This is a genomic window from Streptomyces sp. NPDC057623 (assembly GCF_042800355.1).
In the GTDB taxonomy this organism is placed as follows: Bacteria; Actinomycetota; Actinomycetes; order Streptomycetales; family Streptomycetaceae; genus Streptomyces.
Window position 1 is genome coordinate 1 of sequence record NZ_JBHVGZ010000009.1, and the last position, 55099, is coordinate 55099.

51 protein-coding genes and 2 pseudogenes (1 of these 53 cut by a window edge) are annotated in these 55099 nt (G+C 71.8%); 23 read left to right on the forward strand and 30 right to left on the reverse strand.

Features of this window, described 5'->3' with window-relative positions; all coding sequences use genetic code 11:
• Positions 1–91: 91 nt before the first annotated feature.
• Positions 92–2107: an FAD-dependent oxidoreductase gene (locus tag ACFU95_RS12295; protein WP_383825661.1), complete on the reverse strand. Its 2016-nt coding sequence runs from the start codon at positions 2105–2107 to the stop codon at positions 92–94.
• A gap of 133 nt (positions 2108–2240) precedes the next feature.
• On the opposite strand from ACFU95_RS12295, the gene ACFU95_RS12300 reads away from it, so the two are divergent.
• A complete protein-coding gene (locus ACFU95_RS12300) occupies positions 2241–3419 on the forward strand; it encodes a M20 family metallopeptidase (RefSeq protein ID WP_383825664.1) in 1179 nt (392 codons plus the stop codon).
• A 40-nt stretch (positions 3420–3459) separates the two neighbouring features.
• Here ACFU95_RS12300 and ACFU95_RS12305 read toward each other — a convergent pair whose 3' ends face one another.
• Entirely contained in the window at positions 3460–3837 is a 378-nt protein-coding gene (locus tag ACFU95_RS12305) for a hypothetical protein (protein WP_383825667.1), read from the reverse strand.
• A 135-nt stretch (positions 3838–3972) separates the two neighbouring features.
• Positions 3973–4845, reverse strand: coding sequence for a hypothetical protein (locus tag ACFU95_RS12310; RefSeq protein ID WP_383825671.1), 873 nt, complete (start codon positions 4843–4845; stop codon positions 3973–3975).
• Between the two features lie 269 nt (positions 4846–5114).
• On the opposite strand from ACFU95_RS12310, the gene ACFU95_RS12315 reads away from it, so the two are divergent.
• Complete coding sequence (locus ACFU95_RS12315; RefSeq protein WP_383825674.1) at positions 5115–7196, forward strand: SpoIIE family protein phosphatase; 2082 nt, start codon at positions 5115–5117, stop codon at positions 7194–7196.
• Positions 7197–8000: 804 nt separating this feature from the next.
• Here ACFU95_RS12315 and ACFU95_RS12320 read toward each other — a convergent pair.
• Entirely contained in the window at positions 8001–8864 is an 864-nt protein-coding gene (locus ACFU95_RS12320; RefSeq protein ID WP_383825676.1) for a putative protein N(5)-glutamine methyltransferase, read from the reverse strand.
• Positions 8865–9145: 281 nt separating this feature from the next.
• Between ACFU95_RS12320 and ACFU95_RS12325 the strand changes: the two genes are divergently transcribed.
• The 3 genes from ACFU95_RS12325 to ACFU95_RS12335 all read left to right on the forward strand — a co-directional run bounded on the left by ACFU95_RS12325 (position 9146) and on the right by ACFU95_RS12335 (position 11188).
• Positions 9146–9751, forward strand: a complete 606-nt coding sequence (locus ACFU95_RS12325) for a sulfite oxidase-like oxidoreductase (RefSeq protein ID WP_383825679.1) — start codon at positions 9146–9148, stop codon at positions 9749–9751.
• 19 nt (positions 9752–9770) lie between these two features.
• Entirely contained in the window at positions 9771–10526 is a 756-nt protein-coding gene (locus tag ACFU95_RS12330; RefSeq protein ID WP_383826062.1) for a ferredoxin reductase, read from the forward strand.
• A 77-nt stretch (positions 10527–10603) separates the two neighbouring features.
• Positions 10604–11188: a hypothetical protein gene (locus tag ACFU95_RS12335; protein ID WP_383825682.1), complete on the forward strand. Its 585-nt coding sequence runs from the start codon at positions 10604–10606 to the stop codon at positions 11186–11188.
• A gap of 70 nt (positions 11189–11258) precedes the next feature.
• Here the strand turns inward: ACFU95_RS12335 and ACFU95_RS12340 are convergent, their stop codons facing one another.
• The gene (locus ACFU95_RS12340) at positions 11259–12638 is read right to left on the reverse strand and encodes an 8-oxoguanine deaminase (protein WP_383825684.1); all 1380 of its coding nucleotides are present in this window, start codon (positions 12636–12638) and stop codon (positions 11259–11261) included.
• Positions 12639–12740: 102 nt separating this feature from the next.
• Between ACFU95_RS12340 and ACFU95_RS12345 the strand changes: the two genes are divergently transcribed.
• The 3 genes from ACFU95_RS12345 (at position 12741) to ACFU95_RS12355 (ending at position 15905) form a co-directional block, all read left to right on the forward strand.
• On the forward strand, positions 12741–13709 hold the full coding sequence (locus ACFU95_RS12345; protein ID WP_383825687.1) for an acetylxylan esterase: 969 nt from the start codon (positions 12741–12743) through the stop codon (positions 13707–13709).
• Between the two features lie 155 nt (positions 13710–13864).
• Positions 13865–15031, forward strand: coding sequence for a serine hydrolase domain-containing protein (locus tag ACFU95_RS12350; RefSeq protein ID WP_383825690.1), 1167 nt, complete (start codon positions 13865–13867; stop codon positions 15029–15031).
• A 130-nt stretch (positions 15032–15161) separates the two neighbouring features.
• On the forward strand, positions 15162–15905 hold the full coding sequence (locus ACFU95_RS12355) for a GntR family transcriptional regulator (protein WP_383825693.1): 744 nt from the start codon (positions 15162–15164) through the stop codon (positions 15903–15905).
• Here ACFU95_RS12355 and ACFU95_RS12360 read toward each other — a convergent pair.
• A complete protein-coding gene (locus ACFU95_RS12360) occupies positions 15875–16639 on the reverse strand; it encodes a class I SAM-dependent methyltransferase (protein ID WP_383825696.1) in 765 nt (254 codons plus the stop codon). The genes ACFU95_RS12355 and ACFU95_RS12360 overlap by 31 nt on opposite strands.
• A gap of 5 nt (positions 16640–16644) precedes the next feature.
• Positions 16645–17202, reverse strand: coding sequence for a PadR family transcriptional regulator (locus ACFU95_RS12365; RefSeq protein ID WP_383825698.1), 558 nt, complete (start codon positions 17200–17202; stop codon positions 16645–16647).
• A 70-nt stretch (positions 17203–17272) separates the two neighbouring features.
• Between ACFU95_RS12365 and ACFU95_RS12370 the strand changes: the two genes are divergently transcribed.
• The gene (locus ACFU95_RS12370) at positions 17273–17671 is read left to right on the forward strand and encodes a nuclear transport factor 2 family protein (RefSeq protein WP_383825701.1); all 399 of its coding nucleotides are present in this window, start codon (positions 17273–17275) and stop codon (positions 17669–17671) included.
• A gap of 58 nt (positions 17672–17729) precedes the next feature.
• On the opposite strand, the gene ACFU95_RS12375 is transcribed toward ACFU95_RS12370, so the two are convergent.
• Genes ACFU95_RS12375 through ACFU95_RS12385 form a run of 3 tightly spaced genes read right to left on the reverse strand, consistent with a single transcriptional unit; the run spans position 17730 to position 20058 of the window.
• Positions 17730–18992: an RNA polymerase sigma factor gene (locus tag ACFU95_RS12375; RefSeq protein WP_383826064.1), complete on the reverse strand. Its 1263-nt coding sequence runs from the start codon at positions 18990–18992 to the stop codon at positions 17730–17732.
• Positions 18993–18997: 5 nt separating this feature from the next.
• Positions 18998–19339: a YciI family protein gene (locus ACFU95_RS12380; protein WP_383825703.1), complete on the reverse strand. Its 342-nt coding sequence runs from the start codon at positions 19337–19339 to the stop codon at positions 18998–19000.
• Entirely contained in the window at positions 19336–20058 is a 723-nt protein-coding gene (locus ACFU95_RS12385) for an SgcJ/EcaC family oxidoreductase (RefSeq protein ID WP_383825705.1), read from the reverse strand. The genes ACFU95_RS12380 and ACFU95_RS12385 overlap by 4 nt, the downstream gene beginning before the upstream one ends.
• 128 nt (positions 20059–20186) lie before the next feature.
• Between ACFU95_RS12385 and ACFU95_RS12390 the strand changes: the two genes are divergently transcribed.
• The 3 genes and pseudogenes from ACFU95_RS12390 to ACFU95_RS12400 all read left to right on the forward strand — a co-directional run.
• A complete protein-coding gene (locus tag ACFU95_RS12390; RefSeq protein ID WP_383825707.1) occupies positions 20187–21014 on the forward strand; it encodes a class I SAM-dependent methyltransferase in 828 nt (275 codons plus the stop codon).
• A 245-nt stretch (positions 21015–21259) separates the two neighbouring features.
• A complete protein-coding gene (gene rho, locus ACFU95_RS12395) occupies positions 21260–22396 on the forward strand; it encodes a transcription termination factor Rho (RefSeq protein WP_383825710.1) in 1137 nt (378 codons plus the stop codon).
• A 93-nt stretch (positions 22397–22489) separates the two neighbouring features.
• Positions 22490–23365 (forward strand): annotated as a pseudogene (locus ACFU95_RS12400) (D-alanyl-D-alanine carboxypeptidase family protein); the annotation flags it as partial.
• Between the two features lie 32 nt (positions 23366–23397).
• On the opposite strand, the gene ACFU95_RS12405 reads toward ACFU95_RS12400, so the two are convergent.
• From ACFU95_RS12405 to ACFU95_RS12460, 12 genes are all read right to left on the reverse strand, one after another.
• Positions 23398–24750, reverse strand: coding sequence for a glycosyltransferase 87 family protein (locus tag ACFU95_RS12405; RefSeq protein ID WP_383825713.1), 1353 nt, complete (start codon positions 24748–24750; stop codon positions 23398–23400).
• Positions 24747–26141 (reverse strand): polyprenol phosphomannose-dependent alpha 1,6 mannosyltransferase MptB, encoded by a 1395-nt coding sequence (gene mptB, locus ACFU95_RS12410; RefSeq protein WP_383825715.1) that lies wholly within the window; start codon positions 26139–26141, stop codon positions 24747–24749. The genes ACFU95_RS12405 and mptB overlap by 4 nt, the downstream gene beginning before the upstream one ends.
• 146 nt (positions 26142–26287) lie before the next feature.
• Positions 26288–27229, reverse strand: coding sequence for a glutaminase (locus ACFU95_RS12415; RefSeq protein WP_383825718.1), 942 nt, complete (start codon positions 27227–27229; stop codon positions 26288–26290).
• A gap of 51 nt (positions 27230–27280) precedes the next feature.
• Entirely contained in the window at positions 27281–28690 is a 1410-nt protein-coding gene (gene aspA, locus ACFU95_RS12420) for an aspartate ammonia-lyase (protein WP_383825720.1), read from the reverse strand.
• 143 nt (positions 28691–28833) lie between these two features.
• Positions 28834–29850: an asparaginase gene (locus ACFU95_RS12425; RefSeq protein ID WP_383825723.1), complete on the reverse strand. Its 1017-nt coding sequence runs from the start codon at positions 29848–29850 to the stop codon at positions 28834–28836.
• 58 nt (positions 29851–29908) lie between these two features.
• Positions 29909–31348 (reverse strand): amino acid permease, encoded by a 1440-nt coding sequence (locus ACFU95_RS12430; RefSeq protein ID WP_383825726.1) that lies wholly within the window; start codon positions 31346–31348, stop codon positions 29909–29911.
• Positions 31345–32022 (reverse strand): FadR/GntR family transcriptional regulator, encoded by a 678-nt coding sequence (locus ACFU95_RS12435; protein WP_234761851.1) that lies wholly within the window; start codon positions 32020–32022, stop codon positions 31345–31347. The genes ACFU95_RS12430 and ACFU95_RS12435 overlap by 4 nt, the downstream gene beginning before the upstream one ends.
• Positions 32023–32196: 174 nt before the next feature.
• Positions 32197–33036, reverse strand: coding sequence for an undecaprenyl-diphosphate phosphatase (locus ACFU95_RS12440; protein WP_383825728.1), 840 nt, complete (start codon positions 33034–33036; stop codon positions 32197–32199).
• Positions 33037–33123: 87 nt separating this feature from the next.
• Positions 33124–33498 carry a fluoride efflux transporter CrcB gene (gene crcB, locus ACFU95_RS12445; protein ID WP_383825731.1) on the reverse strand — a complete coding sequence of 125 codons (375 nt, stop codon included), beginning with the start codon at positions 33496–33498 and terminating at the stop codon, positions 33124–33126.
• Complete coding sequence (locus ACFU95_RS12450; RefSeq protein WP_383825734.1) at positions 33495–33890, reverse strand: DUF190 domain-containing protein; 396 nt, start codon at positions 33888–33890, stop codon at positions 33495–33497. The genes crcB and ACFU95_RS12450 overlap by 4 nt, the downstream gene beginning before the upstream one ends.
• On the reverse strand, positions 33887–34348 hold the full coding sequence (locus ACFU95_RS12455; protein WP_383825737.1) for a fluoride efflux transporter FluC: 462 nt from the start codon (positions 34346–34348) through the stop codon (positions 33887–33889). Before ACFU95_RS12455 ends, ACFU95_RS12450 begins: the two co-directional genes overlap by 4 nt.
• Before the next feature lie 76 nt (positions 34349–34424).
• Positions 34425–35399: an SMP-30/gluconolactonase/LRE family protein gene (locus ACFU95_RS12460; RefSeq protein WP_383825740.1), complete on the reverse strand. Its 975-nt coding sequence runs from the start codon at positions 35397–35399 to the stop codon at positions 34425–34427.
• A gap of 270 nt (positions 35400–35669) precedes the next feature.
• Between ACFU95_RS12460 and ACFU95_RS12465 the strand changes: the two genes are divergently transcribed.
• Positions 35670–36614, forward strand: coding sequence for a ribonuclease BN (locus ACFU95_RS12465; RefSeq protein WP_383825743.1), 945 nt, complete (start codon positions 35670–35672; stop codon positions 36612–36614).
• Between the two features lie 34 nt (positions 36615–36648).
• On the opposite strand, the gene ACFU95_RS12470 is transcribed toward ACFU95_RS12465, so the two are convergent.
• The 3 genes from ACFU95_RS12470 to ACFU95_RS12480 form a co-directional block, all read right to left on the reverse strand.
• Positions 36649–36936 (reverse strand): ArsR family transcriptional regulator, encoded by a 288-nt coding sequence (locus tag ACFU95_RS12470; RefSeq protein WP_383825745.1) that lies wholly within the window; start codon positions 36934–36936, stop codon positions 36649–36651.
• A 200-nt stretch (positions 36937–37136) separates the two neighbouring features.
• On the reverse strand, positions 37137–38705 hold the full coding sequence (locus ACFU95_RS12475) for an arabinogalactan endo-beta-1,4-galactanase (RefSeq protein WP_383825747.1): 1569 nt from the start codon (positions 38703–38705) through the stop codon (positions 37137–37139).
• Positions 38706–38832: 127 nt separating this feature from the next.
• Positions 38833–40854, reverse strand: a complete 2022-nt coding sequence (locus ACFU95_RS12480; RefSeq protein ID WP_383825750.1) for a beta-galactosidase — start codon at positions 40852–40854, stop codon at positions 38833–38835.
• 183 nt (positions 40855–41037) lie between these two features.
• On the opposite strand from ACFU95_RS12480, the gene ACFU95_RS12485 reads away from it, so the two are divergent.
• From ACFU95_RS12485 to ACFU95_RS12510, 6 genes are all read left to right on the forward strand, one after another.
• Positions 41038–42366 (forward strand): extracellular solute-binding protein, encoded by a 1329-nt coding sequence (locus ACFU95_RS12485; RefSeq protein WP_383825752.1) that lies wholly within the window; start codon positions 41038–41040, stop codon positions 42364–42366.
• Entirely contained in the window at positions 42363–43349 is a 987-nt protein-coding gene (locus ACFU95_RS12490) for a carbohydrate ABC transporter permease (RefSeq protein WP_383825755.1), read from the forward strand. Before ACFU95_RS12485 ends, ACFU95_RS12490 begins: the two co-directional genes overlap by 4 nt.
• Positions 43346–44254, forward strand: a complete 909-nt coding sequence (locus tag ACFU95_RS12495) for a carbohydrate ABC transporter permease (protein ID WP_383825757.1) — start codon at positions 43346–43348, stop codon at positions 44252–44254. Before ACFU95_RS12490 ends, ACFU95_RS12495 begins: the two co-directional genes overlap by 4 nt.
• On the forward strand, positions 44251–45282 hold the full coding sequence (locus ACFU95_RS12500) for a LacI family DNA-binding transcriptional regulator (protein WP_383825760.1): 1032 nt from the start codon (positions 44251–44253) through the stop codon (positions 45280–45282). The genes ACFU95_RS12495 and ACFU95_RS12500 overlap by 4 nt, the downstream gene beginning before the upstream one ends.
• Before the next feature lie 161 nt (positions 45283–45443).
• The gene (locus ACFU95_RS12505; protein ID WP_383825763.1) at positions 45444–45794 is read left to right on the forward strand and encodes a VOC family protein; all 351 of its coding nucleotides are present in this window, start codon (positions 45444–45446) and stop codon (positions 45792–45794) included.
• Between the two features lie 77 nt (positions 45795–45871).
• Positions 45872–46261 carry a MarR family winged helix-turn-helix transcriptional regulator gene (locus ACFU95_RS12510; protein WP_383825767.1) on the forward strand — a complete coding sequence of 130 codons (390 nt, stop codon included), beginning with the start codon at positions 45872–45874 and terminating at the stop codon, positions 46259–46261.
• Positions 46262–46550: 289 nt separating this feature from the next.
• Here ACFU95_RS12510 and ACFU95_RS12515 read toward each other — a convergent pair whose 3' ends face one another.
• Positions 46551–46952 (reverse strand): SseB family protein, encoded by a 402-nt coding sequence (locus tag ACFU95_RS12515; RefSeq protein WP_383825769.1) that lies wholly within the window; start codon positions 46950–46952, stop codon positions 46551–46553.
• A gap of 283 nt (positions 46953–47235) precedes the next feature.
• Between ACFU95_RS12515 and ACFU95_RS12520 the strand changes: the two genes are divergently transcribed.
• Positions 47236–48579, forward strand: coding sequence for a phosphoribosyltransferase family protein (locus ACFU95_RS12520; RefSeq protein ID WP_383825771.1), 1344 nt, complete (start codon positions 47236–47238; stop codon positions 48577–48579).
• A 139-nt stretch (positions 48580–48718) separates the two neighbouring features.
• On the forward strand, positions 48719–49681 hold the full coding sequence (locus ACFU95_RS12525) for a peptidoglycan-binding protein (protein WP_383825774.1): 963 nt from the start codon (positions 48719–48721) through the stop codon (positions 49679–49681).
• Positions 49682–49707: 26 nt separating this feature from the next.
• Here ACFU95_RS12525 and ACFU95_RS12530 read toward each other — a convergent pair.
• The 3 genes and pseudogenes from ACFU95_RS12530 to ACFU95_RS12540 form a co-directional block, all read right to left on the reverse strand.
• Positions 49708–50254: pseudogene (locus ACFU95_RS12530) on the reverse strand (cysteine hydrolase family protein).
• Positions 50251–51765, reverse strand: coding sequence for a purine-cytosine permease family protein (locus ACFU95_RS12535; protein ID WP_383825777.1), 1515 nt, complete (start codon positions 51763–51765; stop codon positions 50251–50253). Before ACFU95_RS12535 ends, ACFU95_RS12530 begins: the two are co-directional and overlap by 4 nt.
• Positions 51766–51863: 98 nt before the next feature.
• On the reverse strand, positions 51864–52559 hold the full coding sequence (locus ACFU95_RS12540) for a type 1 glutamine amidotransferase domain-containing protein (RefSeq protein WP_383825780.1): 696 nt from the start codon (positions 52557–52559) through the stop codon (positions 51864–51866).
• An 83-nt stretch (positions 52560–52642) separates the two neighbouring features.
• Between ACFU95_RS12540 and ACFU95_RS12545 the strand changes: the two genes are divergently transcribed.
• The gene (locus tag ACFU95_RS12545) at positions 52643–53611 is read left to right on the forward strand and encodes a LysR family transcriptional regulator (RefSeq protein WP_383825783.1); all 969 of its coding nucleotides are present in this window, start codon (positions 52643–52645) and stop codon (positions 53609–53611) included.
• Between the two features lie 10 nt (positions 53612–53621).
• Here ACFU95_RS12545 and ACFU95_RS12550 read toward each other — a convergent pair whose 3' ends face one another.
• Positions 53622–54836 carry a helix-turn-helix domain-containing protein gene (locus ACFU95_RS12550; protein WP_383825786.1) on the reverse strand — a complete coding sequence of 405 codons (1215 nt, stop codon included), beginning with the start codon at positions 54834–54836 and terminating at the stop codon, positions 53622–53624.
• Positions 54837–55039: 203 nt separating this feature from the next.
• On the opposite strand from ACFU95_RS12550, the gene ACFU95_RS12555 reads away from it, so the two are divergent.
• Positions 55040–55099: the start of an esterase/lipase family protein gene (locus ACFU95_RS12555; RefSeq protein WP_383825789.1), read on the forward strand. Its footprint extends 912 nt past the window's final position; 60 of the gene's 972 nt are visible here — the first part of the coding sequence; its start codon is at positions 55040–55042; its stop codon lies beyond the right edge, outside the window.

Consider the following 55099-nt stretch of genomic DNA (forward strand, 5'->3'; position numbering starts at 1 on the left):
TCGGCCACCGCGCCTCCAGCGGTCGGTTCGGACGTCACCGCACATCCAACCGCCACGACCACCAACCCGGTGAACCTATGCGGTCAGAGCACTAGAGGCTCGCCGCCAGCTCCGTGCCCTGCTTGATGGCCCGCTTGGCGTCCAGCTCGGCGGCCACGTCGGCACCGCCGATGAGGTGCGCGCTGTGGCCCGCGGCGAGCAGCGCCTCGTACAGGTCGCGGCGCGGCTCCTGCCCGGTGCAGAGCACGATGGTGTCGACCGGGAGGACCGTGCTCTCCTCGCCGACGGTGATGTGGAGTCCGGCGTCGTCGATCCGGTCGTAGCGCACGCCCGGGACCATGGTGACGCCGCGGTGCTTGAGCTCGGTGCGGTGGATCCACCCGGTGGTCTTGCCCAGGCCCGCGCCGACCTTGGTGGTCTTGCGCTGGAGCAGGTGGACGGTGCGCGGCGGGGCGGGGCGCTCGGGGGCGGCGAGGCCGCCGGGGCCCGTGTAGTCCATGTCGACGCCCCACTGGCGGAAGTACGTCGCCGGGTCCTCGCTCGCCTTGTCGCCGCCGTCGGTGAGGAACTCGGCGACGTCGAAGCCGATGCCGCCCGCGCCGAGGACGGCGACGCGGTCGCCGACGGGGGCGCCGTCGCGCAGGACGTCGAGGTAGCCCACGACGCTCGGGTGGTCGATGCCGGGGATCTCCGGGGTGCGCGGGGAGACGCCGGTGGCGACCACCACCTCGTCGTAGGCGGCGAGGTCCTTGGCCGACACCCAGGTGTTCAGCCGGATGTCCACACCCTGCCAGTCGAGCTGGTGGCGGAAGTAGCGCAGCGTCTCGTCGAACTCCTGCTTGCCGGGGACCTTGCGGGCGACGTTGAGCTGGCCGCCGATCTCACCCGCGGCGTCGAACAGCGTGACGTCGTGGCCGCGTTCGGCCGCGCTGACGGCACAGGCCAGCCCGGCCGGTCCCGCGCCGACGACGGCGACCCGCAAGCGCCGCCGGGTCGGGGACAGCGTCAGCTCGGTCTCGTGGCAGGCGCGCGGGTTGACCAGGCAGGACGTGATCTTGCCGCTGAAGGTGTGGTCGAGACAGGCCTGGTTGCAGCCGATGCAGGTGTTGATGGCCTCCGGCTTCCCGGCGGCGGCCTTGGCCACGAAGTCGGGGTCGGCGAGCATCGGGCGGGCCATCGACACCATGTCCGCGCAGCCGTCGGCCAGCAACTCCTCGGCCAGCTCAGGGGTGTTGATGCGGTTGGTGGTGACGAGCGGGACGGACACCTCACCCATCAGCCGCTTCGTGACCCAGCTGTAGGCGCCGCGCGGAACGGAGGTGGCGATGGTCGGGATACGCGCCTCGTGCCAGCCGATGCCGGTGTTGATGATCGTCGCGCCGGCCGCCTCGACTGCCTTCGCGAGCGTGATCACCTCGTCGAGCGTGGAGCCGCCCGGGACGAGGTCCAGCATGGACAGCCGGTAGACGATGATGAAGTCCTCGCCGACGGCCTCGCGCACCCGCCGGACGATCTCCACCGGGAAGCGCATGCGGTTCTCGTACGAGCCGCCCCAGCGGTCGGTGCGGTGGTTGGTCTGCGTGGCGATGAACTCGTTGATGAGGTAGCCCTCGGAGCCCATGATCTCCACGCCGTCGTAGCCGGCCTGCCGGGCGAGGCGGGCGGCGCGGGCGTAGTCGTCGATGGTCCGCTCGACGTCCGCGTCGGTGAGCTCGCGGGGCGGGAAGGGGCTGATCGGCGCCTGGAGCGGGCTCGGGGCGACGAGGTCCTGGTGGTAGGCGTACCTGCCGAAGTGCAGGATCTGCATCGCGATCCGGCCGCCCTCGCGGTGCACGGCGTCGGTGATGGCCCGGTGCTGCTCGGCCTCCGCCTCGGTGGTGAGCTTCGCGCCGCCCTCGTAGGGGCGCCCCTCGTCGTTGGGTGCGATGCCGCCGGTGACGATCAGGCCCACTCCACCGCGCGCCCGCTCGGAGTAGAAGGCGGCCATGCGCTCGAAGCCGCGCTCGGCCTCCTCGAGCCCCACGTGCATGGAGCCCATGAGGACGCGGTTGGGCAGCGTGGTGAAGCCAAGGTCGAGCGGGCTCAGCAGGTGCGGGTAACGGCTCATCGGGCCCCTCCGTGCGCGGTGTCTTGCCTGACGTAGTTGTAGAGGACCGCGAGCCGTTTATGCAACTAGTTGCACAACCGAGGAGGGGTGACACGGGCCACTGTCACCGGCTCCCGTCGGGCACAGTGGCCCCATGACCGCACACGCCGACGTGATCGACCTCGCCCAGCGGCTGATCCGCCGCCCGAGCCGCGCGGGGATCGACGACTACGGGCCGGTCCTCGGCGTCCTGGAGGACTGGCTCACCGGGCGTGGGCTGCCGTATCGCCGCCTCCACGGCGATACAGGCGACACGGGCGACACGGGCGACACCGTCGGCCTGCTGATCGAGGTCACGGGCGGGCACCCCGGCCCCTGGTGGGCGCTGGACGCCTGCGTCGACACCGCCCCCTACGGCGACGAGGCCGCCTGGTCGTTCGCGCCGGACTCCGGCGAGATCACCGACGGCTGGCTGCGCGGCAGGGGCGCCGCCGACTCCAAGCTCGCCGCGGCGATGTTCTGCGGCATCGCGGCCGAGCTGCACGAACGTGCCGACGGCCTGCACGGCGGGCTCGCGGTGCTCCTCGACGTCGACGAGCACACGGGCGGCTTCGGCGGCGCCCGCGCCCATCTCGCGGACCCGGCGGCGGTCCGCCCGGCCGGGGTGATGATCGGCTACCCCGGGTTCGACGAGGTCGTGGTCGGCGGGCGGGGGCTGTGGCGGGCCACGATCGCGGTGCACGGGGCCTCGGGCCACTCGGGGTCGCGGCGTACGGCACCGGGTGCCGTCTCGCGCGCTGCACATCTCGTACGGCTGCTGGAGGAGGCCGAACTCCCGGGAGCCGACGGCGAGTTCCCACTGCCGCCGAAGCTGACGGTGACCTTCTGCCACGGCGGCGAGGGCTTCTCCGCGGTGCCCGGCCTGTGCGAGGTGGGCGTCGACATCCGCACGACCCCGGCCTTCGACGAGCGCGCCGCCGAGCGCCTGGTCGGACAGGCGGTGGGCGCGCTGGACGTACGGGTGCCGGCTCCGCGGCCGACCGCGATCGCCCCGGTGGCGTCCTGGCCGGCGTATCGACTGGTCGAGGGCGGGCAGCCGGCCGCCGCGCTGCTGGACGCCGCCTCGCGCGAGGGCCTGGCCCTCCGGCCGAAGACGGCCGGCCCGTCGAACATCGGCAATCTGCTGGCGGGCGAGGGCATCCCGGCCACGGCGGGCTTCGGCGTGCGCCACGAGGGGCTGCACGGCGTGGACGAGCGGGCCTGCCTCAAGGACCTGCCCGCCGTCCGAGCCGTCTACCGGCGCGCTCTACTCACCCTGCTGAACGCGTCATGACACGAGGAGACGGTCATGAGGGCCGGTCACGAGGAGCCGGTCAGGAACCGGATCGGCTCTCCAGCACCACATGCAGCTCCCGCTCCTGGTCACCCGAGGCCGAGGCGAGGTCGTGCACCGTGAACAGCGAGTCCAGCGTCGTACGGAGCCGTTCGATGGCCCAGTAGCCGCCCTGCGCGTCGGCCTCGACGGATGACGAGAGCCGGGCGGGAGGCGGGCACTCCTGCGCGTCCGTGACCTCGAACGTGCCGAGCCACACCATCGGGCGCGTCTCGTGGAGCTGCTCGGGCACGTCCTCGGGGCCCCGGTCGGACTCGAAGCACGCGCACAGCGCGTCGAACACGATCCGGGCGTCTTCCTTGTTGCATCCGCTGATCTCGACGGAGACGGGTTCCTCGTGCATTCGTTCACGGTCCATCGTGATCGCTCCTCTCGTGGCCGCACCGCGGTACCACGGGTAGCCCGCGGAGCCGGACTCCAACCCAAGAAAAGCACCACCCGTGCCCGAGCACTACCGGCGGAGCCGTACCGTCCGCGCCTCCGTTCCGCGTGATCAGCTCCTCGTGAACCGATACGTCTTGCTGTCGGTCAGCACACAGAAGCCCGGCGAGACGACGATCACGCGCAGGGTGCCCGTACGGCGGTCGTAGTCGATGCCCTCCGTCTCGAAGTCGCCCGAGCAGGAGCTGCGCAGCGGGAGCTGCCGCAGGGCCGTGACATGACCGGTGACGTCGGTGGCGCCCGGCTCGGCGGAGAGGTCGATCTGGAGCAGCGGCTTGGTCACGCCGAAGAGAGTGCCCGCCGGGTCGTCGGAGGAGCACAGCAGCGTCGTGGCGCTGAGGAAGTCGCAGCCCTGTACGTCGCGTACGGCGTGGTCCAGCCGGACGCTGGAGGTCCAGGGGAGGTTCGCCGACGGGGACGTACCGGAGTTGACGCCCGGTGTCGGGTGGACCAGCAGGCGGGTCATGGTGCCCCACTCACCGGACACCATCCACTGACCGCCGGGCGTGACGGCGGCGAAGGAGTTGTTCAGCGCCTCCCCGGAGCCCAGCGTGTGGACGTACTCCGACCACGTCCCGTCCGGCGCCTGCACCCGGAACATCTTCGCGGTGCCCGAGTCCGCCTGGTACGGCTCGATGTAGTAGCCGTTGTAGGAGGCGTCGGGGTCACCCACGTGGTTCCAGCCGCGGCTGCTGACCGAGACGGGGATGGTGCCGATGCCCGTGTAGCGGTTGGGGCTGTTCGCGGGCACCTCGACCGAGGCCAGGCCCTGGCTCTCGGTCAGCGGGTCGGCGCGGTCGGAGCCCACCTCCGTCCAGGTGTCGGCGGCCTGCGCGGGCGTGGCGGTGGACAGCACGGCGGCGGAGGCGAGGGCGACGAGGCCGGTGAGGACGGCGTGACAACGTTGCCGGGCGCGCGGGGCCATGGGGTGACTCCTTGGGGGGTGGGTGCGTGTCGGCGGACAGTTTGACGGCTGACCGTAGTCATGTACAGGCCAAACGTGAGAACGTTCGCTGTCTGTTCGGCCACAGTCATCCGCCCTCGTGATGACTTCGGCGTACGTCCGCCCTCGTGTTGAGGGATGGTGGAGGAGAACGACCAAGGGGGGCCCGGAGGCGGTTGAACGCGGTAGAACAAGGGGAGTCGGCACGGGGGAACGGCGTGCCGCGGAACTGGGCGAAGGCGGTGCGTGGGATGTCTCCAGCCGAACCACCCGTGGCTGAGGGCGACGAGCCCGTGCGCGGGCCGCTAGGACCGAGCGGGCTGCTCGACGTCCTGGGCGTGGCCTCGGTGGTGCTGAACACCGAGGGGCGCATCGTGCTGTGGAGCCCCCAGGCGGAGGAACTGTTCGGCTACTCGGCGCAGGAGGCGCTGGGCGAGTACGCGGCCCGGATCATGGTGCACGAGCAGTACCTGGACCTGGTCGTCAAGCTGTTCGCCGACGTCATGGAGACCGGCGAGGGCTGGGCCGGGGCGTTCCCGGTCCGGCGCAAGGACGGCAGCACCCGCCTGGTGGAGTTCCGCAACATGCGGCTGCTGGACGACGAGGGTGAGGTCTACGCGCTGGGCCTGTGCGCCGACCAGACGACGGTCCGCCAGGTGGAACGGGATGTCGCGCTGTCGACGCGGACGATCGCGCAGGCTCCGATCGGCCTGGCCGTCCTCGACACCGAGCTGCGGTACGTCTCGGTGAACCCGGCGCTGGCGCAGCTCAACGGCATCCCCGCCGAGGACCACATCGGCCGGACGCCGCTCGAACTGCTCCCTGACCGTGACGCCGCCGACGCCATCGAAGGGGCCCTGCGCGTGGTGCTGCGGACCGGCGACCCGCTCATCAACCAGCGCATCATGGGCCGGACACCGGCCGATCCCGACCAGGAGCACTTCTGGTCCATCTCCCTGTACCGACTGGAGGACACGGCCGGGACGGTGCTCGGCGTCGCCGGGATGGCCGTGGACATCACCGAGCAGCATCAGGCCGCCGTGGAGGCCGAGACGGCACGGCGGCGCCTGGCGCTCATCGCCGACGCCTCCGCGCGGATCGGTACCACCCTGGAGCTGGACCGCACGGCGCGCGAGCTGGCCGACGTGGCCGTGCCGGAGCTCGCCGACGTGGCGGCCGTGGATCTGCTGGAAGCCGTGGTGGAGGGCAGACGCAGCAGCCTCGGGCCCGCGGAGTCGGCGGTGATCCGCGCCCTGGCCGTCCAAGCGCAGCACGACACGGAGGCCCTCGACGCCGCCGACCAGCCCGGCCAGGTCGCCCGCTACGGCCCGGACCGCCTGGTCACCGAGTGCGTGCGCACCGCCAGTCCGGTCATGGTGGCGCAGGTCGAGGACAAGGACCTGCCGCGTATCGCCCGCTCCCCCGAGGCCGCCGTCCAGCTGGGCCGCGCGGGCGTGCACTCCTATCTGGCGGTACCGCTGATCGCCCGCGGCGAGGTGCTCGGCGCCCTGGACCTCAAACGCACCCGCAACCCGCTGCCGTTCAGCGAGGACGACCTGCTGCTCGCCCGTGAGCTGGCGGCCCGCGCGGCCGTGCAGATCGACAACGCCCGCTGGTACCAGAACGCCCGTGACACCGCCCTCACCCTTCAGCGCAGCCTGCTGCCCAGCCATCCGCCGGTGACCGGCGGACTCGAGGTCGCCTCCCGCTACCAGCCCGCGGGCGCCAGCGCAGAGGTCGGCGGCGACTGGTTCGACGTGATCCCGCTGGAGGACGGCAAGACCGCGCTCGTCGTCGGCGATGTGATGGGCAGCGGCATCGACGCGGCCACCACCATGGGCCGGCTGCGCACCGCGACGCACACACTGGCCTCCCTCGACCTCGAACCGGCCCGGCTCCTGGAGCACCTCGACAAGATCACCGAGGGCCTCGACCACTCCATCGCCACCTGCGTCTACGCCATTCACGATCCGCGACTGCGGCAGTGCCGGATCGCCAACGCCGGGCATCTGCCGCCCGCCCGCCTCCGCTCCGGACACGCCCCGGAACTCCTCGAACTGCCCACCGGCGTACCGCTGGGCGTGGGCGGCGTCCCGTTCTCCACGACGACCTTCGACCTCGAACCCGGCGACCGTCTCGTCTTCTACACCGACGGGCTCGTCGAGACCCGTCAGCACCCGCTCGACGAACGCCTGGCCGCGCTGCTGGAGCTCCTGGACGGCCCCGACCGTCCGCTGGAGGAGGTCTGCGACCTCCTGCTGCACACCCTGCACCGCCCCGAGAACGCCGACGACGTGGCGCTGCTCATCGCCCGTGTCCTGCCGCCCGATTGATCGCCGCGCAGCCGCCGGGTGGGCCGCGTGGGACGAGCGCCCGACGTTCGCAGGTGTCGATTACAGGAGTGCCAGGTCCTCGCGGGCCCCGGCGGCCCGGAGGCGGAGCACCCGCGGGGTGCGGCGGTGCGCGGGCTGTGGCAGCGGCAGTCCGTCCGGGCCCGGACGGTGACCGCGGCGGCCACGGTCGCCGTACTCGCCCTCGGCGGCACTCGCCTACGCCGCGGCCTCGACGGGCCCGGGCGACGGGGCCGCCCCCTCGGCCTCCGGCCCGGCGTCCGCGGCCCCGGAGCGGCCCGGCGGACGGCAGGGGCCCGGCATGGGGTCCGGCCTCGGCGGAGGCGGCGTGCACGGCGAGGCGACCGTCAAGGACCGGGACACCGGCGACTGGGTCGTACGGATCTGGCAGCGCGGCACGTCGAGAAGGTGGACGGCGACCAGGTCACGGTCAAGAGCGAGGACGGCGCCGAGTGGACGTGGACCGTCGACTCGGACACCACCGTCCGTCACGACGGGAAGAAGGGCTCCGACGCCGGAGATCTCAAGAAGGGCGAGACCGCGTTCCTCATCGGCACGCGCTCCGACGACGACACCGGGACGGCCTCCCGCGTGCTGTCGGGCACGTGGGAGGTGGGAGGAAGGACCGGGGACCGGGCGACTGGCGGGACGGGTTCCGCGGGCCGCGCCACGGGGAGGGCCGGGACTCCGGCCCCTCGGAGAGTCCTTCGAAGAGTGGCGCGGCGGCCTCCTGATCCGCCCCGGCCTCCTGCACCGCACGGGCCGCGGCCCGGCCCGGCCGCTTGCCTAGTCTCCGGCCCGGAGCCCGGCCTGAGTTCCTGCCGGTTCGACGCCGACCACGACATGCGCGAACAGTTCCTCGGAGACGATCAGACGCGCCGACAGTCCGCTGCGGGTGAAGGCCTCCAGGGCCGTCGGCGCCTGCCGTTCGCTCGTCTCGACCAGCAGACAGCCGCCGGGGGCCAGCCACCGGGGAGCCTCGGCGGCGACCCTGCGCAGGACGTCCAGCCCGTCGGGGCCGCCGTCGAGGGCGACGCGCGGCTCGTGGTCGCGCGCCTCCGCGGGGAGGAGCTCCACTTCGTCGCTGGGTACGTACGGCACGTTCGCCGCGAGGATGCCGACGCGGCCGCGCAGGCTGCCGGGCAGCGCCTCGAACAGGTCGCCCGTGTGTGCCCGACCGCCGAAGGCGGCCACGTTTCGGCGGGCGCAGCGCACGGCTGCCGGATCGATGTCGGCGGAGTGCAGTTCGAGGGGGCCGAGCGCCGCGGCCAGCGCCGCGCCGACCGCGCCCGAGCCGCAGCACAGGTCCACGACCACGGACGCGTCCGGGGCATGGGCGAGGGCCTGCTCGACCAGGAACTCGGTACGGCGGCGGGGCACGAAGACGCCGGGTTCCACAACTATCCGCAGCCCGCTGAACTCGGCCCAGCCGAGGACGAGTTCGAGCGGCAGGCCGGTGACGCGCCGGGCCACCAGGGCGGCCAGCTCGTCCGGGGTGCCGGCGGCGGCCAGGAGCAACCGGGCCTCGTCCTCGGCGAAGACGCAGCCGGCGTCGCGCAGCGCGGACACGACGGCGTCGCGCGAGAACGACGCGAGGGAAGGAGGCGAGGAAGCCGCGGAAGGAGAGGCAGAGAAGGAGAGAGGGGGCATGGAAGCCGAGAGCCTTTCGGAAGCCGAAGGGTGCTCTCGCGGTGTCGCCTACCGGCGGTGACCCGCGCCGACTCGAAGTGAGAGCACCCGACCTGACACAGCGGTAATGGGTCTCACCTCCTGGACTCCGCACGGCCGGGACTGTCCCGACCGGACGGCAACCCTACCCCAACCGCCCCGGGGCAGGGCGGGGCTCGGGAGCGCGTACGGTTGAGTGAACAAGCACTGATCACGCTCGATCCGCGGGCCGTCGCCCACAGCGGCCTGGAGGCACCACTCGTATGAACGTCACCCGAGGCTTCGCCGGACGCCCACGCGTCCAGAACGCCGCGCTGCCGCCCGGTCAGTACGACGCGGGCGACGACTGGCCCGTCCTGTCCGCCGAGGTCACACCCGAGCTGACGCCCGCCGAGTGGGCCTTCCGCGTCGACGGCCTGGTCGAGGAACCGCGCAGCTGGAGCTGGGAGCAGGCGCACGAGCTGCCGGCGTCGGTGTACGAGGGCGACATCCACTGTGTGACGAGCTGGTCGAAGTTCGGAGTGCGGTTCGGGGGCGTGTCGCTGGACACCTTCCTTGATGTGGTCCGCCCCCATGTGTCCGCCACACATGCCGTCGCCTATTCACACACCGGGTACACCACCAACCTGCCGCTCGCCGACCTGACCGGCGGACGGGCGTGGATCGCCTGGGAGTACGACGGCGAGCCGCTCGCCCCGGAGCACGGCGGCCCGGCACGGCTGCTGGTACCGCACCTGTACTTCTGGAAGAGCGCCAAGTGGATCGCCGGCCTGCGGATCCTCGACCGCGACGAGCCGGGGTTCTGGGAGCAGAACGGCTACCACGCCCGGGGCAACCCCTGGGAGGAGCAGCGGTACTCCGGTGACTGACGTGACGGTGACCGAGACCTTGACCGAGACGTTCACTCCCCCGACCCGGTTCGCCGTGCCCGGACGGATCGCCGTCAGCAACCGGGCCGCCGCGGTGTGGCAGACCGCCACGATCACCGAGATCCGCCGGGAGACTCCGCACGCGGCGAGCTTCCGCCTCGCGGTGCCCGCATGGGCGGGCCATCTGCCCGGCCAGCACCTGATGCTGCGGCTGACGGCCGGGGACGGCTATGTGGCCCAGCGCCACTACTCGATCGCGTCCGCACCGGACGACGCCGGGCACATCGAGCTGACCCTGGACCATGTCGAGGGCGGTGAGGTCTCCGGCTGGTTCCACTCGGTGGCCGAGCCCGGCGACACGGTCGAGGTGCGCGGCCCGCTCAGCGGCTTCTTCGCCTGGCCCGGCGATCGGCCCGCGCTGCTGGTCGGTGCCGGCTCCGGCGTCGTTCCGCTGATGTCGATGGTGCGCCACCACAGGGCGCGGGGCCTGGACGTGCCGCTGCGGCTGCTGGTGTCGGCACGCAGCCCCGAGGAGCTGATCTACGCGCGCGAGTACGGCGCCGAGACGACCCCCGTGTTCACACGCGGTGCGCCGGAGGGTGTGCCCGTGGGACGTATGGCCGCCGCACATGTGGCGCCGCTCCTGGCCGAGCAGCCAACTGGTGGGTGGGAGGCCTATGTGTGCGGCTCCAATGCGTTCGCCGAGCACGCCTCCCAGCTGCTCGTGGCGGCAGGTCAGCCCGTGGACCGTATCCGGATCGAACGCTTCGGCTGACCGGCGCTGGGGCGCGGGGACGCGTTTCGTCCGGGATCGTCAGGAACGTTGTCCGGTGTACGGGGTACCTGGACGCCATGCGATACCTGGTGCGTGGCCGGCGTCTGCGGCGCAGTCCGCTGCGGCGCCGGTCGGACGTCGTCGAGGCACGGACGTTATGGGCCGTGGTCGTCCTGCTCCTCGTGCTGGCCCCCCTGGTCGGCGTGTTCACGGCCTGGTGGGCCGATGGCAGCGCCCGGGCCACGGCACGGGAACAGCGCGCCGACCGTCGGCCCATCCAGGCGGAGGTCATCGGCCGAACCTCCGACGCGCTTGCCATGGCACACGGCGGACGGCAGCCGTCTGCCAGGACGACCGTGCGCTGGACGGAGCCGGACGGCGATCCGCGGACGGCCACGGCGCGCGTCCCGGCCGGCACGCGCAGCGGTGACACGGTCGACGTGTGGCTGGACTCCCGGGGCCGCAGCGTGGCCCCGCCCGCGGACAGCCTGGCGATCCTGCAGCACACCGTCACCATCGGCGTCTGCGCCACGGCCTGCGCCGTCGCCGTGATCCTCCTCGGCCACGCGGTCGTACGACGTACCGCGATGCGTCGTCGCCTGGCCGAATGGGAACAGGAGTGGGCCGCGACGGAGCCGCAGTGGACGGGGCGTCGGGCATGACGCCGTGGCGTCTGCCCCGGTCAGTCCCCGGCGCGCTTCGTGCGGCCTCGGCCACGAGAGCGCACGGACCCTACGCCGCCTGCTGCATACGGCGTGCGATCCGCTCGTGCGCCCGCAGCGCATCCGCCAGCCCGGCCAGGCGGGGCTCGCCACGGTCCACCAGGATCCGGCCGCCGACCACCGTGGTCCAGGCCCGGGCGGGCCCGCAGCGCAGCCAGGCCTCCACCGGGTCGCTGACCGCGCCGGCGAGGGCGACCGCGTGCAGGTCCCAGACGACCAGGTCGGCGCAGGCCCCGGGCCGCAGATGACCCAGCTCGTCGGCCCGGCCCAGACAGCGCGCCGAGCCACGGGTCGCGATGTCGAGGGCGTCACGGGCGGTCATCGCACCGGGACCACCGCGGTAGCGGCCCAGCAGCAGGGCCGCCCGGGTCTCCATCCACAGGGAGGCGTGGTCCGTGGAGGCCGAGCCGTCGCAGCCGATGCCGACGGGCAGTCCCAGCTCGCGCATCTCCCTCACGCGCGCGGTGCCGCCGCCGATGAGCATGTTGGAGCTGGGGCAGTGCGCCACGCCGACGCCCGCGTCCCCGAGGCGGCGCAGCTCGGCGTCGTTCGGGTAGATGCAGTGCGCGACCCAGCTGCGGTCGCTCATCCACCCCGTCTCCTCGAAGTACTCGACGGGACGGCAGCCGTAGGTCTCCAGGCAGTAGGTGTCCTCGTCGTGGTCCTCGGCGAGGTGGGTGTGCAGCCGTACGTCGTGGCGCTCGGCGAGTTCGGCGGTCGCGGTCATCAGGGACCTGGTCACCGAGAACGGCGAGCAGGGCGCGAGCGCGACGCGGACCAGGGCGCCGGGTTCGGGGTCGTGGTACGTCCTGATCAGGCGCTCGCTGTCGGCCAGCACCTCGTCCTCGGTCTGGGTGACGCTCCTCGGCGGCAGCCCTCCGTCGGCCACGGAGCGGGTCATCGAGCCGCGCGTGGCGTGGAAGCGGAAGCCGATGTCGCGGGCGGCGCGGATCTCGGCGTCGACGAGGTGGGGGCGGGGATGGACGTAGAGGTGGTCGGAGGAGGTGGTGCAGCCGCCCATGAGCAGTTCGGCCATACCGACGTACGCCGACACGTACGCGGCCTCTTCGTCGAGGCCGGCCCAGAGCGGGTAGAGGGTGGTCAGCCAGTCGAACAGGGAGCCGTTCACGGCGGGCGCGTAGGAGCGGGTGAGGTTCTGGTAGATGTGATGGTGGGTGTTGATCAGGCCCGGCGTGACGAGCCGTCCGGCCGCCGAGACGGTCTGGCGGGCCTGCGGCTCGCTCCCGGCGGCACCGACTCCGGTGACCCGACCACCGGTGACGGCCAGCCAGCCGCCCGGGATCTCCCGCCCTCCGTCCACGACCAGTAGTCCGGCGTCCCTGACCAGCAGGTCCGCAGCCTTCACCGGGGGACCGACGACAGACGTCATGGCGTCATCGTAGGCGCTGAGCAGGGAAAGTTCTGGCGAGTCCTCCGATCTCCCACGTACGGTGTGATCATCCGCAGTCACTCTTCGCAAAGGCGGTCCTTCATGGCCCTGTTCGACCTTCCGCTCGACGAACTGCGCGAGTACCGCAGTGAGTCCGTCGAGCCCGAGGACTTCGACTCGTTCTGGTCCAAGACCCTTGAGGAGGCGCGCGGACACGACCTGGACGCCCGGTTCGAGCCGGTCGAGACGGGGCTGTCCACGGTGCGGGTCTACGACGTGACGTTCGCCGGGTTCGGCGGTCACCCGGTGAAGGGCTGGCTGCGGCTGCCCGCCGGGGCGTCGGAGCCGTTGCCGCTGGTCGTGGAGTTCATCGGCTACGGCGGCGGGCGCGGCCTGCCGCACGAGAACCTGCTGTGGGCCTCCTCGGGCCGGGCGCACTTCATGATGGACACGCGCGGCCAGGGCAGCGCGTGGGGCGCCGGCGGCGGGACGCCGGATCCGGTGGGGTCCGCGCCCGCGTTTCCCGGTTTCATGACGCGGGGCATCGACGCGCCCGAGAACTACTACTACCGCCGGGTGTTCACGGACGCGGTCCGTGCCGTGGAGGCCGCGCGCTCGCATCCGCTGACCGACGCCACCCGCACGGTCGCGCTGGGCGCGAGCCAGGGCGGCGGCATCACGATCGCGGTCGGCGGCCTGGTGCCGGACCTGACGGCGATCGCGCCGGACGTGCCGTTCCTGTGCGACTACCCCCGCGCCGCGACCATCACGGACCGCCACCCGTACCGCGAGATCGGCCTCTTCCTCAAGACGCACCGGGGCCGCACCGAGGACGCCCTGCGCACCCTGTCCTACTTCGACGGCGTCCACTTCGCGTCCCGCGGCCGGGCGCCCGCCCTGTTCTCGGCGGCCCTGGAGGACCAGACCTGCCCGCCCTCGACCGTCTTCGCGGCCTTCAACGCCTGGACCCATGACGAGAAGGCCATCGAGGTGTACGACTTCAATGACCACGAGGGCGGCGGCCCCTTCCACGAGGCGGCCAAGCTGGACTGGCTGCGCGCGCACGCCTGAGCGTCACCGGGAGCCGGACGCGCGCTGCCCCTCGGCCGAGGCCGGCGCGTTCGGCGTGTTCGGCGCCTTCCACCCCGTCCGACCAGTCGGTATGTTCAGGGAGCCCGGTTCGCGCTGTCGCGCTCCGGGCTCCGGCGGACGACAAGGGGTGGGCCATGACGGAGCGTGCGGCACGGGTGCACGGGCACTGCGATCCGCGGTTCGCGGCGGTGCGTACGGCGTTCGAGGCGAACTTCCGGGAGCGCGGGGAGCTGGGCGCCGCGGTGGCGGTCACGGTCGACGGAGAGACCGTGGTCGACCTGTGGGGCGGGTGGGCGGACGCGGCGCACAGCCGCCCCTGGGAGCACGACACTCTGGTCAACGTGTGGTCGACGACCAAGGGGCCGACCGCGCTGTGCGCCCACATCCTGGCCGACCGGGGCCTGCTCGACCTGGACGCGCCGGTGGCCGTGTACTGGCCGGAGTTCGCCGCCGCGGGCAAGGAGCAGATCCTCGTACGGCATCTGCTGTCGCACCGCGCCGGTCTGTCCGGGCTGCGGGAGCCGCACTCGCTTCAGCAGCTCTGCGACTGGGAGTTGACGACCCAGCGGCTCGCGGCGATGGAGCCGTGGTGGGCGCCGGGGACGCGGTCCGGGTACCACGCGCTCACGTACGGGTTCCTGGTCGGGGAGGTCGTGCGGCGGGTATCGGGGTTGCTGCCCGGGGCGTTCCTGGAGCGGGAGGTGACCGGGCCGCTCGGGATCGACTTCGCGGTCGGGCTGCCGCGGAAGGAGGCCGGGCGGGCGGCCGAGCTGGTGCAGCCGCCGGTCGCGTCGAGCAGTGAACAGGCGGCGATCTTCAGCCAGTTGGCGCCCGCGGCCGTCGCCGCCCTGGTCAATCCGGCCGTGGGTGCGGCGCAGGCCAACTCGCCCGAGTGGCGGGCCGCCGAGATACCCGCAGCGAACGGACACGGCACGGCACGGGCAGTCGCCGCGCTCTACGGGATCTTCGCGGGCCGCGGGTCCCACGACGGTCACCGCGTCCTCTCGGCCGAGGCGGCCGAGCGGGTGCGCGAGGGGCAGGGCAGCTGTCGCGATCTGGTGCTCGGGGCCGGGTTCGCACACGACACCGAAGCCGCGCTCGGCCTGTGGCTGAGCGGATCGAACGGCTCGTACGGCCCCAACCCGCGGGCTTTCGGACACGACGGCTTCGGCGGCTCCTGCGGTCTGGCCGACCCCGAGGCCGGGGTGTCGCTGGGCTATGTGATGAACCGGATGGGGCCTCATATCGCGGACGACCCGCGGAAGATGGCACTGATCGACGCCCTGTACGGCGCTCCGTGACGGCCGGTCCGCGCGGACCGTTTCGGCCGAAGTGACAGGCCGCTCTTCCCTTCTGGTTTAGACCAATGCTTGGATCTGGTGGCGCAACGGACCCGCACGGCTACGACACGTCACCAACAGGAGGCGCGGCATGGTCCGCACCACCCCGCACGACCGCCCGCTCACCGAAGCGCAGCCGCTGTACTGGCGGATCGCCGACCAGTTGCTCGGCGAGCTGCGCGACGGAACGATCTCGCCGGGTGAACGACTCCCGGCGGAACGGCGGTTGGCAGTGCACTTCGGGGTCAGCCGGGAGACCGTACGGCAGGCGCTGGAGGTGCTGCGCCACAGCGGTCTGGTCACCACCGACCGGCGGGGCAGTCATGCCACGCTGTCCGGTCCTCCGGTCGAGACCCCGTCGGCCCTCACCTTCCCGGTCGGCGCCCGCTCCACGGCCCCCGGCGCCGTGGACCGGGCGACCGTCATCTGGGAGCCTCCCCCGCCGGACCACGCCGAGGCCCTGGGGCTCGCCCCGCACCGGCCGACCCTGGTGCACCGCTACGAGTCCGCGGACGCCGGCGGGCAGGGCCGGCGTACGGCTGTGACGTCGTTCTCCGCGGTGGCGCTCGCCGAGGTGGCGGAGCTCGCCCGCTGCCGCGACCGCGCCGACGGCACCGGTGCCGCCCAACTGCGGCGCGCCTACGACTGGATGCGCCGGGCGGGGCTCGCACTGCACCACCGGGACACCATCACCCGGCTCCCGGCCACGCCCTCGGTACGGGTCACCCGGCGCGTGCACGACCAGTACGCCCGCCCGCTGGAGATCACGGACCTCGTCATGGACGCCCAACAGGACGCCCTGGTCTATGAGTTCACGCTGCCGGCCGCCGTCTGAGCGCGCCCGGCCGGCAACCGCCGGGCCACCACCATCCGCACCCGTGGACTGCCGTCCCGGCGCAGCCCGAACTCGGGCAGGACCCGCAGTTCCACGTCGAAGCCCGCGCGCGCCAGCTCGCCGCGCACCTCTCCCAGCCGGAAGGCCCGGTAGTACATGACGAAGGGCGGCCGCCACACGGCGTTGCGCACCCGCATCACCGCGTCGAAGCCGAGCAGCATCCAGTAGGCGGGGGACGCGGGACGGGGCGGGGCCACGACCGGGAAGGCGAAGGTACCGCCGGGCCGCAGGACGGAGTGGACCTGGGCGAACAGGGCCGGCAGCTCGCGCGGAAGGAAGTGGCCGAACGCCCCGAAGCTCACCACCAGGTCGAAGGCGGCGGCGAACGGCAGGGCGCGGGCGTCCGCACGCACCCAGGCGACGCGTGTGTCCCGCGCCGCCACCCGCCGCCGGGCGACGTCGAGCATGCCGGCGCTGAAGTCGACGCCGGTCACGCTGCGCCGGCACACCTCGGCCAGCACGTCGACGCCCGCGCCGGTCCCGCAGCACAGGTCGAGGCCGTCGTCGTACGGGCCCGTCCGTGCGAGTGCCGACGTGACGGCGGTGAGCACCGACTCCGGCGTGCGGAACGGCGTGTGGTCGAACTTCGGGGCGAGCAGGTCGTATCCGCGCTCGACGGACGACAGGGCCTGGACGGCGAGTTCGCGCAGGGAGGGGCCTTCGGGGCCGAACATCCGCGTCACCCCGCCGCGACGCGCTGTTCCAGGACGGCGAGAACGCGCTCGCACCAGCGCAGGTTCTCCTCCTCGAAGGAAATGCCGCGCAACAGCGTCAGGTACGGTCCGATGCGGTCGGACTCGCGCAGGTACTCGTCCTCGGTGCGCCCGTCGAGGAGGCGGTCGCGGACGCGTTCGTAGCGGTCGAGTTTGCCGCGCGCCCACGCCGTGCGCTCCTCGATCAGGGCCCGGGTGCTCTCGGGGTCCTCCATGGCCTGGAGCTTGATCAGGAGTTCGTCGCGGACGGCGGTGGGGCGCCGGGGCGGCTCCGCGGCGAAGGCGCGCAGGTCCTGCCGGCCGGCCGCGGTGAGGGTGAACATCCGCTTGTTCGGCCGGCGTTCCTGCTGCACGAACCGGGCCTCGACGAGGCCGTCCTGCGCCAGGTGCTCCAGCTCCCGGTAGAGCTGCTGCGGGGTCGCGGGCCAGAAGTTGGCGAACGAGACATCGAAGACCTTGGACAGCTCGTAGCCCGATGCCTCGCCCTCCAGAAGGGCGGCGAGGACGGCGTACTTGAGGGACATGTGGACACGTTAACAGCAGGTGATTATTGTCGTCCGCACCTACTCAACTAATTGACTATGAGGTGATCCGATGCGTGTGTTCCGTGAGGCGGTCGAGGCGGGCGACTTCGATGCCGTGGAGGCCCTGCTGGCGGAGGACGTCGTCTTCACCAGCCCGGCCGTGTTCAAGCCGTATTCCGGCAAGGCGATCACGGCGGCGATCCTGCGCGCTGTGGTGCGGGTCTTCGAGGACTTCCGCTATGTGCGGGAGATCAACGACCCGGCCGGCCGCGATCACGCGCTGGTCTTCACCGCGCGCGTGGGCGACCGGGAGATCACCGGCTGCGACTTCCTCCGGGTGAACGAGGGCGGGCTGATCGACGACTTCATGGTCATGGTCCGTCCGCTGTCCGGCGCGCAGGCGCTGGCCGAGGCGATGGGGGCGCAGTTCGAGCAGATCGCGAAGGAGGCGGAGGCGCGCTCGGCGTGAGCGCTGTGTCCGAGGGCGGTGCGAGGACGACGGTCCGCGCGTCCCCGACGAACCGCCGCTACCCGGATCGACACTCCGCGAGCCGCCTTTGCAGAAACCTCCGTTCGGCGTCGTTCTCCACCCGTTCCAGGGCCCGCCGGTACGCCTCGGCCGCCTCCCGCGTACGGCCGCTGCGGCGCAGCAGATCGGCGCGGGTGGCCGCCAGCAGGTGGTAGCCGGACAGCTCGCCCTCGTCCTCCAACTCGGCGACCAGGGCGAGGCCCGCCTCCGTGCCGTCGGCCATGCCGACGGCCACCGCGCGGTTGAGGCGGACCACGGCGGAGGGCACGAAGCGGACCAACTCGCCGTACAGGGCGGCGATGTCGGCCCAGTCGGTGTCCTCGGCGGTGGGCGCGGTCATGTGGCAGGCGGCGATGGCGGCCTGGATCTGGTACGGCCCGGGGCGGCCGCGCCGCAGAGCGGTCTCCAGCAGGGCGGCTCCCTCGTCGGCCTCGGCCCGGTCCCAGGCGGTGCGGTCCTGGTCCTCCAGGGTCACCAGTTCGCCGGCCGCGTCGACCCGGGTGTCCCGGCGGGCGTCGTGCAGCAGCAGGAGCGCGAGCAGGCCGAGCACCTCGGGCTCGTCGGGCATGAGCCGGGCCAGGACTCGGGCGAGCCGGATCGCCTCCGCGCAGAGGCTCGTGCGGACGAGATCGGCGCCCCCGGTGGCCGCGTACCCCTCGTTGAACAGGAGGTAGATCACGCCGAGCACCCCCGTGGTGCGCTCGGGCAGGAGGTGCGCGGGCGGGATCCGGTACGGGATGCCGGCGTTGCGGATCTTCCGTTTGGCCCGCACCAGGCGTTGCGCCATGGTCGCCTCGGGGACGAGGAAGGCGCGGGCGATCTCCGGTGTGGTGAGGCCCGCGAGCGTACGCAGGGTGAGCGCGACCCGGGCCTCGATGGGCAGAGCGGGATGGCAGCAGGTGAAGATCAGCCGCAGCCGGTCGTCCCGCACGCCGCTGCCGTCACCACTGCCGTCCTCGGGTTCGTACGACGGTTCGTCGCGGGCCAGCACCGCCACCTCCCGGAGTTTCGCGGCCCCCACCGCCTCCCGGCGCAGTACGTCCAGGGCGCGGTTGCGGGCGGTCGTGGTCAGCCAGGCGCCGGGGCGGCGCGGCACTCCGTCGCGCCGCCACCGGTCGAGGGCCTGGGCGAAGGCGTCCTGGGCGCACTCCTCGGCGAGGTCCCAGTCACCGGTCACCCGGATCAGGGTGGCGACGACCTGGCCCCATTCCGCCCGGAAGGCGGCCGCGACGGCCTGCTCGACGTCCTCGGCGCCCGGCATGTCGTTCACTCCCAGACCGGCCGCACCTCCACCGACCCGCCGGCCAGCGCGGCGGGGTGCCGGGAGGCTAGGGCGATGGCCTCGTCGAGATCGGCGACCTCGATGATGTCGATGCCGGCGACGTACTCCTTGGACTCCACGAAGGGCCCGTCGCTGAGCAGGACCTCGTCGCCCCGGACCCGCACGGTCGTGGCGTCGGAGTGCGGCCGCAGCCGGGCGCCGCCCTTCACGACGTCGCGGCTGCGGACCTCGTCGATGTACGCGGTGAAACGGGGGTCGTCGGCGATCTCCTCGGGGCTGAGTTCCTCGCCGCCGACGGGGGTGCAGATGAACAGGACGTACTTCATGACCGCTCCTCGGTGTCGAGAAGGTCGAGCGAGACGTGCTCGTGCGCGATCAGCCAGCGCGGACCGACGTCGCGGTAGCCGGTGGTGACGCGCGTCAGGGCGTGGTGTGGGGCGCCGTCGGTGCCGGCGGCGCGCAGGCGGACGAGGGCGTGAGCGAAGGCGATGCTCTCGTCGACGTGGACGCGATGGTCCAGCACCTCTCGGGTGACGGGGCCGCCGGGGCCGGTGAACCGCTCCGCCAGGGACTTGCGCAGGGCGTCGATGCCCCGGTACTCCCGGCCGTCGACGTATGCCGTCACGTCCGGGGCGTAGCAGGCGGCCATGCGGTCGAGGTCCCGCTCCCGGGCGGCGCCGGTCAGCTCGGCGTCCAGCGCGCGGATCCGCGTCTCGGCGTCCTCGTCCTCCCAGAACGGCCGCACCTCCATGGCCCCCACGGCGGCGACGGGATGGCGCGCGGCCGCCTCGACCGCCTCCTCCAGGCTGTCGCACTCCAGGATGTCGAACCCGGCGACGTACTCCTTGGTCTCCGCGAACGGACCGTCGCCGCGCAGTACCTCACCGCCGCGCACCCGCACGGTGACGGCGTCGGCGGGGAGCGCGAGGCGGTGGCCGTGCAGGCGTACCCGACGGTCTCCGAGGTCTTCCACCCAGGGCTCGACGGGGGCCGTGCCCGCGGCGTCGGCGGTGTCGTCGCCGCAGACGAGCAGCATGTACTTCATGGATCCTCCCGGTCCTCATCAGCTTCCTCCACCCCACCGACGAACGGGACCGGCCCGAATCGACACCAGGGTGCCCGTGTCCGGGGTTCCCGCCGCCGCGGGCGGCCCGTTCGCGGTTGGATGTCCTCATGAGCACCGACGAGCACGCGCGGATGATGTCGGCCAACCAGGCGAACTGGGACGCCCGCACACCCGTACACCTCGCCAGCCGCTTCTACGGCCTCGACCAGGATCTCGATCCCGCCCGCTGGTTCGCCTCCTTCGAGTGGGACGACCTCGGTGAGCTGGCCGGACGTGACGTGCTCCATCTGCAGTGCCATCTCGGTACCGAGACGATCGCCTTCGCGCGGCGCGGGGCGCGGGCCGTCGGGCTGGACTTCTCCGCGGCGTCCGTGGCCGCCGCGAACGGGATCGCCGAGAAGGCGGGGCTGGACGTCACGTACGTACAGGCCAATGTGTACGACGCCGTGCAGGCCCTGGGCGGGCGGCGGTTCGACGTGGTGTACACGGGCAAGGGCGCGCTGTGCTATCTGCCCGACCTGGACCGCTGGGCCGGCATCCTGGCTCAACTCCTGCGTCCCGGTGGGCGGTTGTACATCGTCGAGTTCCATCCGCTGCTCAACTCCCTCGGCCCCAAGCCCGGTCCGGGCGAGGGGCCCGAGCTGCTCCTGCGCCACGACTACCTGGGCGGTGACGGCGCCGTGCACCGGGACGCGACGCGTACCTACACCGACGGACCCGCCGTCGAAGGCGCCACGGACAGCTACGAGTGGATGCACGGAACAAGCGAGGTCGTCAACGCGTTGGTGGGGGTGCGACTGAACATCCGGCGCCTCACGGAGAGCGACGAGCTTCCCTGGCCGCGCTGGCCGCAGATGGTGCGGACGCAGTCCGGCTGGTGGCGGCTTCCCGAGCCGCGCATCCCCCTGCTGTACGGTCTGCTCGCCACACGCTGACACGCCGTGGTACCGTCCCGTTAGCACCTGTGTACGCCCGGTCGTAGGCGCCGGTGCTTGTTTCTCCTTCAGTTCGCCGGTCGACGTACCGGCTTCTCCTCACCACCTCGTGACCAGTGGTTCTGCCGTATCCGAGGTGCTGTTTCCCGCCGCGCGGAGGCGTTCTGACCGCCTTCCCGATGGTCGCGGCGCATCCCTTCCCTCCGTATGTCCCATGCCTTCCGTCCGTGAAAGGACCGCCCCTCATGACCACCACTCTCGAACACCCCCCGGTCCAGCAGCAGCCCCCGGCCCGTGCCGTCACCGGTGTCCTCGACATCGACGCGAGCGGGAAGGGCCACCTGCGCGCCGAGAGCCTGCTGCCCTCCCCCGCCGACCTGTCCGTCTCCCCCGCTCTGATCCGCCGCCACGGTCTGCGCAAGGGCGACCTCGTCGACGGCGTACGCGGCACCCAGCGCGCGCTCACCGAGGTCGCCCGTGTCAACGGCACCGTCCCCGGCCACCACCGGCGCGGCTTCGGCGAGCTGACGCCGCTTCACCCGCGGGAGCGGATCCGTCTCGAACACCCGGCGTCCGGCCTGACCGGACGGGTCGCCGATCTGATCGCGCCCGTCGGCAAGGGCCAGCGCGGGCTGATCGTGGCCCCGCCCAAGACCGGCAAGACCGTGCTGCTCCAGCAGATCGCGGCGGCCGTCGCCGGCAACCACCCGGAGTGCCGGCTGATGGTGGTGCTCCTCGACGAGCGCCCCGAGGAAGTCACCGACATGCGGCGCTCGGTGCGGGGCGAGGTGTACGCCTCGACCTTCGACCGGGCGCCCAAGCAGCACATCGCGCTGGCCGAGCTCGTCATCGAACGGGCCAAGCGGCTCGTCGAGGCGGGCGAGGACGTCGTCATCCTGCTCGACTCTCTGACCCGGCTGTGCCGGGCGCACAACAACGCGGCCGCTTCCAGTGGCCGCACCCTGAGCGGCGGTGTCGACGCGGCCGCGCTGCACGGGCCGAAGCGCTTCTTCGGCGCCGCACGCCTGGCCGAGGAGGGCGGTTCGCTCACCATCCTCGCCACGGCCCTGGTGGAGACCGGCTCCCGGGCCGACGACTTCTACTTCGAGGAGCTCAAGAGCACCGGCAACATGGAACTGCGCCTCAGCCGGGACCTCGCCTCCCGTCGCGTCTTCCCCGCGGTCGACATCAACCCCTCCGGCACCCGCCGCGAGGAACTCCTCCTGCCCCCGGCCGAGTTGACCACCGTCCGCGGCCTGCGCCGGGCGCTTCAGACCCGGGACGGCCAGTCCAACCTGGAGACGCTGCTGGAGCGGATGCGCGAGACGCCCGACAACGCCACGTTCCTTCGGCGGATCCAGCCGACGCTGCCCGGCGAATGACACGCCGTCAAAGGATCGCCCGTCCGGGTGCAGGCGGGCCCCGACCGGCCCGGGCAGCGCGATGTACGGCGCGTCGGTTCCTACGTTGGCGGTATGACGATCGGATTTACCTCCCGGGCCCTTGTGTCCGCCTGCGCGGCCGGCCTGCTGGCGCTCGCGCCGGCCGCCGCGGTCGCCCGCACCGGGCACGACTCCGACCCGCCCGGCGGGCACCGGGCCACGACACCGCAGCCCGCGCTGCTGTACCGGTCCGGCCCGCATGCGCGCCCCGCGGCCGAGGTGCCCCGCGTTCCGCGTGTCTCCGCGCTCTCGTGGCTGGTGGCCGACGCCGACACCGGCGAGGTGCTCGCCGCGTACAACGCGCACCGGAGGCTGCCGCCCGCCAGCACGCTGAAGTCGCTGTTCGCCCTCACCGTGCTGCCGACCCTGCCCGGCGGAATCCGGCACACGGTGCGGGAGGAGGAGCTCTCCGGGATCGGGCCGGGCAGCAGTCTGGTCGGGGTCGCCGAAGGACGTACGTACCAGATCGCCGATCTGTGGCGCGGAGTGTTCCTCAGTTCCGGCAACGACGCCGTGCGGGTGCTGGCCTCGCTCAACGGCGGCTGGCGCTCCACGGCCGCCCGTATGCAGACCAAGGCGCGTTCACTGGGTGCCCTCGACACGCGCGTCGTGTCGCCGGACGGCTACGACACACCCGGCCAGGTGTCGTCGGCGTACGACCTGGCGGTGTTCGGCCGGGCCGGACTGCGCAACGCGGAGTTCGCGCGGTACTGCGGCACGGCGACGGCGAGGTTCCCGGGCAGGGGCGGCTGGTCGTACGAGATCCGGAACACCAACCGGCTGCTGACCGGCGCGGACGGTGTGGACCGGTACCCGGGGGTGATCGGCGTCAAGAACGGCTACACCAGCCATGCGGGCAACACGCTCATCGCCGCCGCCCGCCGGGGTGAGCGCACGCTCGTCGTCACGGTGATGAACCCCCGGGCGGGCGGGTTCGCGGTCTACGAAGAGGCCGGCGAACTGCTGGACTGGGGGTTCGGGGCGGCAGGACGGGTCGAACCGGTGGGGTCGCTGGACGCCTTGCGGGCCAAGCCGAGACCCGGGCCGGTGAAGGTGCCCGTGGTCGCGGCGGTGGAGCCCGGGGGCGCGGCCGGCTGGCCGGAGGCCTTCGTGATCGCGGGCGCCGCCGGGATGGGGGCGGGTGCCGTGTCGCTGGTGACGCGCGGCAAGGTAGAGCCGTCCGCACCGAGCTGACGGACCGGCAGCCACAGCAGCAGGCCGAGCGTGATCCAGACGTAGGTGTTGCTGCCGAGGAAGCCGTCGACGCCGGACGCGTCGTCGAACCACAGCCACACCACGCTGGTGCACAACACCGCGTACAGGGCGCCCGCGATCCGCAGGCGCCCGGCGCGGACGAGGACCGCGAAGGACGGCAGCAGCCACACCAGGTGGTGGACCCAGGTGATCGGGCTGACCAGACAGGCGGTCAGCCCGGTCAGGGCGAACGCCGCGGTCCAGTCCTTCGCGACGACCGCCCGCCGGGTACGCGCCACCCAGACGCCCAGGACCAGCAGCACCACGACCGCCCAGACCGCCCGGCTCGACACGTCGAGCCGGGCCAGAACGCCCTGCAACGACTGGTTGGAGACATAGTCGAGACGGCCCACCCGCGTGGTGTCCCACATCGCGTGCGTCCAGTAGAAGCGGGACGCGTCGGGGGCCACCCAGGCCGCCAGCGCCGTCGCTCCGGCGGCGACGGCCGTCGCCACGGCGGCGGCTCGCCGGCGCCGGGCCACCAGCAGCAGGCCGATGAACGCGGCCGGCGTCAGCTTGATCGCCGCCGCGAGGCCGATGCCCACGCCCGCCCAGCGGTCCCGGCCCGACGCCAGCAACCCGCAGTCGAGGAGCACCAGAGCGAGCAGCAGCAAGTTGACCTGGCCGAAGCTGAAGGTGTCCCGCAGCGGTTCGAAGAGGGCCAGAGCGCACCCGGCCGCCACCCAGCCGTACCAGCCGTGGCGCCGCCAGGCCCGTCCCGCCAGCACGCGCAGCGCGAAGGCCAGTGCCGCCAGGTTGAGCAGGAACGTCAGCGCGATCGCGACGCGCAGATCGACCAGCGCCATGGGCAGCATCACGACGGCGGCGAACGGCGGGTAGGTGAAGCCGTACGTCGTGCCGGGCACCCGGTAGTCGTAGATACGGCCGTCGTGGTGCGTCCAGCTGTCGACGGTGCCGTAGTAGACGCGCAGGTCGAACCAGTCGCGCAGCAGCGGCACGGTCGCGGTGAAGACGGTCACGGCGGCGGCGAGGACCAGGACCAGCGCGAGCCGGCCGCGGTCGGTGCGGGGAAGTCTCATGAGGTGCGCTCCAACGCCGGGGCCTGCGCCGCGAGATGCGCCTGCCACAGGACGACCACGGCGAGCGCGCCCCCGGAGATGGCCAGCACCAGTTGGCCGGCGTCCGCGGCGCCGCCGCTGGGCAGGACGGCGAGCGCGAGCACTCCCGTCAGGGCCGCCACCCGGTGCCGTACCGAGGTGCTGGGCGCGGCGGCGGCGATGAGGAACAGGCCCCACAGTGCGTACCAGGGGCGGATCGCCGGTCCGAAGGCGGCCACGGCCGCCAGGCTCAGGCCGAGCGCGTACACGGGGCGCGGACGCCAGCGCCACCATATGAGAAGCACGAGCACCGCCGTGAGCACGAGACCGAGGACATGCCACACCGGGACGGCCAGCGGGGCCAGATCGCTGCCGGCCTGGTCCAGCAGCGTGGCGGTGGCCCGGCCGAGCAGGCTGGTGAGCGCCCAGTTCTGCGGGGAGACCGGGGTGTCCAGGGCGCCGATCCAGCCGTATCCCGTGCCCGCGACGGCCGTCGCGGCGACCGTGGTGGCGGCGGACGCGGCCGCCGTCGTCACCACCGCCTTCGCCGCACGGTGGCCGGAGCGCATCTGGAGCAGCACGACCGCGGCGAGGCCGAGGGCGGCGGGCGCCTTGACGAGGGCGGCGAGTGTGACGAGTACGGCGCCCAGGACCGGCCGGCGGCCGAGCGCCGCGACCAGTCCGGCGCCGAGCAGGCCGAGCATGATGGCGTCGTTGTGGGCGCCCGCGACCAGGTGCAGCAGCACGAGCGGGTTCAGGGCACCCAGCCACAGCGCGGCGGCCGGGTCGGCGCCGCTGTGCCGGGCGAGGCGCGGCAGCGCGGCCGCCATCAGCGCGACCCCGAGGAGCGCTATCAGGCGCATGCCGAGCAGTCCGGCGGGCAGTTCGCCGCGCGTCACGGTGGACAGGGCGGAGGCCACACCGAGGAACACCGGGCCGTACGGAGCCCCGGTGTGTCGCCACAGCGGGGCGACCTCGTCCGCGAGCGGGCCCCCGAGACGGGCCGGCCCGTACGCGTACACGTCGATGTGCGCGTCGACCATGGCGCCTTGGGCCAGGTAGCTGTAGACATCCCGGCTGAACAGCGGCGGCGCGATCAGCAGCGGGGTGGCCCAGACGGCCAGCACCAGCAGCAGGGCGCGCGGGGTCGGCGGGTCGGCGCCGCGCACGAGGCGTCCCAGCAGCAGCCACGCCACTATCAGCAGGACGACACCGAAGTACACGCCGACCAGGCCCAGCGCGGCGTGCACCGAGCTGGGTGCCAGGAGTTCCCGGACCGGCAGGGCACCGGCCGTCTCACCGCCCAGGGCGAGGAAGGCGGTTCCGGCCAGACCCAGGACCTGGCAGCGGCGGAGATCGACGGGGAAAGCCATGGCCAACACTCGGGCAGCGTGTCAACGCCGGGTGGCTTTCAGTTGACGCGGGGCCCTCCGGGGGGAAGCCGGACTGTGACTGGCCGGTGATCTGATGCGAGGGCGTTCCTGAGCGGCGTGACCTCGACCCGCATCAAGAAGTTCCGTCAGAACACCGACAGGCCCGTCAGCGTCGTGAAGCGGTCCAGTGCTGCCACTCCTGCCACCGAATTACCCCGTTCGTCCAGGCCGGGGCTCCATACGCACAGCGTGCAGCGGCCCGGTACGACGGCGATGACGCCGCCCCCGACACCGCTCTTGCCGGGCAGGCCCACCCGGTACGCGAAGTCGCCCGCCGCGTCGTACGTGCCGCAGGTCAGCATGACCGCGTTGACCTGTTTGGCCTGGCTGCGGGTGAGGAGGCGGGTGCCGTCGGAGCGGACTCCGTGGCGGGCCAGGAAGGTGGTGGCGAGGGCCAGGTCGGAACAGGACGCCTTGATCGAGCACTGCCGGAAGTACTGGTCGAGCAGGGCCGGCACGGGGTTGTCGATGTTGCCGTAGGACGCCATGAAGTGGGCGAGGGCGGCGTTGCGGTCGCCGTGCGTGGACTCGGAGGCGGCGACGCCCTCGTCGAAGTTCAGGGCCGGGCTGCCGCTCTCGGCGCGCAGGAAGGACAGGAGTTCACCCGCCGCGTCGCCCGTACGGGTCTGGAGGCGGTCGGTGACGACGAGGGCGCCCGCGTTGATGAAAGGGTTGCGTGGGATGCCGTTCTCGTACTCCAGCTGGACCAGGGAGTTGAAGGGGTTGCCGGAGGGCTCGCGGCCCACGTGCTCCCAGAGCTCGTCGCCCTCGCGGGCCAGGTCGAGCGCGAGGGTGAAGACCTTGGTGATGGACTGCGTGGAGAACGGCTCGCGCCAGTCCCCCACGCCGTACACCGTGCCGTCGAGTTCCGCGACGGCCATGCCGAAGCTGCGCGGGTCGCAGGCCGCGAGCGCCGGGATGTAGTCGGCGGGCCGGCCGCGGCCGGGGGTCCGCTCGATCTCCTCCGCGATGCGCTCCAGGATCGGCTGGAAGGTCAGTGACGACGTTGACGCTGCCATGATCACCATTGTGCCTCCCGGCCGGTCCCGGTGCGCATCTCGGGTAGCGGTTCCGGCTGGTCAGGCCAGGGCCTGGCCACTGCCCGCGACGACCTCCGGACGGAGCAGGTCGGCGAGGGTCTCGGCCGGCAACAGGCCCTTCTCCAGGACGAGTTCGGCCACTCCCCGGCCGCTGGCGAGGGCCTCCTTGGCGATGTCGGTGGCCGCCGTGTACCCGATGTGCGGGTTCAGGGCGGTGACCAGGCCGATGGAGTTCTCCACGGTCCGGCGCAGTGCCTCGGTGTTGGCGGTGATGCCGTCCACGCAGCGCTCGGCGAGGGTCAGGCAGGCCGCGCGCAGGTGGGTGATCGACTCCGACAGGGAGTGCAGGATGATCGGCTCGAAGGCGTTGAGCTGGAGCTGTCCGGCCTCGGCGGCCATGGTGATGGCGACGTCGTTGCCGATCACCTCGAAGGCGACCTGGTTGACGACCTCGGGGATCACCGGGTTGACCTTGCCCGGCATGATCGACGAACCCGCCTGCACCGGCGGCAGGTTGATCTCGCCCAGGCCGGCACGCGGCCCGGACGACAGCAGCCGCAGGTCGTTGCAGCTCTTGGACAGCTTGACGGCGATCCGCTTGAGCACGCCGGACATCTGCACGAACGCGCCGCAGTCCTGGGTCGCCTCGACCAGGTTGGCGGCCGTGACCAGCGGGAGCCCGGTGACCTCGGCGAGGTGGCGGCGGGCCGACTCGGCGTATCCGGCGGGGGCGTTGAGGCCGGTGCCGATGGCCGTGGCGCCCAGGTTGATCTCATGGATCAACTCGACTGCCTCGGCAAGACGGGACCGGTCCTCGTCGATCATGACGGCGTACGCGGAGAACTCCTGGCCGAGCGTCATCGGCACCGCGTCCTGCAACTGGGTACGGCCCATCTTGAGCACGTCGCGGAACTCGACGGCCTTGCGGGCGAACGCGTCCTGGAGCACGGCCATCGCCTTGAGCAGCCCGCGCACCGCGAAAACCGTCGCGATCTTGACGGCGGTCGGGTAGACGTCGTTGGTCGACTGACCGAGGTTGACGTCCTCGTTGGGGTGCAGGTGCTGGTACTGGCCCTTGGCGTGGCCCAGCAGCTCCAACGCCCGGTTGGCGACGACCTCGTTGGCGTTCATGTTGGTCGACGTGCCGGCGCCGCCCTGGATGACGTCGACGACGAACTGCTCGTGCAGCTTGCCGGAACGGATCTCACGGCAGGCGGCGACGATGGCCGCGGCCTTCTCGGGGGCGAGGAGGCCGAGTTCCTCGTTCGCGAGGGCGGCGGCCTCCTTGACGGCGGCGAGGGCGTCGATGAGGTGCGGGTAGGCGGAGATCGGCGTCCCGGTGATCGGGAAGTTCTCCGTGGCCCGCAGGGTGTGGACACCCCAGTAGGCATCGGCGGGGATATCCCGGTCGCCAAGCAGATCGTGCTCACTGCGGGTGACGGCGTTCATGAAGGAACGGTTCTTCTTTCTGGAGAGGGTGAGGTTGGCGCCCCTTCAGGGGCGCGGGGCGTTGTCTATGTGCGGCTGCCGCCGCGTGGGCGCGACCAGCCACATGCGACCCGCAGCCGCCGAACGACGGATCCGGCACTTCCCTAGGCGCAAGCCGAAACAACAACCGGCTCCAGCGAACGAACGGGCCGCACACACCCGACCGCCCGCCCGCCACCCAGCAGCGCCTCCCCCTGGAACTCGGTCAGCAGCCCAGGATCGACCCCGGCCCGCGCGAGAGCGGCGGCAGCCACCGGCACCCGCGCCCGGTTCGCCCCGTCGGCGATCTTCACGGCGACGGCACGCCCGTCCGGCAGCGCGGCGACCTGCACGCCCTCGAACCCGTCCTTGGCCAGCAGCCCCGGCACGGCCCGCATCAGCGCGGCCACGTCCCGCCCGGAGCCGGAGGCCATCTCGGCGTGCTCCCGCATCGCGTCGGCGACCCGGAATTCGGGCGTCCCGGGCACCGCCGAGGTGATCCGGGCGGCCGCACGGGCGAGCCCGTGCAGCGAGACGGAGAACAGCGGCGCACCGCAGCCGTCGACGGTCACCCGGGCGATGCGCTGCCCGGTGAGGTCCTCGACGATCTCCGCGATGGCCTGCTGGAGCGGATGGGCGGGGTCGAGGTAGTCCTCCAGGGACCACCCGTTGAGCACGCAGGTGTACAGCATGGCCGCGTGCTTGCCGGAGCAGTTCTGGGCGAGCCGGGAGGGCAGGCGGCCCTCCCGGACCCAGGCGTCCCGCACGACCGGGTCGTACGGCATGTCCGGGACGTTGCGCAGGTGGTCCTCGGTGAGTGCGGCGAGTTCGAGGATGCGCCGGGCGCCGGCGAGATGGCGTTCCTCGCCGGAGTGGCTGGCCGCGGTGAGCGAGAGCAGCTCACCGTCGAGCGGCAGCCCGGCCCGCGCCATGGCGACGGCTTGCACCGGCTTGAGCGCGGAGCGCGGGTAGAAGGCGGCCTCGATGTCACCGAGCTGGAACCGGACGTCGCCGTCGGCGCCGAGGACGACGACGGAGCCGTAGTGGATGCCTTCGATCATTTCGTCGCGTATGAGGTGGGCGACGGGGGCGTGGAGAGGTTCGCGGACAAGGGGTGCGTCCGCTGTGGAACTGCTGTACATCACTGTCTGGCTGCCTGGTTGTCGTGGGTCGATGAGGAGTCGTCGACCGACACGGTTGTCACGCGTCGGCCTTGGTGGCGGTGCGCCCGGCACGGCCGCGGATGGCGTACCAGCCCGCGACCAGCGCTGCGACGATCAGCGGCAGGCACAGCACGGTGGTGCGGCCGGCGCCTCCGTCGGCGTACATGAGGACCAGGACGGAGGCGAGGAAGGCCAGCGTCACGAGTTCGGTCCAGGGGGAGCCCGGCAGTCGGTAGTCCGGGCGGTCGAGTTCGCCCTTCTGGGTCTTCTGCCAGAAGAGCAGGTGGCAGATCATGATCATGCCCCAGGTGGCGAGGATGCCGATCGCGGCGAAGTTCAGCACGATCTCGAAGGCGTCCGCGGGGACGACGAAGTTGAGACCGACGCCGAGGACACAGATTCCGCTGGTGAGCAGGATGCCGCCGTACGGGACCTGGCTGCGGCTCATGACCGACGTGAACTTCGGGGCGGAGCCGGACATCGCCATGGAGCGCAGGATGCGGCCGGTGGAGTACAGGCCGGAGTTGAGCGAGGACATGGCCGCGGTCATCACGACGAGGTTCATGACGCCGCCGGCGGCCGGGATGCCGATGTTGGACAGCACGGTGACGAAGGGGCTCTCCCCCGCCTTGTACGACGACCAGGGCAGCAGCATGGACAGCAGGAGGACCGAGCCGACGTAGAACAGGCCGACGCGCCACATGATCGAGTTGATCGCCTTCGGCATGATCTTCTCGGGGTTCTCGGTCTCACCGGCGGCGACGCCGACCAGCTCGACGGAGGCGTACGCGAAGACGACGCCCTGGACGATCAGCAGCATCGGCAGCAGGCCGTTCGGGAAGAGGCCGCCGTGGTCGGTGATCAGGGAGGGGCCGGGGGTGGTGCCGTCGACGGGGTGCTGGGTGACCAGCAGGAAGATGCCGATCAGCATGAAGACGACGAGTGCGCCGACCTTGATGATCGCGAACCAGAACTCCAGCTCGCCGAAGATCTTCACCGAGATCAGGTTCACGGTGAGGACGACGGCCAGGGCTATCAGCGCGATCACCCACTGCGGTATGTCGGAGAACATGCCCCAGTAGTGGGTGTACGTGGCCACCGCGGTGATGTCGGCGATGCCGGTGGTGGCCCAGTTCAGGAAGTACATCCAGCCCGCGGTGTACGCGCCCTTCTCCCCCATGAACTCCCGGGCGTAGGACACGAAGGCGCCGGAGGACGGGCGGTACAGGACGAGTTCGCCGAGGGCGCGCACGACGAGGAAGGCGAAGATTCCGCAGACCGCGTAGGCGATGAACAGGGACGGGCCGGCGTCGGCGAGTCGGCCGCCGGCGCCGAGGAACAGGCCGGTGCCGATGGCTCCGCCGATGGCGATCATGTTGACGTGCCGGGACTTCAGCGACTTGCTGTAGCCGAGGTCTCCGGCGTCGACGTGACCGGACTGGGGGCGCGTCTCTTCTTTGAGGTGCTGCTCGCTCACGCCTCGGGTCCGCCTTCCGTGGTGCTGTCCGTGCGCGCGGGGCGCACGATGTCGGTGAGGGTGGTCTCGACGCGGTCCAGGTGGTGGGCCATGGCGTCGGTCGCGTCGAGTTCGGAACCGTCGATCAGCGCCTCGACGATCGCCCGGTGCTCGCGGTTGGACTGCTCGCGGCGGCCGCCCAGCTCGTTGAGGAAGGCCGACTGACGCGCCAGTGCGTCGCGGATCTCCTCGATGACCCGGCGGAAGACCGGGTTCTGGGCGGCCTCGGCCACGGCCAGGTGGAAGAGGGTGTCCATCGCGACCCACGCGGTGGTGTCCGTCTCCCGTTCCATGCGGTCGAGCAGGTGGGCGAGGTGGTCGAGGTTCTCCGGGGTGCGGCGCAGTGCCGCGTACCCGGCGACCGGGATCTCGACATGCCGGCGCACCTCCAGCAGATCGCTGGCCGCGTAGTCGCCGAAGGTGGGGTCCTCGACGGCGTTGGCGACGACGAAGGTGCCCTTGCCGGTCTTGGAGACGGTCAGGCCCATCGTCTGGAGGGCCCGCAGGGCCTCGCGCAGGACGGGACGGCTGATCTCCAGGGTGCGGCAGAGTTCCGCCTCGGAGGGGAGCTTGTCGCCGATGGCGTACTCGCCCCGCTCGATGGCGCTACGGAGGTGTGCCAGAACGGCTTCCATGGCACTGATGCGCCGCGGGGGCTGTCCGGCTGTCCGGCTGTCTGACAGGTTCACGGGAGTGATACTCCGGGTGAGCCATGGGTGGTGTCAAGGGAGTCGAAGGCGGAGATTCACGCGGTGTGACGCCTGAAAGCCGACTTCACACCGCGATCCGGGACGACGGCCGATCACAGGTCAACTGTTGATCACCCCGGTGCCCAACAGCCCGAACAGCAGCACCCCCACGACGATCCGGTAGATCACGAAGGCGTTGAAGGAGTGCTTGGCCACGAACTTCAGCAGCCAGGCGATGGAGGCGTAGGCCACGACGAAGGACACGGCGGTGCCGACGGCCAGCGGCAGCGCGCCCGTGCCCGTCGTGCCGAGGGCGTCCTTCAGCTCGTAGACGCCGGCGCCGGTGAGGGCCGGGATGCCGAGGAAGAAGGACAGGCGGGTGGCGGCGACCCGGTCCAGGTCGAGCATCAGCGCCGTGGACATCGTGGCGCCGGAGCGCGAGAAGCCCGGGAACAGCAGGGCGAGGATCTGCGAGCTGCCGACGAGCATCGCGTCCTTGAAGGAGGTGTCGTCCTCCCCGCGCTTGTGCCGGCCCATCTGGTCGGCCGCCCACATCACCCCGCTGCCGACGATCAACGACGCGGCCACGACCCACAGCGAGGCGAGCGGCCCCTTGATGAGCGGTTTGGCGGCCAGGCCCACGACGATGATCGGGATCGTCGCGTAGAGCACCCACCAGGCGAACTTGTAGTCGTGGTGGTACCGCTCCTCCTTGTCCCGCAGCCCGCGCAGCCAGGCGGAGACGATCCGCACGATGTCCTTGAAGAAGTACACGAGCACGGCGGCGATCGCGCCGACCTGGATGACGGCCGAGAACCCGACGACCGCGTCGTCGTCGACGGGGATGCCCATGAGCCCCTCGACGATCTTCAGATGGCCGGTCGAGGAGACGGGCAGGAACTCGGTCACCCCCTCGACGGCTCCGAGGACGACGGCCTGACCGACGCTGATGACGCTCATGGGATCCAGTTCCGGGACGGGACAGTGGCGCGCACTGTCCTACCAGGTGAGGGTGTGATCCCGGCGCCGACAGCGCCACACGGCGGCCTAGGACCACACCGCGTGGGCGATCGAGACCCCCGCGAAAGCGGCGCCGAGACCCGCGGTCACACTCCCCGCGATGTTGGCGACGGCGTACAGACCGGCGCCCGTCTCGGTCAGCCGCAGGGTCTCGTAGGAGAAGGTCGAGTACGTGGTGAGGGCCCCGCACAGTCCGGTGCCGACCAGCAGCTGCACGTGGGAGCCCGCGGCGCCCTGGGCCACCGCGCCGGTGAGCAGGCCGAGGACGAGGGAGCCGGAGACGTTGACCAGGAAGGTGCCCCAGGGGAACACCGAGTCGTGCCGCGACTGCACCGCCCGGTCGGTGAGGTAGCGCAGGGGCGCGCCGACGACGGCGCCCGCGATCACCAGGAGCCAGTTCACGGCGCCTTCTTACCTTCCGTGTTCTTACCGTCGGTGTCCGGTTCGGGCGGAGTGTCGTCGCGGCCGGTGTACCGGATGACCTCGCAGTCGTCGAGGGTGACGAGTCCTTCGGTGACGAGTTCGTCGAGCTGTGGCAGGAAGGCCCGTACGCGCTCCTCGGTGTCGACGATCACGATCGCGACCGGCAGGTCCTCACTCAGGGACAGCAGCCGTGAGGTGTGGATCAGGGAGGAGGCGCCGAAGCCCTCGATGCCGCGGAAGACGCTGGCGCCCGCGAGGCCGGCGGCGTGGGCGCGGTGCACGATCTCGGCGTAGAGGGGCTTGTGGTGCCAGGTGTCGTGCTCGCCGACGAAGACGGTCAGACGCAGGGCTCTGCCGGTCAGCCTGGTCATGGCTGTCTGCCTTTCAGGACGCGGCGGGTGGTCGCCGCCGCGAGCCAGACCGCCGTCAGTGCCGCGGTCAGGGTGGCGGCGAGATAGGCCAGGCCCACGCGCGGGTGCCCGCCGTCCACCAGCCTCTGGATGTCCACGGCGTATGTGGAGAAGGTGGTGAAGCCGCCCAGCACTCCGGTGCCGAAGAAGGGGCGGACCAGGCGGTGGGCGGCCCACACCTCGGTGATGACCACCATGAAGACACCGATCACGGCGCAGCCGACGACATTGGTCCAGAAGGTCGCCCACGGGAAGCCACCGGGCCCGGCCGGCCACCACAGGGAAACCGCGTACCGGGCCGTCGCTCCGCTCGCTCCGCCGAGGGCGACGACCGCGACGACCGGCGCCTGGGCCCGCAACGCGGTCCGCGGTGGGGTGCGGACGGGAGCGCGCAGGCTCTCGGTGTCCGGGGCTGTCATGGTCGTGCGTCTCCTGCCTGGCCGTCTCACCGCTCCTCGCCAAGTGATCGCGGCCGGTCAACAGCGTACGCCGCGCTCACGTCGGGACGGGCGCCTCGCACACCGCGACGCCCCGCTCCCACAGGCTGCCCAGGACCAGCCGGCCGCCGGTCTCGCACACGCCGGTGACCATGCGGAAGCCGGAGCGGCGGCGGGCCAGGTGGTGGACGACCCGGCCGGTGTCGTCGACCGCGAGCACGCCGATCGTGCCCGTGGGGCGGAAGGGGGCGCGCACGGCGACGCGTGCGGCGGTGCGGCGGACGGCCGGGGCGGCGCGGTGGAGGAGGTCCAGCGGGGGTACGCGCGGGCCGGCCAGCGCCACCCAGATCGGGCCGTCCGGCGCGCCCCGCCAGAGGTTGTCCGGCATGCCCGGCAGGTTCTCGGCGAAGGGCTCGCTCTGCCCGGCGTGCGGTCCGGTGAGCCAGTAGCGGGTGAGGCGGCACTCCCCCGTCTCGGCCACGACGAGGAAGGAGCCGTCGGCGCTCGGCGCGAGTCCGTTGGCGAACTGCAGTCCCTCCAGGAGAACTTCGGGGGTGTCGCTGCCGGGGGCGAGGCGCAGGAGGCGGCCGGTCGCCGTGTGTTCGACGAGGTCGCCGATCCAGTGGTCCAGGGGGTGGCGGCGGCTGCTGACGGTGAAGCAGACGCTGCCGTCGGCGAGGGCGACGACGTTGCTGCAGAACCGCAGCCGCTCCCCCGCCACCGAGTCCGCGAGGACGTCCACGCCGCCGTCGGCGAGGTCGACGCGGAGCAGTCCCCGTTCGGCGTCACAGACCAACAGGGCGTCGTCGGGGAGGAGTTCGAGGCCGAGAGGGCGGCCACCGGTATCGGCGAGCACCTCGCCCCGGGCCTCGGAGCGGGCCTCGGCGGAGTCGGCCAGGCCGTCGAGGCGCAGGATCCGGCCGTCCTCGACGCCGGTCAGCACGCGGCCGTGGGCGTCGGCGACCACGTCCTCCGGGCCCCGGCCGCCGATCGCGACGTAGCGCTGCGGGACGAGTTCGGTGGGACGGTCCATGAACAGCCTCTCCTTCGGTGCGCGACAGCGGCTCCTGCCAGGCACGCACCGTAGTGCGCCCGTCACGGCGACGCGCGCCCGGGTACCCGGACCGTGCCGTGTCATCCACCCAGGTCCACGAGCGGTGTGTCACGGTTTACGAGGAACGTCCCCTGGCCACTCGGTCAGGCGCGCGCAACAGGCGAGAGAGGGTGGTCGTATGTCACGTCCGCCCCGGTGGTGTGCGGACCGGCGCCCCGGTGGAGGGGCCCGTGGCCTACGGCGGCCGCGTTGAACGTCCGGCGCTCCTGGCCACACACAGCCTGGCACCGGCTGGGGCTCGCGGAGCTCTACCGGCGTGGCAAGGAGCTGGAGTTGTTGCACCGCGCGATGGGGTTCGCCGCGCTCTCCCTGGTCACGCTGGCTCCGCTGCTGATCGTGGTGGCGGCCGTCGATCCGCTCGGGCGCGGCGGGTTCGCCCTGTGGCTGGTGGACGGCATGGACCTGTCCGGAAGGTCGGCTCGCGCTCTCTCGCAGGTCTTCACTCCGCCCCGCAAGGTGGTCAGCACGACCAGTGCGCTGAGCGTGGCCCTGCTCGCCGTGTTCGGTGTGGCCTTCGCCGCCAGCGTCCAGAACGGCTACGAGCGGATCTGGCGGCTGCCCGCCGGACCCTGGCACCGGGTGTGGCGCCAGACGGTCTGGCTGATCATGCTCATGGCTTATGTGTACGCGCAGGTACAGACCCGGACTCTGCTGCAGGGCACACCCCGCATCCTGCTGAGCACGGCGGCGGGCGTGCTGTTCTTCTGGTGGGGGCCGCACTTCCTGCTCTGTGAGGTGCGCTGGCGGCATCTGCTGCCCGGCGCTATCGCCACCATGGCGGGGCTGGTCGGGCTGCGCTGGTTCTCGTACCTGGCGTTCACCCCGCTGCTCGTCACGAACGCGATCAGCTACGGTCCCGTCGGGACCGTCCTGGTGGTGGAGTCCTGGCTGGTCGGGGTGGGGTTCGTGGTCTACGGCGGCGCCCTGGTGGGCCGGCTGCTGTGCGAGCGGTTCGGGGATGTCGACGAGCGGGACCGCACGGACGGCGAGCAGCCGAACCGGACGACCGCCGACGAGCCGGGCCGCACGGACGCCAGGGAGCCGGACCGAGCGGCCCCGAAGCGACGGCACCGCGGTCGGGGGTCGTCGGACGCCCCTTCCGCGGACCCTGCACAGCCTGGTGTGTCCGAGTAGCGGCGCCTTGCAGCACACGGCCCGGACAGCCGCGCTACCAGCCCTTCTCGAACATGCGGGCGACCTCGGCGATCCGCATGTCGTCGCGGCGGTAGTACAGACGCCGCCGGATCCGCTTGGTGCGCAGCAGGCCGATGTCCACGAGCAGGCCGAGATGCGTCTCGGCGACCTGGCACGGCACGCCGAGTTTCGCGGCCACGGCGCGTGCGGTGACGCCGTCCTCGGCCGGGTCGCCCTGCCGTTGCTCCGGGAAGTGCGCGACCGGATCCTTCAGCCACTCCAGGATGTCCAGGCGCCTTGCGCTGACGGGAGTCCTCAGCATCTCGCCCCCCTTCCTTCGGGCCGCGTCTTCACGCGTCTTCCCACTGTCCCGCAACCGAATCCGCCGCGCCCCGGACTCCTCGGCCCTTGTCCGGTACCGAACGGCCGTGCGACACAAGGCAGTTCGGCCCGGACGCGGCAGGGCCCGGTCGCAAGCGCGCGGCCGGGCCCTTCGTCACGGATTCAACGAGCTCAGTGGACTCACCGGTGGCTGAACCACGCCATCGACGAGAGCGCCTTGTCGTCGTAGCCGAACAGCGCCTGGTTCTCCCAGCCGTTGCCGGACGAGGCGTCGGTCGGGTCCCAGCCGTTGCCGGAGACGGCGGTCCAGGTCGCCTCCCAGTAGAAGACGCCGAGGCCGCGGCCGTTCGGGACGGCCTCCACGATGCTCGTCACGTCGTTCATCCAGCGGCGCTGCCCGGCCGTGTTCGCCGGATAGCCAGAGACCAGTTCACCGGTGGTGTTGATGATCTCCTCGTGCGAGTCCTCGCTGTCCAGCCGGAACGGGTAGGCCGTCTCGGCGACGAAGACCGGCTTGCCGTAGCGGGAGGCCGCGTCGTCCAGGGTCGTCTGGAAGTCGTAGAGCGATCCGTGCCAGTAGCCGTAGTACGACAGGCCGATCGCGTCGAACTTCACGCCGTTCGCGACCGCGCTGTCGAACCACCAGCGGGTGCCGGACAGGTCACCGCCCTTGGCGAGGTGCAGGGCGACCGTGGTGGACGAGTTGACCGCCTTGACGGCGTCGTAGCCCGAGTTGAGCAGTCCGGCGAGCTGCGACCAGTTGCTCGTGGAGCCCTCGTTCCACAGCATGCCGCCATTGATCTCATTGCCCACCTGGACCATGTCGGCCGTGGTGCCTTGAGCCTTCAACGCGTTCAACACGTCGTACGTGTGGTTGTACACGTCGGTCCTGAGTTGACTGTACGAGTGCCCGGCCCAGGCGGCCGGCTTGCTCTGCGCGCCCGGGTCGGCCCAGGTGTCCGAGTAGTGGAAGTCGACCAGCAGCTTCATGCCGGCCGCCTTGACCCGCTTGGCCGTGGCGAGGACGCGCGTCTTGTTGTTGTAGCCGTCGGCCGGGTTGACCCAGACCTTCAGGCGCGCGTAGTTCATGCCGGCGTTCTTCAGGATGGTGACCGCGTCGCCGGTCGTGCCGGAGCCGTTCCTGTAGACGCCGCCCTTGGCCTCGCTCTTGGCGAGGGAGGAGATGTCGGCACCATGGATCGACGTGCCGCCCGTGCCGGACGCGAAGGTCAGGTCGTCGACATTGATCCAGTTGCCGGCGTTCGCGTCACTGTTGACGCTGACCGTGCACTGGTTGTTGGTCACATTGACCGGCACGACGATACGGATCCAGCCGCTCGCCGAGACGGGAAGGTCGGTACGCTGCTCCGCGCCACCACAGTTCTTCAGCGCTATGTACGCCGAGTTCTGGCCACCGCCGGAGCGGACCCAGGCGGTGAGCTTGTAGTTCCCGTTGGTCAGCCCGGACAGATACTGGTACGTCTCCACCTTGTAGGCGGAGGACGCGTAGTGGGTCAGGCGGTAACTCCCGCCGTGGCCACCGGACTCGGTGAACGATGCGGAGTTCTGCCCGGCCGCCGAGTACGTGGACCAGCCGGCCGGTGTCGCGGTGCCGGTGCCGTCCGACTCGAAGCCGGCGTTGGTGAGCGTGCTCGCCGCCGAGGCGGTCTGGGCGGGCAGGGCGGTGAGGGCGAGCCCGGCTGCGAGCGGCAGCAGCAGGGTCCGCAGGGTGCGTCTGGGATGGAACATCGTCGTCCGTCGTCCCTTCGACGTAAGGGGGGTTGGGGGTGTCCCTCGCCGCCGTGTCGCGAAGCCACCGCGGTGAGGCGCCCCTCCGCCCGCGGCTCGTGGCACGCGCGGGCGGAGGGGAGTCGGCTCAGCCGTCGAGTCGTACGACCCGGACGGCTCCCGCGGGGACCTCGATACGGCCCGCGGCGCGTTCACCGGTCAGCAGTTCGGTACCGGATGCCTCCAGCGGCACCTTGGCGTCCGACGCGGTGTGGTTGAGGACGAACAGGAAGCTGCCCGACTCGCCGGCGCGGCGCACGACCTCCACATCGCGGGGCAGGTCGACACGCGGGGTGACCTGTGCGTCCTCGATCGCCCAGCCCAGCAGCGCGTCCAGGCCCTCGGCGCCCAGGCGGGTGGAGACGTACCAGGCGGTGCCCTCGCCGAGGCGGTGCCGGGTGACAGCGGGGTGGCCGGCGGTCAGGCCGTCGGCGTACGTCCAGACGGTCTCGGCGCCGCGCGGGACGACGAACTCGCTCCACACGTCGCCGCTGAGCTCGGAGCCGTCCGGTCCGGTGACGCGGACCAGCTGGTCCTGGAGGAGCGGAGAGAACTCCTCGACGGTCAGGCCGAGGACGTCCCGCAGCGGCCCGGGGTAGGCGCCCTCGTGCACGGCGTCGTGTTCGTCGACGATGCCGGAGAAGTACGACACGACGAGGGTGCCGCCGTTCTCCACGTACCGGCGCAGATTGCGGCCGGCCGCCTGCGTCATCAGGTACAGCGCGGGGACGACGACAAGGGGATAAGCCGACAAGTCGGCTTCCGGGTGGGCGAAGTCGACCGTGAGGTGGCGGTCGTAGAGCACCTCGTAGAAGGCGTCGGCGCGCTCGCGCGGGTCGTGGTCCTCGCTGGGGCGCCAGTCGAGGTTCTGCGCCCACCAGGAGTGCCAGTCCCACAGCATCGCGACATCGGCCTGGGTGCGGGTGCCGCGTACGGTGCTCAACGAGTCGAGGGCGGCACCGAGTTCGACGACCTCGCGCCACACGCGCGTGTCCGTGCCGCCGTGCGGGAGCATCGCCGAGTGGAACTTCTCGGCGCCGCGCCGGGACTGCCGCCACTGGAAGAACATGGCGCCCTCGGAGCCGCGCGCCACATGGGCGAGGGAGTTGCGGGCCATCTGGCCGGGGGCCTTGGCCGGGTTGCGGGCCTGCCAGTTGACGCCCGAGGTGGAGTGCTCCAGGAGGATCCAGGGGGCTCCCCCGGCCACCGAGCGGGTGAGGTCGGCGGCCATCGCGAGGTTCACGTGGGTGCGGCGGCCGTCGGTGATCAGGTAGTGGTCGTTGGTGACGATGTCGACCTCACGGCCCCAGGCCCAGTAGTCGACGGAGTCGCACTGACTCAGGGCCGTCATGAAGTTGGTCGTGACGGGGACGCCCGGCGAGAGGCGGTGCAGGATGTCCCGCTCCATCCGGAAGTTCTCGCGCATGGTGGCGTCGGCGAACCGCTTGTAGTCCAGCGCCTGGGCCGGGTTGACGGCCGTGGGTGTCGCGCGCGGCGGGTTGATCTGCTCGAAATCGGCGTAGCGCTGGCCCCAGAAGGCGGTGCCCCAGGCCGCGTTGACCGCGTCGACCGTCTCGTACGTCGACTCCAGCCAGCGGCGGAAGTGCGCGGCGCAGGAGTCGCAGTAGCAGGCGGAGACGGGGACGCCGTACTCGTTGTGCACGTGCCACATCGCGAGCGCCGGGTGGGCGCCGTAGCGCTCGGCGAGCTTGGTGCTGATGTTCGCGGCGGCCGCGCGGTAGTCGGTGTTGCTGTGGCAGATGGCGCCGCGGGAGCCGAACGCGTGGCGCACACCCTCCGGCGTGACCGGCAGGGCCTCGGGGTGGGCACGGTAGAACCAGGCCGGCGGGCAGACGGTGGGCGTTCCCAGGTCGACGCGGATGCCGTTCTCGTGCAGCAGGTCGAACAGGCGGTCCAGCCAGCCGAAGTCGTACGCCCCGGGTGCGGGCTCCAGCAGGGCCCAGGAGAAGATCCCGACACTCACCATCGTGACGCCGGCCTCGCGCATCAGCCGGACGTCCTCCTGCCAGACGCTTTCCGGCCACTGCTCGGGGTTGTAGTCCCCACCGAAGGCGAGCCTGGTGAGGCCCCTGGGGGTGGTCTCCGGCATGGATCTCTCCCGTTTAATCGATCATTTGGGAACGTGCACACACCGGATCGGCGGTGCGAGCCCAACATAACCGCACAGCAACAACCATTGACAAGTGTCCGGGATGTTTCTCTACTGTGAACGCTCACAGAAGCATGGCGGGCCCTCGCAGCAGGCGGGGGCCCCAGGTCAGGGGAGAGATCCATGCCCATCACGAAGCGTCGGCGACTCGTTCTCAGAAGCGCGGCCACCTGCGTCGCCGCCGCCCTCGGCGCCACCGCCCTCGCCGCCTGCGGCTCCGAAGACGCCGGGGAGGACTCCTCGGGGCCGGTCTCGCTGACGTACTGGACCTGGACGCCCGGCATGGACAAGGTCGTCGACCTGTGGAACAAGGGCCCGGGCAAGAAGGACCAGATCACGGTCACGGTGAAGAAGCAGGCGTCCGGCGACACGCTGGTCACCAAGATCCTCACCGCGCACAAGGCCGGCAAGGGTCCCGACCTGGTCCAGGCCGAGTACCAGGCGCTGCCGACGCTGGTCAGCAATGACGCGGTCGCGGACATAGCGGGCGAGGTCGGTGACGCGAAGGGCAAGTTCGCCGAGGGTGTGTGGCAGCAGACCACGCTGGGCACGGACGCGGTCTACGCGGTCCCGCAGGACATCGGGCCGATGATGTTCTACTACCGCCAGGACCTCTTCAAGAAGTACGGCCTGAAGGTCCCGGCCACCTGGGAGGAGTTCGCCGAGACCGCCCGCGCGCTGAAGAAGAAGGCCCCGGACAAGGACCTGACCACCTTCTCCGCCAACGACTCCGGCCTGTTCGCGGGTCTCGCCCAGCAGGCCGGCGCCCAGTGGTGGACGACCTCCGGCGACAAGTGGAAGGTCGGCATCGACGACGCCGCCTCCCAGAAGGTGGCCAGGTTCTGGGGCGACCTCGTCAAGGAGGGCGCCGTCGACGACCAGCCGATGTACACGCCGGCCTGGAACAAGGCGCTCAACACCGGCAAGCAGATCGCCTGGGTCAGCGCCGTGTGGGCCCCGGGCACCCTGACCACGGCCGCGCCCGACACCAAGGGCAAGTGGGCCATGGCCCCGCTCCCCCAGTGGTCGCAGTCGGAGAACGTCACCGGCAGCTGGGGCGGCTCCTCCACCGCCGTCACCACCGACTCCGAGAACAAGGCGGCCGCCGCCAAGTTCGCCGCCTGGCTCAACACCGACGGCGACGCCCTCAACGCGCTGGCCAAGGAGAGCGGCATCTACCCGGCCTCCACGTCGGCCCAGCTCAGCGGCGCCTTCACCACACCGCCGGACTACTTCTCCAACCAGCCCGACTTCTACGCGAAGGCCGCCGAGATCGCCGAGTCCACGGCTCCGTCGGCCTGGGGCCCGAACGTGAACGTCGCCTACACGACCTTCAAGGACGCCTTCGGCAAGGCCGCCAAGGACAAGTCGGACTTCGTCGCCGCCCTGACGGCCATGCAGGACGACACGGTCGCCGACCTCAAGAAGCAGGGCTTCGAGGTCTCCGAGTGACCAGCACAAGCCGGAGGGCGTACGGGGTGAAGGGGGCCCCGTACGCCCACCCGTCTCCCACCACCACCATCAAACGAGCGCGAAGCGCCCCCTACTTCTTCCTCCTCCCAGCGACGCTCCTCTTCCTGCTCTTCTTCGCACTGCCCATCGGCTACGCGGTCTGGCTCAGCTTCCACAAGGTGAAGGTCTCCGGGCTCGGCCTGGGCGCCGGTGCCCGCAAGGAGGTCTGGGCCGGGCTGGAGAACTACACCGACGCCCTCACCGACAGCGAACTGGTCGACGGCGCGCTGCGCGTGCTCGGCTACGGCTGCATCGTGGTGCCGGTGATGCTCGGGCTCGCCCTCCTCTTCGCGCTGATGCTCGACTCCGGCAAGGTGCGGCTCGCGCCCTTCACCCGGCTCGCGATCTTCCTGCCGTACGCCATCCCCGGCGTCGTGGCCGCGCTGCTGTGGGGCTTCCTGTATCTGCCGGACGTCAGCCCCTTCTACTACGTGCTGGAGAGGCTGGGGCTGCCGCAGCCGGACCTGCTGGACGGCGGTCCGCTGTACCTCGCCCTCTCCAACATCGCGGTATGGGGCGGCACCGGCTTCAACATGATCGTCATCTACACCTCGCTGCAGGCGATCCCGGCCGAGGTGTACGAGGCGGCCAGGCTGGACGGGGCCACGCCGCTGCAGATCGCGCTGAGGATCAAGATCCCGATGGTGGCGCCCTCGCTGGTGCTGACCTTCTTCTTCTCGATCATCGCCACGCTCCAGGTGTTCAGCGAGCCGACCACCCTCAAGCCGCTCACCAACTCCGTGTCCACCACCTGGAGTCCGCTGATGAAGGTGTACCAGGACGCCTTCGGCAAGGGCGACATCTACGCGGCGGCCGCCCAGGCCACGATCATCGCCCTCGCGACGCTGCTGCTGTCCTTCGGCTTTCTGCGGGCCGCGAACCGTCGGAACAAGCGGGACGTCAGTCAAGGAGGGGCGCGATGAGTGCTCTTGCCGTCGGCAAGGCCGACACAGCCGCGGGCGCCACGCCCGGCACCGCGCGGAGCCGGCCACCACTGCGCCACCGGATCGCGCTGATCCCGACGGTCACGCTGCTGCTCGGCGCGCTCTACTGCCTGCTGCCCGTGGCCTGGGTGGTGATCGCGGCGACCAAGTCCGGCAGTGAGCTGTTCTCCACGTTCACCTTCCTGCCGGGCACGGGCTTCGCCGACAACTTCGCGGACCTGAGCGCCTACCGCGACGGCGTGTACTGGGAGTGGATGGGCAACTCCGCCCTGTACGCCGGCCTCGGCGCGCTGCTGTCGGCGGTCGTCTCGGCGTTCAGCGGCTACGCGCTGGCGATCTACCGCTTCCCCGGTCGCGAGACGCTCTTCAACGTGCTGCTGGCGGGAGTGCTGATGCCGCCGGTCATCCTCGCCATCCCGCAGTACCTGCTGCTGGCGAAGGTGGACCTCACCGACTCGTACCTGGGCGTGCTGCTGCCGCAGCTCCTCTCGCCGTACGGCGTCTACCTCTCGCGGATCTACGCGGCGGCCGCCGTCCCCGCCGATGTGGTGGAGGCCGGGCGGATGGACGGGGCGAGCGAGTGGCGGATCTTCACGCGGGTCGCGCTGCCGATGATGGTGCCCGGCATGGTGACGGTGTTCCTGTTCCAGTTCGTGGCGATCTGGAACAACTTCCTGCTGCCGTACATCATGCTCAGCGACGACGAGAAGTTCCCGATCACGCTGGGTCTGTTCACGCTTCTCGAACAGGGTGCCAACACGCCCGCGCTGTACACGCTGGTGATCACCGGAGCGTTCCTCGCGGTCCTCCCCCTGGTCGTGCTCTTCCTGGTCATCCAGCGGTTCTGGAGCCTCGATCTGCTCTCCGGAGCCGTAAAGTCATGACCATGAGCAACACGGGGGGCCGACGCAGACCGCCGACGATCCACGACGTGGCGCGCGAGGCCGGAGTCTCACGGGGCACGGTCTCGCGGGTGCTCAACGGCGGGCACTACGTCAGCCCGACCGCTCAGGAGGCGGTCAACGCGGCGATCCGCAAGACGGGTTACGTCGTCAACCGGCACGCCCGCTCGCTGATCACGGGGCGTTCGGACTCGGTCGGCTTTCTGCTGACCGAGCCGCAGGAGCGGTTCTTCGAGGACCCCAACTTCAATGTGCTGCTGCGTGGTTGCACCCAGGCGCTGGCCGCGCACGACATCCCGCTGCTGCTGATGCTGGCGGGTACGCAGGACGAACGGCGGCGCATCACGCGGTACATCACGGCCGGTCATGTCGACGGGGTGCTGCTGGTGTCCAGCCACTCCGGTGACCCGGTGGCGGAGGAGTTGCGTGAGGCGGGTGTGCCGCTGGTGGCCTGTGGCAAGCCCATCGGGCTCGGCTCCAAGGTCAGTTATGTGGCGGCGGACGACCGGGACGGTGCCCGGGACATGGTGCGCCACCTGCTGTCCGTCGGGCGCCGCCGGGTCGGTGTGGTCACCGGTCCACTGGACACCCCCGGCGGTGTGGAGCGGCTCGCCGGCTACAAGGAGGTGCTCGCCGAGGCGGGTATCGGGTTCGACGACCGGCTCGTCGTGTCCGGCGACTACAGCCGGGCCAGCGGTGAGGCGGGCGCCGAGCGGCTGCTGGCGCAGGCGCCGGACCTGGACGCGGTGTTCGTCGCGTCCGACCTGATGGCACAGGGCGTGCTGACGGCTCTGGAGCGGGCCGGACGCCGGGTGCCGCAGGACGTCTCGGTCGGCGGCTTCGACGACTCCTCCGCCGCGCTCGCCGCCCGCCCCCAGCTCACGACGATCCGGCAGCCCTACGACCGCATCAGCGCCGAGATGGTGCGGGTGCTGCTCGCGCAGATAGGCGGGGAGGACCCGGCGGCGGTGATCCTTCCGACGGAGCTGGTGAAGCGGGCGTCTACGTAGCGGCGCGAGCGGGCCGCGAGGGCGCGCCGCACGGTCATCCGGCCGTGGGCGCGCCCTCGGTGTGCGACCGGTCAGGAATCGAGAAGCCGTCCGCCGCTCCTCGCCCTAGCGTGAAACCACCGGCGAAACCGTCGGCGCGCACTTCACGTCAGGAGCAGGCCATGACCGCCGGAGTCACCACGATCATCTACCCCGTCAAGGACCTCGACGGGACGAAGGCCCTGTTCAGGGCCCTGCTGGGCACGGAACCGTATGCGGACGAGCCGTACTACGTCGGATTCAAGGACGCCGGGCAGGACGTCGGCCTGGACCCCAACGGCCACGCGAAGGGCATGACCGGCCCGGTCCCCTACTGGCACGTCGACGACATCAGGACGACCCTCGCGGCCCTGCTGGAAGCGGGTGCCGAGACGCTCCAGGACGTCCACGACGTCGGTGGCGGCAGGCTCATCGCCTCCGTGAAGGACGCCGACGGCAATCTCGTGGGACTGCTCCAGGACCCGACCGGCTGAGACGCCCCGAGCATTCTCTTGCGCGCGCACTAGTTGCACAGTCAATGAATGGCCGGATCGGTGCTACCGTGCCTGGTATGGCAGTGAAGACGCCCGACACCGGGCTCGAGGACCGGTGGCGGGACATCCTCTCCGTGCACGCGCGCACGATGTGCGAGATCGACCGCGCACTGCACCCGCACGGCCTCGGCGCGAGCGACTTCGAGGTGCTCGACATCCTCGCGGTGGCGACGCCCGAGGAGGGCGGGCAGTGCCGGGTGCAGAACCTGGTCGGACGGGTCCATCTCAGTCAGAGCGCCCTGTCCCGGCTCATCGGGCGGCTGGAGAAGGACGGCCTGGTGGAGCGTTCCGTCTGCGCGGAGGACCGGCGCGGCGTCTACGTCACGCTCACTCACAAGGGCCGTGATCTGCACGCGGAGGTCCTGCCGCTGCAACGCGACGTACTGGCCCGCATGCTGAGCGGCTGACACCGGGCGGCTGCTGCACGGCCGGCAGCCTCGCGGCACTGGCCCGGCACCCGCACGCCCGCCGGTGGGCCGTCATCCCACGGGAGATCCGGGCCGTTTCGGAAACGGCATGCCGTGCCCGTCCTCACCATCGCGCACGCTGCGGGCGAGATCTTCGCGCTGGCACCGCGGCTGGGCGGGACCGGTGGCGCATGCCGTGCAGCGACGGCTGAAGGAGACAAGGGGATGAGCGGCGGCACCGGTGCCGCCGCTCATCCCCTTCGGGTCGTCCGTCGCGCAGGCGGTCGGGCTAGGGCCGGGCCAGCAGGGTCCGCACTCCCTCCGACGTCAGGGTCAGTGGCTGTGAGGAGCCGGCGTCTATCGTCAGGGCCAGGTCGTCGGCCGGCCACTGCGAGGCGAGTGCGCCCAGCGGAACGAGCCGGTAGCGGGAGACGAAGGGCAGCAGCTCGGCCATCGCGGGCTCGGAGGTGAAGACCGGGACGACGGGCTCGCCGCCCGGTCGTTCGATGACCGGCAGGGCCACGGCGGCGGGGTCGGTGGCGTCCTGGTCGTTGGCGTCGTCGGGGACGGGGACGAGGACGTCGCTGCTCGCGAGCGTGTCCATCGCCGCCATGTCCTCGGTGTTCCCGGCCAGTGCGTCCAGCGCACGCCTGGCCGGTGTGGCGGTGTTCTCGTTCGCTGGTGTCTCCATGACAGATCCCCTGGTAGCGGCGTTTCGTGCGGCCCGCCCGGGGTGTGATCTCCCCGGTGCGGTCCTGCTCGCGTACCCGATCCGGAGTGGAGCATTCCTACGGCTGTCCAGGGGATCTCGGTGGCTCTCGGGGGATCGGCGGAATGTTGCTCGGACGGGAGCGCCGTGCGGTCGCAGCCCACCCCGCGGGCGAGCCGGATCGCCCAGTGCCGGGGGCCGGGCGAAGCGTCGTAGCCTGAAGGGGTAGGGACAGGCTCCCGCCCAGGTGGGCGCGGGAGGCGCGATGCGATACGACGACCGCGGGGCCGCCGGGCGGCTGCTGGCCGAGGGGCTGGCGGAGCTGCGCGGCCGGGATGTGGTGGTGCTCGGGCTGCCCCGGGGCGGGGTGCCCGTGGCGGCCGAGGTGGCCCGCTGGCTCGACGCCCCGCTGGATGTACTGGTGGTGCGCAAGCTGGGTGTGCCCCGGCAACCGGAGTGGGGTTTCGGTGCGATCGGCGAGCACGGGGTCCGCGTCCTGAACCGGGACGTGATCGCCGAGGCCGGGCTGGACACGGCGGAGCGGGATTCCGTCGAGGCGGCCGAGCGGGCCGAGCTGGAGCGGCGTGTGCGGAGTTACCGGCAGGGGCGGCCCGCGCTGCCCGTTGCCGGGCGTACCGCCCTCGTGGTGGACGACGGGCTGGCCACGGGTGCCACCGCCGAGGTGGCCTGTCGGGTCGTACGGGGCCAGGGCGCGGCCCGGGTCGTGCTCGCGGTGCCGGTGGGGCCGGCCCACACCGTCGCCCGGCTGCGCGGGGTGGCGGACGACGTCGTCTGCCCGCGGACGCCGCAGGTGCTCGGCTCGGTGGGGGCCTGGTACCGGAACTTCGCGCAGACCTCGGACGCCGAGGTCACCTCCCTGCTCGCGGTGGCCGCCGTCCCGGCGCGAGGCGCTCCCGCCGCCGCCGGGCCGCCGAACCGCGAGGTGCGGATCCCGGCCGCCGGGGCCCGGCTGGGCGCCCGCCTGGTCGTGCCGGACGAGGCGCCGGCCGCGGTGGCGTTCGCGCACGGCAGCGGCAGCGGCCGGCACAGCCCGCGCAACCAGTACGTCGCCGGCGCCCTCAACCGCGCGGGCCTGGCCACGCTGCTGCTCGACCTGCTCACGGACGACGAGGCGCACGACCGGCACAACGTCTTCGACATCTTCCTGCTCGCCCGTCGGCTGCACGCCGCGTCCGTGTGGCTGCGCGGTGAGACCGGCCTGCCCGTCGCCTACTTCGGGGCCAGCACCGGAGCGGCCGCGGCGCTGGAGGCGGCCGCTCTGTCCGGCTCCGAGGTCCGCTCGGTCGTCTCCCGCGGCGGCCGGCCGGACCTGGCGACTCCGGCGGCGCTGACCCGCCTTCGGGCCCCGACCCTGCTCATCGTCGGCAGCCGCGACACCCAGGTGCTCAGCCTCAACCGCCTCGCCGCCGACCGGATGCACTGTGAGCACCGGATCGCCGTGGTGCCCGGCGCCACCCATCTCTTCGAGGAACCCGGAACCCTCACGACCGTCGCGGAGCTGGCCCGCGACTGGTTCACGGCCCACGCCGGCCGACCCACCACGGGTACGTCGGGTACGCCGGGTGCACCACCACGCCGTTCGGCGTGAAGAACACCCTTGCGACCACGCTCTCACGGCTTGTCGCGGACCGTTCGGAGGCCCTGGTTCCGCCGACCTCGGGGGCCATGGAGATTATGTGCAGAACATATGCCTAAACTCTGCCTCCTGTACGGAGAGGGACCCCTACGTGAGTCAACCGAACGGCCCCGTCTGCCCGGAGTGCGGTACACCCCGGGCCTCGGACGCAACTCCCGCCTGCTCCTGCGCCCACCGCGCGTCCGAGGCCCACCGCGACGCGCGCACGGCGGAGGCGGCGGCCGCGGAGGACTTCGATCCGCTACGGATACGCCCGTTCGTGGAGCTGGGTGAAGAGCCCGGGACGGCTGTCACCGCTGGAACGGCTGGAGCGACCAGGGCTGCGGAGGCCGAAGTCCCGCACGAATCACGGGACTTGGCGGCCACGGACGACGCCGCCATCCCCGCATCCACGCCCACGCCCACGCCCACAGCAGCGACGGTGCGCGGCGAGGCGCCGCTCCTCGACGCGGACGTCCGGCACAGCCCCCGGCGCGGACAGCGCACCCTGCTGGTCACCGGGGCGGGCGCCGCTCTGGCCGTCCTGCTGACCGGGGCGTACCTGGGCGGGCTGTTCCTGTACGACAGCCCCTCACGGGACGATTCCGTCTCGGACGACGTCCGGGCACCCGTCCCGGACGGCTCCACCGAGTCCGGCACCTCCCCGGAGGGCCGGTCCGCCGGTACGGCGTCCGTGTCACCGTCCCCGAGCCCTACGTCATCGCCCACCGCACCCGCGACCGACAGCTCCGCCCGGCCGGCCGACTCCCCCGCCGCCCCGACCGCGGCCCCCTCCAGCGCGGGCGCCACCACCGGCGCCGCGCCCGAGCCGACCGACGCGCAAGGGCAGCCCCCGGTCCTCCGACTCGGCGACCAGGGACCCGAGGTCACCGAACTCCAGCTCCGGCTCCGCCAGATCGGCCACTACGCCAAAGACGCCGACGGCGACTACGACCGCGAGGTCGAGAGCGCGGTACGCGCCTACCAGCTCACCCGAGTCGTCCTCGGCGACGAGTCCGGCGTCTACGGCACGGCGACCCGGGAGTCACTCGAATCCGAGACCTCCCAGCCGTGAGTGCCCGCCGAGCAGGGCCAGGCGCCTCACGGCGTCCCCATCAGCAGTTCCGCGACCGTCGTCACCCGGATCAACGGCCGGTACAGGTCCAGCGCCTGGAGCGCCCTGGTGTGCGAGGCGTCGTCCGCGCCCGCGCAGGCGTCGGCGACGACCAGTACCTCGACGCCCGCGTCGGCGGCTGCCAGGGCGGTCGACAGGACGCAGCAGTCGGTGCTGACGCCGGTCAGGACCAGGCGGCCTTCCGCGGTGGCGCGTCGGGAGAGTTCCGGGGTCCATTTGCCGAAGGTGGGGGCGTCCAGTACGTGGCGTGCGTGGGGCGCGAACTCGTCCGTCAGTCGCCAGAGTCGGGCCCCCGGGGGTCGCAGGGCGAAGGGCCACTGCTCGTAGTACGTCCGCCAGGCGCCTTCCGGTGTGCCGGGTGCCACGAAACGGGTGAACGTGACCCGGTCGCCGAAGCGGCAGCAGGCGTCGTACGCCTGTCGCCGCTTCGGCGAATCGTGGGGTCGCCCAGGGGCTGTCGGGGTCGGCGAAGACGCGTTGCATGTCGACGACGGCGAGCAACCCGGTGGTCATGGCGTCGCCCCTTCGTCCGGGGCCTCGTCCGCCGTCGGACCGGGTGCCTGTGCCTCCTGTTCGCGGACTCGGCCGCGCCGCAGCAGCAGAGCGCCCAGGAAGCCGAGCGCGAGGGCTGCCAGGACGCCGAGGTTGGCGTAGGCCCAGGCGCCGGACCTGCCGCCCAGGCCCAGGGGGCCGAGCAGATAGCCCTGCCAGTCCAGCCAGTTCGCCGTCGAGTTGGTGACCAGGCCCCAGCCGAGGGCGGTGGCCGTGAGGGTGAGGAGCAGCGGGGTCAGGGGTACGTCGCCGTAGCGGCCGGACGGGCGGTAGAGGTCGGGCTCGTCGTAGGCGCGGCGGCGCAGGGCCAGGTCGGCGAGCATGATGCCGCACCAGGCGGCGATGGGGACACCGAGGGTGGTGAGGAAGCCCATGAACGGGCCGAGGAAGTCGTCGGCGACGAACACGATGTAGATCGAGCCCAGGATCATGAGTACGCCGTCGAGCAGCGCGGCCACAGGGCGCGGCACGCGCAGCCCCGCCGAGAGCAGGGCCAGGCCGGAGGAGTAGATGTCGAGGACGGCGCCGCCCACGAGGCCGAGGACGGCGACGACGGCGAACGGAACCAGGAACCAGGTGGGCAGGATCGTCGTCAGCGCGCCGATCGGGTCGGCGGCGACGGCCGCGTTGAGCTCGGTGGAGGAGGCGGCCAGCAGGAGGCCGAAGACGAGGAGGAGCAGCGGGGCCAGTGAGGCGCCGAAGGTGGTCCAGGCGACCACTCCCCGGCTCGACGCGGTGCGCGGTAGATAGCGGGAGTAGTCGGCGGCGGCGTTGACCCAGCCGAGGCCGAAGCCGGTCATCATGAAGACGAGCGCCCCGATGAACTCCTGGGCGGAGCCCGCCGGTACGGCGCTGACGGTGGACCAGTGGACGTGGTCGGCGACCAGGGCGACGTAGATGAGCGTGAGGACGCCCGTGACGACGGTGATCACGGTCTGGAGCCGCATGATCAGGTCGAAGCCCATGACGCCGACGACGACGGTCAGCGCCCCCACCAGGACGAGGGCGACCACCTTGGTCCCGGTGCCGCCGCCCCAGCCGAGCCGGTCGAACACGGTCGCGGTGGCCAGGGTGGCGAGGGCGCAGAGCACGGTCTCCCAGCCGACGGTGAGGACCCAGGAGATCACCGACGGCAGGCGGTTGCCGCGCACCCCGTACGCGGCACGGCCGAGCACCATCGTCGGCGCGGAGCCCCGCTTCCCGGCCACGGCGACGAACCCGCACAGCAGGAACGAGAAGACGATGCCGACGACTCCGGCGGCCAGCGCCTGCCAGAACGAGATCCCGAAGCCGAGCGCGAAGGCACCGTAACTCAGGCCCAGGATCGAGACGTTGGCGCCGAACCAGGGCCAGAACAGGGTGCGGGGCGTGCCTTTGCGCTCGGTCTCGGCGATCACGTCGAGGCCGTGGGTCTCCACCTGGAGCCTTCGGCCCGCGGGTCGGTCGTCGAGGGGGTCCGGGGAGGCGATCATCCCGGCATCGTCGCACCGCTCGTCCCGTCGGGGAAGACGGAGGCCGATCAGCAGACGGGGGCCGGCCAGGGGTCGTCGAGCCGGGCGGCGGGGCTTCCTCAGCCCAGCTTCTTCAGCAGTTCGACGGCGAGGGGGGCGGCGGAGGCGGGGTTCTGGCCGGTGACCAGGTTGCGGTCGACGACCACCTTCGGGGCCCACGGCTCGCCCACCTGGACCTGCACGCCGGCCTCGGTGAGCCGGTCCTCCAGCAGCCACTTGGCCTTGTCGGCGAGACCTCCCTGCGTCTCCTCGGCGTTGGTGAACGCGGCGACCCGGTAGCCGGCGAAGGTGTTGGTGCCGTCGTCCTTGGTGGCGGCGAGCAGCGCGGCGGGGGCGTGGCAGACGACGCCGAGCGGCTTGCCGGACTCCAGGGCGAGGGTCAGCAGCCTGCCGGAGTCGGCGTCGACCGCCAGGTCCTCCATCGGTCCGTGCCCGCCGGGGTAGAACACGGCGGCGTAGTCGTCGAGGTGCACGTCCTGCACGCGGAGCGGCTCCCGCAGCTCCGTCATCGCGGCGAGTACGGCGGCGACCCGGTCGGCGTTCTCCTGGCCGCCGTTGTACTCGGCGGCCAGGCTGCCCCGGTCGACGGGCGGTACGACGCCGCCCGGCGTGGCCACGACGACCTCGTGACCGGCGGCCTTGAACGCCTCGTAAGGGGCGACGGCCTCCTCGGCCCAGAAGCCGGTGGGGTGCTTGGTGCCGTCGGCCAGCGTCCAGTGGTCGGCGCCGGTCATCACGAAAAGGATCTTCGACATGGGGGGCTCTTTCGCGTCGTCAGGTACGTCGGTACCCCGACCGTACGCACGTCCTGCCATTGGAATCCAATAGGCTCACACATATGAGACATAGGGATTTCGATGGGGAGGGGGCGGAGGCGGAGCGCGCTTCGTTCGGCGGTGCGGCGCAGGTCGACCTGAACCTATTGCGCACGTTCCTCGCCGTCTACCGCACCGGCTCCTTCACGGCCGCCGCCCGTCTGCTGGGCCTGTCGCAGCCTACGGTCACCACCCAGATCCGCACGCTGGAGCGGCAGCTGGACCGGGAGCTGTTCCAGCGGCTGGCGCGCGGCGTCGCCCCGTCTGCCCACGCGGACGAACTCGCCGCCCGGATCGTCGAGCCGCTGGACGCCCTCGCCACCGTCACGGGGCCGGGCAGCTCCGCGGACGCCCATCCGGCGGAGCCGGTGCATCTCGCCGGTCCGGCCGAGCTGCTCACCCAACGCGTCATGCCGGCCCTGGCGCCGCTGGTCGACAAGGGCGTACGGCTGCGCATCACGCCCGGCCTGACCGAACCGCTGCTGGAGGAGCTGCGGGCGGGCCGCTACGACCTGATGCTCGCGACCTACCGGCCGCGTGGTCGTGCCCTGGCCTCGCTGGCGCTGATGGACGAGGAGTTCGTGCTGGTCTCGGCTCCCTCCTGGGCGGAGCGCGTCGGCGGACCGGCGCGGATCGCCGCCGACGGACCCGCCGCGCTGCACGGTGTGCCGCTGGTCGCCTACGCGGAGGACGTTCCGATCGTGCGCCGTTACTGGCGTCATGTCTTCGGCAGGCGTCTGGTGTGCAACCCGGCGGTCACCATGCCCGATCTGAACGCGGTCAAGGCGGCCGTGGCGGGCGGCACGGGGTTCAGCGTGCTCCCCCGCTACCTGTGCGCCGCCGAGCTGGCCTCGGGCGCGCTGGTCCTGCTGCACGACCCGGACGACCCGCCCATCAACACCGGCTTCCTGGTCCAGCGCCCGGGCTCGTCCGGCAACCCTCATGTCGCCCTGGTCCGCGACCACCTGCTGGAGACCGCCCGCGCCTGGTGACCCCCGCCGCTCAGCCGCCGCCGGGCCGCAGCGCGTGCGTGCGCAGCGCCAGGAGTGCCTCGAACCGGAAACGCGGGTCGGCGAGCCGGTCGCCGAACAGCGTCTCCAGCTGGCGCAGTCGCTTGCGGGCCGTCTGCGGGTGGATGCCCAGCGCCTGGGCCACTTCGGGAGCCGTCCGCCCCCAGGACATCAGCAGCGCGTCCAGGGTTTCGGCGAGCCGGTCGGCCCTGCCCGGGGGAAGGTCCGCGAAGACGCCCAGGACCCGCCGACGGATCAACTGCCCGATGGGGGCGCCCCGGAGCAGGTGGAGCTCCGCCAGTTCGTCGTCGACGTGCAGGAAGGCCTCGTCGTCGCCCGACCCCGTCGGCAGCTCCGCACGGCGTTCGAGCGCGAGCCGGGCACACTGGAGCGACAGCCAGGCCTCAGGGGCGGGAACGGCCGGCCCCACGACGGCGACCCGGCCGCGTGCGGCGCCGCGCACCCGTTCGATCAGCCCGCTCGTCCCGGGCTCGGGGACGATCAGGACGAGGTCCCCGCCACGGTTGCCGGAGAGCAGTTCACCGTCCGCGCCGGGCACGGAGAAGATCCCCGCCGACCGCACCACCACGCACGCGACCGCACCGGGCAGCGCCCAGCGGGCACGCTCGGCCAGCGGTTCCAGCGGCGCCCGCTCCTGCCCCCTCGGCGGCTCCAGCAACCGCTCCACCAGGGTCCGGCGGGCACGCTTCACCTCGCCCTCCGAGCGCAGCTGTGCCGCGAGGAAGCCCTTCACCGCCTCGTTGGACAGGGCGTTGATGTGGACCAGCACGGCTTCGTGCAGCGTCAGGACGGTCTCGGGCGGCAGCGATGCCTCCTGCACGATCTCGGCGTACCGCCGGCTGCCCACGCGCGCGCCGACCCGGAACGCGGCCTGAAGACCGTCCGTCGTACGGCCGTTGAGGAACTCGACGCGGCCCAGATGCCGGAAGTGCAGGATGTGGTGGTCCTGCGGGCTGTCGGGGTCCTCGATCAGCTCCGCGAACTGCCGCACGGCCCGGCGGATCGACTCGGTCAGGTCGCGGCCGACGGCGGAGTCGAGCGAGCGGCGGTAGGCACGGACCTCGTCGCGGATCGCCCTCGCCATGTCGGTGACGATGCTTTCGGCCCGGGAGCGGATCAGCGCGGCCAGCGCGGGAGGCAGCTCGTGCCAGGGCTGACGACTGAACATCTCGGCCTGTGACGGCATCGCGGTGACTCCCCCTTTCGGAAAGGTGTCACACCCATGACACCTTTCCCTTCTCCGCTACGGCTTCGCTGGTACGGCTCCCGCGGGCGGCGCGAATGTGGATCCGACGTTACGCGCCAGTAGCTTCCGTGTCTCGCCCTTGTGACCAGGCCGCACGGATCCGCTGCCGCACCCCACGACACCCAGGCAGAGGAGCTCCCCTCATGCGCACTCGCAGACTCCGACGCACCCGGCGCCGACGCCTTCTGACCGCGTCCCTGGCC

Excerpts from the sequence above, each read along its gene's own strand:
- rho (WP_383825710.1), top strand. The coding sequence starts at position 21,260 with ATGACCACCACTCTCGAACACCCCCCGGTCCAGCAGCAGCCCCCGGCC.
- ACFU95_RS12550 (WP_383825786.1), bottom strand. The coding sequence starts at position 54,836 with ATGCCGTCACAGGCCGAGATGTTCAGTCGTCAGCCCTGGCACGAGCTG.
- ACFU95_RS12380 (WP_383825703.1), bottom strand. The coding sequence starts at position 19,339 with ATGAAGTACGTCCTGTTCATCTGCACCCCCGTCGGCGGCGAGGAACTC.
- ACFU95_RS12385 (WP_383825705.1), bottom strand. The coding sequence starts at position 20,058 with ATGAAGTACATGCTGCTCGTCTGCGGCGACGACACCGCCGACGCCGCG.
- ACFU95_RS12325 (WP_383825679.1), top strand. The coding sequence starts at position 9,146 with ATGAACGTCACCCGAGGCTTCGCCGGACGCCCACGCGTCCAGAACGCC.
- ACFU95_RS12390 (WP_383825707.1), top strand. The coding sequence starts at position 20,187 with ATGAGCACCGACGAGCACGCGCGGATGATGTCGGCCAACCAGGCGAAC.
- ACFU95_RS12315 (WP_383825674.1), top strand. The coding sequence starts at position 5,115 with ATGTCTCCAGCCGAACCACCCGTGGCTGAGGGCGACGAGCCCGTGCGC.
- ACFU95_RS12520 (WP_383825771.1), top strand. The coding sequence starts at position 47,236 with ATGCGATACGACGACCGCGGGGCCGCCGGGCGGCTGCTGGCCGAGGGG.
- ACFU95_RS12305 (WP_383825667.1), bottom strand. The coding sequence starts at position 3,837 with ATGGACCGTGAACGAATGCACGAGGAACCCGTCTCCGTCGAGATCAGC.
- ACFU95_RS12435 (WP_234761851.1), bottom strand. The coding sequence starts at position 32,022 with ATGGAAGCCGTTCTGGCACACCTCCGTAGCGCCATCGAGCGGGGCGAG.
- ACFU95_RS12365 (WP_383825698.1), bottom strand. The coding sequence starts at position 17,202 with ATGTCCCTCAAGTACGCCGTCCTCGCCGCCCTTCTGGAGGGCGAGGCA.
- ACFU95_RS12510 (WP_383825767.1), top strand. The coding sequence starts at position 45,872 with ATGGCAGTGAAGACGCCCGACACCGGGCTCGAGGACCGGTGGCGGGAC.
- ACFU95_RS12485 (WP_383825752.1), top strand. The coding sequence starts at position 41,038 with ATGCCCATCACGAAGCGTCGGCGACTCGTTCTCAGAAGCGCGGCCACC.
- aspA (WP_383825720.1), bottom strand. The coding sequence starts at position 28,690 with ATGAACGCCGTCACCCGCAGTGAGCACGATCTGCTTGGCGACCGGGAT.
- ACFU95_RS12505 (WP_383825763.1), top strand. The coding sequence starts at position 45,444 with ATGACCGCCGGAGTCACCACGATCATCTACCCCGTCAAGGACCTCGAC.
- ACFU95_RS12360 (WP_383825696.1), bottom strand. The coding sequence starts at position 16,639 with ATGTTCGGCCCCGAAGGCCCCTCCCTGCGCGAACTCGCCGTCCAGGCC.
- ACFU95_RS12460 (WP_383825740.1), bottom strand. The coding sequence starts at position 35,399 with ATGGACCGTCCCACCGAACTCGTCCCGCAGCGCTACGTCGCGATCGGC.
- ACFU95_RS12415 (WP_383825718.1), bottom strand. The coding sequence starts at position 27,229 with ATGGTGATCATGGCAGCGTCAACGTCGTCACTGACCTTCCAGCCGATC.
- ACFU95_RS12440 (WP_383825728.1), bottom strand. The coding sequence starts at position 33,036 with ATGAGCGTCATCAGCGTCGGTCAGGCCGTCGTCCTCGGAGCCGTCGAG.
- ACFU95_RS12295 (WP_383825661.1), bottom strand. The coding sequence starts at position 2,107 with ATGAGCCGTTACCCGCACCTGCTGAGCCCGCTCGACCTTGGCTTCACC.
- ACFU95_RS12350 (WP_383825690.1), top strand. The coding sequence starts at position 13,865 with ATGACGGAGCGTGCGGCACGGGTGCACGGGCACTGCGATCCGCGGTTC.
- ACFU95_RS12515 (WP_383825769.1), bottom strand. The coding sequence starts at position 46,952 with ATGGAGACACCAGCGAACGAGAACACCGCCACACCGGCCAGGCGTGCG.
- ACFU95_RS12455 (WP_383825737.1), bottom strand. The coding sequence starts at position 34,348 with ATGACAGCCCCGGACACCGAGAGCCTGCGCGCTCCCGTCCGCACCCCA.
- ACFU95_RS12495 (WP_383825757.1), top strand. The coding sequence starts at position 43,346 with ATGAGTGCTCTTGCCGTCGGCAAGGCCGACACAGCCGCGGGCGCCACG.
- ACFU95_RS12355 (WP_383825693.1), top strand. The coding sequence starts at position 15,162 with ATGGTCCGCACCACCCCGCACGACCGCCCGCTCACCGAAGCGCAGCCG.
- ACFU95_RS12450 (WP_383825734.1), bottom strand. The coding sequence starts at position 33,890 with ATGACCAGGCTGACCGGCAGAGCCCTGCGTCTGACCGTCTTCGTCGGC.
- ACFU95_RS12500 (WP_383825760.1), top strand. The coding sequence starts at position 44,251 with ATGACCATGAGCAACACGGGGGGCCGACGCAGACCGCCGACGATCCAC.
- ACFU95_RS12480 (WP_383825750.1), bottom strand. The coding sequence starts at position 40,854 with ATGCCGGAGACCACCCCCAGGGGCCTCACCAGGCTCGCCTTCGGTGGG.
- ACFU95_RS12470 (WP_383825745.1), bottom strand. The coding sequence starts at position 36,936 with ATGCTGAGGACTCCCGTCAGCGCAAGGCGCCTGGACATCCTGGAGTGG.
- ACFU95_RS12340 (WP_383825684.1), bottom strand. The coding sequence starts at position 12,638 with ATGACGTCTGTCGTCGGTCCCCCGGTGAAGGCTGCGGACCTGCTGGTC.
- ACFU95_RS12540 (WP_383825780.1), bottom strand. The coding sequence starts at position 52,559 with ATGTCGAAGATCCTTTTCGTGATGACCGGCGCCGACCACTGGACGCTG.
- ACFU95_RS12375 (WP_383826064.1), bottom strand. The coding sequence starts at position 18,992 with ATGCCGGGCGCCGAGGACGTCGAGCAGGCCGTCGCGGCCGCCTTCCGG.
- ACFU95_RS12475 (WP_383825747.1), bottom strand. The coding sequence starts at position 38,705 with ATGTTCCATCCCAGACGCACCCTGCGGACCCTGCTGCTGCCGCTCGCA.
- ACFU95_RS12310 (WP_383825671.1), bottom strand. The coding sequence starts at position 4,845 with ATGGCCCCGCGCGCCCGGCAACGTTGTCACGCCGTCCTCACCGGCCTC.
- ACFU95_RS12345 (WP_383825687.1), top strand. The coding sequence starts at position 12,741 with ATGGCCCTGTTCGACCTTCCGCTCGACGAACTGCGCGAGTACCGCAGT.
- ACFU95_RS12300 (WP_383825664.1), top strand. The coding sequence starts at position 2,241 with ATGACCGCACACGCCGACGTGATCGACCTCGCCCAGCGGCTGATCCGC.
- ACFU95_RS12425 (WP_383825723.1), bottom strand. The coding sequence starts at position 29,850 with ATGTACAGCAGTTCCACAGCGGACGCACCCCTTGTCCGCGAACCTCTC.
- ACFU95_RS12320 (WP_383825676.1), bottom strand. The coding sequence starts at position 8,864 with ATGCCCCCTCTCTCCTTCTCTGCCTCTCCTTCCGCGGCTTCCTCGCCT.
- ACFU95_RS12545 (WP_383825783.1), top strand. The coding sequence starts at position 52,643 with ATGAGACATAGGGATTTCGATGGGGAGGGGGCGGAGGCGGAGCGCGCT.
- mptB (WP_383825715.1), bottom strand. The coding sequence starts at position 26,141 with ATGGCTTTCCCCGTCGATCTCCGCCGCTGCCAGGTCCTGGGTCTGGCC.
- ACFU95_RS12335 (WP_383825682.1), top strand. The coding sequence starts at position 10,604 with ATGCGATACCTGGTGCGTGGCCGGCGTCTGCGGCGCAGTCCGCTGCGG.
- ACFU95_RS12535 (WP_383825777.1), bottom strand. The coding sequence starts at position 51,765 with ATGATCGCCTCCCCGGACCCCCTCGACGACCGACCCGCGGGCCGAAGG.
- ACFU95_RS12405 (WP_383825713.1), bottom strand. The coding sequence starts at position 24,750 with ATGAGACTTCCCCGCACCGACCGCGGCCGGCTCGCGCTGGTCCTGGTC.
- ACFU95_RS12370 (WP_383825701.1), top strand. The coding sequence starts at position 17,273 with ATGCGTGTGTTCCGTGAGGCGGTCGAGGCGGGCGACTTCGATGCCGTG.